This is a genomic window from Mariniflexile fucanivorans, assembly GCF_004341235.1.
Classification (GTDB): domain Bacteria; phylum Bacteroidota; class Bacteroidia; order Flavobacteriales; family Flavobacteriaceae; genus Mariniflexile; species Mariniflexile fucanivorans.
The window spans coordinates 1-57,671 of sequence record NZ_SLUP01000003.1 but is presented as its reverse complement, the minus strand read 5'-3'; the positions used below and the strand labels follow the sequence as shown (position 1 = coordinate 57,671).

The following is a 57,671-nucleotide window of genomic DNA, read 5'->3' as shown; positions in this document are numbered from 1 at the left end:
TTTTAAAACAAATACCTTCTATTTATACGATCTTACCTAATGATGAAATATGGTATCTAATGTTTATTCTCAAGACAGAATTAATAAGAAGAGATACTTTATCTGTAATTAATTTATATGAAAAGCTGAAAATTTCTAACAACCGATTAGAAGGATTTAAAAGAGGGAAAAAGAATGGTTTGATTGTTAAAGAAGAAGATTCTTTTGAATTATTTTGGAACGCCATTTTAATTAAAAATCTTAAGAAAAAACATAACGCCTCTCCAGTACATACCCTTGAAGAAATAACGTGGTTAAAAAGTCGTTTCCCAAATAATGTCAGGCAATTTAATGTTTATCGTGGTGATAAAATTGTTGCAGGCACTACTGTTTTTGAATCAAAATACGTGGCACATTCTCAATATATATCTGGTGATGAAAATAAAAATTCATTAGGGAGCTTAGATTTTTTGCATTTTTATTTAATAAACGACGTATTTAAAGAAAAAAAATATTTTGATTTTGGAACTTCTAATGAAAATAATGGGTCGCAAATAAATAAAGGATTACAGTTTTGGAAAGAAGGTTTTGGAGCAAGAACAATCATTCAAGACTTCTATAAAATTGAAACAAAAAGTTATGCAATTTTAAACGATATTTTTCTATGATACAGTTTTTGGACTTACATAAAATTAACGCACGTTTTGAATTGGAGTTTCAGCAGAAATTTAAAGAATTTTTAAATTCAGGACATTACATTCTAGGAAATGAAGTAGCTGCTTTTGAAAAAAACTTTGCTAATTATTGTGGTACAAACTATTGTATAGGTGTTAGTAATGGATTGGACGCGCTCATCTTGATTTTCCAGGCATATTTAGAGTTAGGTATTTTAAAAAAAAATGATGAAGTTATAGTGCCAGCAAACACCTTTATTGCTACCATTATGGCAATAGAAAAAACGGGTTTAAAACCTGTTTTGGTAGAACCGGATATTCATACCTATACACTGTCTGTTTTAGAAATTGAAAAACATATAACAACTAAAACAAAAGCCATTTTAGTGGTGCATTTGTATGGAATGCTTGCAGAAATGGAGTCCATAAACAGCGTTGCCAAAAAAAACAATTTATTACTTATTGAAGATGCTGCTCAAGCTCATGGAGCAAGAAATCAACAAGGTATCAAAGCAGGAAACCTTTCAGATGTCGCAGCATTTAGCTTTTATCCCAGCAAAAATTTAGGGGCATTAGGTGATGCAGGTGCAATTACAACCAATATTGAACTTTTAAACAATACCATTGTTAAGCTACGTAATTACGGCGCTTCCTCTAAATATGTTTATGATTTTGTAGGTAATAACAATAGGCTCGATGAAATTCAAGCTGCTTTCTTAAATGTAAAATTGAGGTCTTTAGACGCTGATAATAACAAACGGCGAGACATAGCAAATCGTTATTTATCAGGAATAACTAATAAAAATGTAAAGCTTCCTGTTTATAATCAATCGGATAATCATGTGTTTTATGCGTTTGTGCTTCTGGTAGAAAACAGGCAAAGTTTTGTGGATTTTCTTTATGAAAATAATATTGAAACCTTAATTCATTATCCGGTTCCACCATACAAACAGCGTGCATTTTCACATTTAAAAACAACGCTTTTGCCTATAACGGAAAAGATACATGATCAAATTGTAAGTATTCCAATAAGCCCAGTTATGTCATTAAATGAGGTTGAAACAGTTATAAAAACAATCAACAATTATTCATAAATTCAAATTAATACTATTTTGTGAAAAATTTTAAAAGCATTTTTAAAGGCAACCTTGTTTTAAAGATTACCTCTTTAAATGCTGTGGTTATTGCTATTAGGCTTGTAATCTCATTGGTTATCCAACGGATATTGGCAGTTACTTTTGGAGAAGTTGGTATTGCGAAAATTGGGCAGATTAGAAATTTAATGCAGATTATAACTAGTACCGCTTCATTTGGCACTTTTAATGGTGTCGTAAAATATGTTTCAGAACATAGCGAAAAAAAGGCAATACTTAATAAGTTCTTTAATACAGTATTTGTTTTTGGCTTTATAGGCTCTTTTTTATCGGCAACAATTCTTTTCTTCAACGCTTCTTGGATTACCCAATCATTGTTTGGCAATTTAGATTTTCTGGAATTAATAAAAATTTTAGCTTTTTTACCACCTGTTATAGCGATAAATATCATTTTTAGTGGACTCATAAACGGATTGTCCGATTATAAAAAATATGCTAAAATAGAGTTGGTTAGTTATTTACTATCGGCCGTACTATTATTGGTTTTTCTCTATAATTATCAATTAGAAGGTGTTTTGTTTTCCATCATTATAACACCCATTCTGCAGCTATTTGTTATTTTATACATATTTGGTAGTATTATTAAGAAGCATATCAATTTTAAAAATATAAAAGTTGAAATTCCATTCGCCAAAGAATTATTAGGATTTACCTTAATGTCGTTCGTATCTTCGATATTATTAAATTATATAGAGCTTGATATTAGAACAACCATATCTAATAAAATAAGTACCAATGAAGCTGGATATTGGACCGCAATGACTTTTATTTCAAAAAACTATATGGTTTTTTCCTCTGGATTATTTACATTGTACGTAATTCCTAAATTTGCTCGAATTTATGAAGGTCATGTATTTAAAAAAGAAGTACTAAACATATACAAAACCATTTTACCTCTTTTTGGATTGGGAATGTTGTTGGTTTATATTTTTAGAAAACTTGTTATTGAAATTGTGTATCCTAATTTTTTAGGTTTAGAACCATTATTTAAGTGGCAATTAATAGGCGATTTTATTAGGTTGGCTGCATTGGTGGTTTCGCATCAGTTTTTAGCGAAAAAAATGGTGAAAATCTTTATAATTACCGAATTAATGTCATTAGGGTTGTTTTACATTTTAGCAAAATATTTGGTAGTTATTTATGGTGCCGAAGGTGTTGTGATGGCACATTTATACAGAAACATCATTTACTTTTTTATTGTACTATTTGCAGTTTGGAACTATTTTAAAATGCAAAAAAGTAACATTGATTATGAATAGGTATTATCCTAGTTTAATTTGAAATGGAATATAAAACAGTTAGTTTTAGAATTAAGGTTTCCAAATTTGAAAACTTAAATTTTAGATTGCCATTTTTCTAGGTATAGTTTTGCGCTATCAATATAATTATGATGTTTTTCAACAAATTCACGAGCATTATTGGATATTTCCAAAAGTTTATCAGGATTTAGTAACAACCATTCCAATTTTTCAGCAATCTTTTGCGCATCTGGCAATGCGTTTATGGCCACGGTATCTTCTTTTAAATGATAATAATCTAGCCATTCTTGTTCAGCTCCAGTAAATACAACTTTACCTTTTGCCATAGCTTCCAATGCATTAAAACCTTGGTCGTAAGCATATACTTGATCTAGTAAAATATGGGCTTCATCAAATTTTGTAATGTATTCATTATATGGCAAACTTTCTACGGTAATTATTTTAATGAGATGACCATGTTTTTGTTTAATAATATGTAATGCAGCATCGAAAATATCATTTCCTTTTTTAAAATAATTCTCTCGGTTAATGCCATGAAAAATTACAATTTTACCACTAACATCTAAATCGATTTTTTTTAATTTTTTAATTTGAATTGGGTTGGGTACCAATCCTAAGTATTTAGGGTTGTCAATTAAAGGTATGTGGTAATCTAAATCGGAGGCTATAATGCCTTTTATGTTTTGATAAACAAAATCGTGTAAATTTTTGTAAGGTTTTTCAATACGCATTAGTATGTGTTGAAAATCTTTTTTAGAAACTCTATTTTCAAAATAAGGCGTTAAAATAGAATATCTAAATTTTTTTAAATATGCATAATTAACACTTATATAGTCTGTACCACAAGACAATAAAAAAACGTTTGGGTTGTGTTTGAAAATAAATGATAATAATGCTATTTCTGTTTTAGAAACGGTTAAAAAGGAATTCTCATTAATGAGTTGTACAATATCAAAATTTTTGAATTTACTTTTATGACGGTTGAATTGTATTTGGGTTAAAACAGAGGCAATGTCAATACGAAACACCCTGAAAATAATTTTTTTAATAATAGATGAAAACCCTGTTCTAAAATACAATTTAAGGTTTAAGTCAACCAATCTTTTTTTAAAACCATCACCCATGCCAACAACCAAAACTTCATGGTTTAAGGCTTCAAGACCTTCTTTTAAGGTGTAATGGCATGAATTGTATTCTCCTATCAATAAAATCTTCATTAAAATGATTAATTTTGATACAAAAGTATTTAATTAATCTAAACTCTTAACTATTAAATGAAGAAGATATGCATCGTAACAACTTCACTGGGAGGTGGTGGTGCAGAACGGTTTAGCGGTATGCTTTCCCAAATGCTTTCCCAATTGAATTTCGATATTCATGTACTTACTACAAAAAACGTAGTGGAATTTACGTACTCAGGCAAGCTTTTTAATTTGGAATTGGCATTAAAAGGGTCAAAAAGCAGTTTTAAAAAAGTACGGTTGTTAAAACAATATTTTAACGATAATAAGTTTGATGTCATAATTGATAACCGACCAAGAAGCGTTTTCCTTAAAGAGTATGTTATTTATAAGTATCTATTTAAAGCGGAACGGATACTGCCAGTGGTACATAATTATAATACACTCAATTACCTTCCTCAAAATAAGTTTTTAGCAAGAGTTTTATATGCTAATGTTATCACAATGGTATGTGTAAGCAAAAAAATTAAAGAAAAAATAATAAAGGAATACAATTTTAAAAATATTATCACAATTTACAATCCTATTGATTTTAAGTTGATTACAGGAAAAGCAAATGAGCCCATATCTATAAAAAATGATAAATTATATATCTTGTTTTTTGGAAGGATTCAAGATAAATCTAAAAACATAAGCTTATTGATTGATGCTTATAAAAATTCAAAATTAATAAAACAGAATATTTCACTATATATTTTAGGAGATGGAGAAGATGTTGGTTTTATAAAAGAAAAAGTAAAAAAGGAGATGTTAAATAACCATGTATCTTTTCTACCTTTTACAGCAAATCCATATCCATATGTAAAAAAAGCTTTATTTACGGTTTTAACCAGTAGATATGAAGGGTTTCCGCTATCTTTAATCGAATCATTGGCTTGTAGAACGCCTGTACTTTCAGTAGATTGTAATTCTGGACCAAGTGAAGTAATAAAAAATAATGAAAATGGCTTATTGGTTGAAAATTATAATCAACCTGCCATAACAGATGCTATGAATAAGCTTGTTGAAAATGAACAGTTATATAGTTATATAAAACAAAATACAGTAAATAGTATTAGCCATTTAAAAATAGAAACTATTGCAATGCAATGGAAAAAATTAATTGATTAAAGGATGAAAGGTGTAAAGATTATTGATATCCCAAAAATTTCAGATCCAAGAGGACATTTAGGAATTATTGAAGGTGATGTTATTCCATTTGAAATAAAGCGTGTTTATTATTTATATGATGTACCAAGTGACGCCTTTAGAGGAGGACATGCTCACAAAAACTTGTATCAGTTATTGATAGCCTTAAGCGGAAGTTTTGAGCTGCATCTTAAAAATGGCAAAGACACTGAAACGATACAATTGAACAAGCCAAATAAAGGTTTGTTGATAGAGTCTGGAATTTGGCGCGAAATCGATAATTTTTCATCAGGTTCCGTATGTTTAGTTTTGGCTTCCGATGTTTTTAATGAAGCCGATTATATTAGAGATTTTGATACGTTTAAATTATTTGTAGGCCGTTAAATAAATACGGTTTTTGATAAGGAAGCGTTGAAATTTTTTGATTAATATTAATAAAACCTTAGGAGTATTTAAAAATAATTTTTGTTTCCAATTAAGGTTGGTATAATCTATTTCGTTTTTTAACTTCTTGTACAAATCAAGTTTACCGTGCGTCTTACATCTTAAAGCAAGTGCATAACGGTTTATATCTAAATATAATTTCAAGGAAGTATTTGCTTTTTCTTCTTTAGCATAGCTTTTTATAAAATCATATCGTATATTGTTATATTCATTCTCGTTTTTGGACAAGCTATCATTAATATAAAGTTTATAAGACATGGTTATGGTTGGATTAAAACTCACCTTATGTTTTAATGCAAACCGAATCCATAAATCTAAATCTTGGGTAGTTTTGTAATATGGGTTAAACCCACCCATATTTTTAAAGATCTCTTTTGAAAACCCCACTGCCGATGTCCAAGCAACCGTATTTACAATACTAGCATTAAAAAAATCGTTAACAATTAAGCACTCTAAGCTGTATTCAAAATTAAAACATGCTTTTTGGCTATAACCTTCTCTATAAAATATTTCATAATTATTGCAATACAATCCAGCATCAGGAAATAAATCTATTTGTTTTTTTAGTTCAAGTAAATGATTTTCGTACCATAAATCATCAGCATCTAAAAGTGCTATATATTTTGAAGTAGCATGATCAATACCAAAATTTCTAGCTATGGAAACACCTTTGTTTTCTTGCTTTAACAAAAGCACTTTATCGTTCTTAAAAGCAGAGGCAACACGGTAGCTGTTATCGGTACTGCCATCATCCACAATAATAATTTCAAAATCTTGAAATGTTTGTTGTAAAACACTTTTTAGGGTGCTTTCTATAAAAGCTTCTTTATTGTACAATGGAATTATAACTGAGAAAAAAGGAGTCATTTTTTGTTTTTTAGCGTGCAGTAATAACCTAATTTATAAAAATCAAAAAGAAATAAGGATGGATGAGACGAATTGAAATTTTTAATTAATAGAGGTCTTAAATTTTTATAAATAAATGCAACAAACATATTTAGTTTTGCTCTTTTGAGTAATTCGTATTTTTTAGAAATATTTTGACTTTTTGTTTCAATTTTTTCCTTTTCAATTATTTCTATCAAATTTTTGATGGAATTTTCAGTTTTTTCAATAAAAGTAACAGCATCATCGTCCGTATTGTGTATTGCAGGGTTTCTCAAGCAAAACACTGGCATGTTTTGTTTTTTTAAAGAATTAAAAAAAAGGTAATCTTCATATCCATACTTTAATAAAGATTCATCAAAATTGTTTTTTCTGAATAACTCTTTTTTTATCAAAAAATTTGATGAATGTAAGCCTTTTTTGCTTTCTCGTTTCTTTGTATATAACCACCTGAGAACATAGGGTTTTTTAGGGGGTAATTCTTTTTCTATAATGCCTCCATAAATAATTGTTTTATCTAATACTGATAAGTAATTTTTAATAAAATTTTTATCTTTTGGTTTTACATCGGCATCTAAAAATAATAAGTTTTCATATTTTGAACCAACAGCTAATAAGTTTCTAATAGCACTTCTTCCAATATTATGGGGTAGTTCTTTAAATGTACAATTTTGTAAAGAATTTATTAAAGTGTTTTTTGAATTAAGTTCTGATTTTGAACCATCATCGTAAACTAATATTTCAAACACAATATCACATGCAATACATTGTTTGTGCAGTTCTTTTACTAACGGAACAACGTTAAAATGGTATGTTGGGATTAAAATTGAAAGCATTATCAACCTTTCCTCTGTACCACCTCAAAAACCTGACTATCATCGCACTTCAAGGTTTTACTTGGGTATTTTAAAAGCAATGCGTAATCGTGAGTTGCCATTAAAATGGTGTTGCCATTTTTATTTATTTCCTGTAAAACTTCCATAACCTCAATGCTGGTTTGTGGGTCTAAGTTACCAGTAGGTTCATCGGCAAGTATAAGTTCAGGGTTGTTAAGTAACGCTCTGGCAATGGCAACGCGTTGTTGCTCACCTCCCGAAAGTTCGTGCGGATATTTAAAACCTTTGGTTTTCATATCTACTTTACTTAAAACTTCTTCTACACGGGTATCCATTTCAGCTTTATCTTTCCAACCGGTAGCTTTTAAAACAAATAATAAATTTCCGTTTATGGTGCTGTCTGGCAATAATTTAAAATCTTGAAAAACAACACCTAATTTTCGTCTTAAAAAAGGAATATCTTTTTCCTTTAAGGTTTTTAAATCGAAATCTACAATATGTCCTTCGCCTTCGGTTAAGGGTAAATCGCCATAAAGTGTTTTCATAAAACTACTTTTTCCAGTGCCGGTTTTTCCAATTAAATAAACAAAATCACCTTTGTTAATTTCAACATTAACGTTAGAGAGTACTAAACTATCACCTTGATATATAGAAACGTCTTTTAATTGTAAAATAGGAGTAGACATAAGTTGAATAAATTTTTGTGTTGTAAAAGTATTATATAAAAGTTAAAAGTGGAAAGTTAAAAGTAAAAAGTTTCAAAGCTTCAAAGTTGCAGAGGTTCAAAGTGGTTAAGAGTTTTTTGGTTAATGAGACTGAAAACCGCTATTGCGACTTTTTTCCTTTTCGTAAATTTTTAATAACTCGGTTTATAATTATAGCACGATTGTTGCGTTATAGATTTTATATTAAATTATCTTTGATACCAAATTAAAAATAAATTGTTAATGACTATAAAAAAGAGCGTTTCCCTTTTGGTTGCCATAAGTTTTAGTTTTCAAATATGGGCACAACAATCTGCTACTTACACGAGTAATTTAGCAGAATATCAAAAAGCCTTGTCACTTTATAATAACCAGCAATATCTTGCGGCACAATCCTTATTTGGAAGTGTGAAAAAAGACACTAAAGAAACCGTTTTGTTGTCCGATTGTGCTTATTATATTGCTAATTGTGCCGTGCGTTTAAATCAACAGAATGCGGACCAATTGGTAGAAAATTTTGTTGAAGAATATCCAACAAGTACAAAACGTAATACGGCTTTTATTGATGTTGCCGATTATTATTTTGTAAACGGAAAATATGCGCATGCTAGAAAATGGTATGATAAGGTAGATGAAAGCGGATTGGGAAGAGCTGAAAAACAAAAGTTTTATTTCAACAATGGTTATTCGGCATTTACAAGTAAACAATATAAAGAAGCGAAGCAATATTTAACACGTGTTGAGAATTCAAAAGAATACGGTTCGCAAGCTAAATATTATATAGGTTTTATGGCTTATGAGGGCGATGATTATGATAATGCCAACAAATACTTCGATCAAGTAAGTAACCAAGAACAGTACAAAGAAAAATTATCATATTATCAGGCCGATTTAAATTTCAAACTCGGAAATTTTGAAAAAGCCATTCAATTAGCAAAATCAAAATTGAAAACAAGTGATGCGAATGAAGTGTCTGAACTTTCAAAAATTATTGGTGAAAGTTATTTCAATTTAGGAAAATACAATGAATCCATTCCGTATTTAGAAGCTTACAAAGGCGTAAAAGGGAAGTGGAATAATACCGATTTTTATCAATTGGGTTACGCACATTACAAACAAGGCCATTATGAAGAAGCCATTTCAGAATTCAATAAAATTATTGGCGGTACGAATTCCATAGCGCAAAATGCCTATTATCATTTAGGTGAAAGTTATATTAAATTAGGTAAAAAACAGGAAGCGTTAAATGCGTTTAAAAATGCTTCGGAAATGGATTTCGATTTAAAAATTCAAGAAGATGCATATTTAAACTATGCTAAAATCAGTTATGACATTGGTAATCCATACCAATCGGCACCACAAGTTTTATCAGGTTACCTTGATAAATATCCAAAAACAACTTTTAGAGAAGAAATTGAAACCTTGTTGATAGATTCTTATATCACTTCAAAAAATTACAAAGAAGCATTAAAATTGCTTGAAGGTAAAAAGAGTTTTGAAAACAAAGCGGCTTACCAAAAAGTAGCGTTTTATAGAGGATTAGAATTATATAATGAAGGTAATTACACAGAAGCGAAAGCGCTTTTCGAATCGTCTATAAAAGAACCTCGTGATGCTTCTTTTACAGCCAGGGCAACCTTTTGGAAAGCAGAAACCGATTATAATTTAAACAATTATAATGATGCGTTAATTGGTTTTAAACAGTTTCAACAACAATCGGCTGCTGCATCAACACCAGAATATAAAAATATCGATTATAACTTAGCTTATACTTATTTTAAGCTGAAAAGCTATTCGCAAACGGCACAGTATTTCAATCAATATATAGCATCCAATAAAAAAACAGATAATGTGAGATTGCATGATGCTTACTTGCGTTTGGGCGATGCTTACTTTGTTTCAAGTGAATATAAAAACGGTATCAATGCTTATGAAAGTGCCATTAAATTAGGGACTGCCGATTCCGATTATGCCTTTTTCCAAAAAGCGATAAGTGCGGGTTATATAGGTCAAGATTCAAAAAAAATAAAAGAATTAGAACAATTTATTTCAGAATACCAACAATCAAAACTTCGTGATGATGCAATGTACGAATTGGGAAATACCTATGTAAAAAATGGGGATACCGATAAAGCGATACAAATGTATAATCGTTTGAATTCTGAATATAAAATGAGTTCATTTGTGCCAAAATCGCATTTAAGACAAGGTTTGGTATATTACAATGGTAGTAAAAATGAACAAGCTTTAGCCAAGTTTAAACAAGTAGCTACCGATTATCCAGAAACACCCGAAGCGGTGCAAGCCGTAGCTACTGCACGTTTAATTTATATCGATTTAGGTCGTGTTAGCGAATACGCTTCTTGGGTAAAAACCTTAAAATATGTGGAGGTTACCGATGCTGATTTGGACAATGCGACCTATGAAGCAGCCGAAAAACAATATTTAGATAACAATACCGATAAAGCTATTAACCAATTTAATGGCTATTTAAATCAATTTCCAAGTGGTTTGCATGCTTTACAATCCCATTTTTATATAGCTCAAATGTATTATAAAAAAGGATTGATGGAGAATGCGTCACCTCATTATAAATATGTGGTAGATGCTTCAAGAAGTGAATTTACAGAAGAAGCATTGTCTCGCTTATCGCAATTTTATTTAGAAAGCAAAAACTGGAAGAATGCCATTCCGTTATTGGAACGTTTGGAAGAAGAAGCTAATTTTCCACAAAATGTGGTGTTTGCGCAATCTAACTTAATGAAAGCGTATTATCAATTAGAAAATTACAATAAAGCAGTAGCTTATGCTGAAAAAGTATTAGCAAGTTCGAAAATTGATAATAAAATTAAAGCCGATGCGAATGTTATTATTGCGCGTTCTGCCATAAAAACAGGCAATGAAACCAAAGCGCAAGAAGCCTATGCTAAAGTTGAAAGTGTTGCAACAGGTGAAACAGCTGCCGAAGCCTTATACTACAATGCTTATTTTAAAAATAAAGATGCTAAATACGAAGCTTCAAACACAACCATTCAAAAATTAGCAAAAGATTATTCTGGTTATAAATACTACAGCGCTAAAGGTTTAGTGCTTATGGCTAAGAATTTCTATGCGTTAAAAGATGCGTTTCAAGCCACTTACATTTTAGAAAGTGTGATTCAAAATTTCACAGAATTTAATGATGTCGTTACCGAAGCTAAAGCAGAGTTAAATAAAATAAAATCAGAAGAAGCTAAAACTAATTCGTCTATTCAAGCAGGAGGAAATTAATTGTCAATTGTCAATTGTTTAAAAATCGTAAATAAAAACATATGCGTAAGCAAATAAAAAATATAATATTAGCAGTTTTTGTACTAAGTGTAACCTTTGGTTTTTCTCAAGTAAAATCAACCGACACCATCAATACAGGTGTTATAGATGTTGTAAAACCATATACACCAACTATATCTGATGCTTTTAAAGTGAAAGAAGTACCATCTTTAAATGATGAAACCACACAATCTAAAAAGGATATTAAGTACAATATTTTTTCGTTTCCGGTAGCTTCAACGTTCACTCCAGCAAAAGGTAAGGCGGCAACCGTTGAGAAAGCAAAACCTATAAAATTATTCGATAATTATGCAACTTTAGGGCTTGGTAGTTACACAACTATTTTAGGTGAAGTGTATTTAAATCAAGCCATTAGCCGTAATGAAAGTGTTGGTGGTTATTTCAGCCATCATTCTTCTCGTGGCGGTATTGAAGGTGTTCTTCTGGATGATGATTTTTCAGATTCAAAAATAAATGTAAACTACGCATCACGCTTACGCGATTTGTCATGGAATGCAGAAGGTGGTTTTCAATATCAAACTTATAATTGGTACGGACTTCCAGAAAATTACGCTAATGATGAAGGGTTTACTAATGTATTGGATGTTGGCCATGCTTTTTTCAATGCCCATTTGGGTGGCGATCTAACTTTTGAAGATACCTATATTAATTCTGCAAGTGTGCTTTTAAGACATTTTAGTGATAACTGGGGATCATCGGAAAACAGATTTACATTTAAAGGCAAGGTGGATGTGCCTATAAATGATTATGAAATTTCAACCGATTTGGTTATAGATTATTTAGGAGGTGGTTTTGATAACGGATATGATACAACTGAAGCATTAAATTACGGAAATTTTCAGGTAGGTATTTCTCCAACATATCAAATAATTGAAGACGATTTAACCTTAAATATAGGTGCATCGTTATTTTTTATGAGAGATAATGAAGCGAAAGAGAGTAAGATTTTTATATATCCAAATGTCACTGCAACCTATAGATTGGTAAACGATGTGTTGATTGCTTATGGTGGTATTCAAGGCGACTTGATACAAAATTCTTATTATGGTTTTGCGAACGAAAACCCATTTGTATCTCCAACCTTATTTATAAAACCAACCGACCAACTATATAATGCTTATGTGGGTTTAAAAGGAAAAGTAACTAGTAATGTGAGTTATAATATTAGCGGACGTTACATTTCTGATAGAAATAAAGGTCTGTTTATAAATAATTTAACATCGTTTGATATGTTGAATGATGAAGATTATCAATATGGAAATTCGTTTAAAATTGTGTATGATGATATTAAAACATTGGGTGTTTCTGCTGAATTAAATGTTGATGTAAACCGAAACTTTAAATTGGCTTTAAAAGGTGAAACTTTTAGTTACAATAGCCAGCATCAAGCAGAAGCGTGGAATTTACCAAGTTTTAAAGGTTCTATGTTTTTAGATTATCAGATAAACGAAAAGTGGTTTGCTGGAGCCAATTTATTTTATGTAGGTGAACGAAAAGATTTATTAAGTATTGATAATAATGTTTTAGAAAAAATCTCTATGGTAGTAACTTTAGATAGTTATTTTGATGCTAATTTACACGTAGGCTATCATGTAAACGATCAACTTTCCATATTTGCAAAAGGAAACAATATAGGGAATAAAGCGTACCAAAAATGGCAAAACTTCCCTGTGCAAGCGGCACAGTTTTTAGCGGGTGCTACTTATAAGTTTGATTTTTAAAATTCCTGTGAAAGCAGGAATCTTTCAAATTGAAATTCATATTTAAATGAAAAGGGTATTCTTAATTGTTTTATGTTTCTGGGTTAACTTTTGTATTTCACAGAATGTAGTTCAACAAGCAACACTTTCTGAAGCTGCTTTAGAATTAACAAAACAAAAAGTTACCTACGATCCTAGTTATTTTTCTATTCCATATCCAAATGGCGATGTGCCTGCCAATAAAGGCGTTTGTACAGACGTGGTTATTAGAGCTTACAGAAAAATGGGTGTAGATTTGCAGAAGGAGGTACACGAGGATATGAAAGTTCATTTCAATATGTACCCAAAAATATGGGGTTTAAAAGCTACAGATAACAATATTGACCACAGACGCGTTCCTAATTTAATGACTTATTTTGAACGAAAAGGAGCAGGTAAACCCATTACAAAAAATGCCAAAGATTATCTGCCTGGAGATATTGTTTGTTGGAATTTAGGTGGTGCTATAACACATATTGGAATTGTAGTAAACAAAAAATCTAATGACGGGAAACGGTATTTAATTGTTCACAATATTGGTGCAGGACAAGTTTTAGAAGATTGTTTGTTCGATTTTAAGATTATCGGACATTATCGTTTTAAAAATTAATTTTTTTGTCATTTCTGCGAAGCCAGTCATTGCGAGGCACGAAGCAATCTTTTTATTATAATAGTCTAAAGATATATGAGATTGCTTATTGCCTCGCAATGATTCATTCATTTAAGTTTTTGAGTTATTAAAAGTGATTAGCTTCAATTAATTAATCTAGCCAAATAATCAAAATGTTCCCCTTCAGCAACCAGTTCACATTTTAAACCCACGGTTTCGCAAGCTAATTGTAGTTTTTCAAAATCTAAGTACAACCATTTCATGGGGTCTTCTTCTTCACCTTTATAACTTAAAAAATAATCGAGTTCGCCATGGTAACTTGCATTCATATCCATCCAAACCCCACCATCTTCATCTTCATACATATATTCAATATCGGAAGAATCAATCAAAATTTGTCCGTTAGCATTCAACAGACTTTTTAAATGCGATAAGTATTTTGAAACTTCTACCAATTCTTGAAAAATGCCTGTGCCATTCATCAGTAACAAAATAGTATCAAAGGTTTCGGTTTCATCTAAAAGCGATTTAACTTCAGCATGTAAAACACCACGTTGTTTAGCAACTTCAATAGCTCCTTTTGAAATATCGATGGCTTTCACTTTAAACCCTTTTTCTTGTAAATACAAACTATGGCTACCAGCACCACAACCAACATCTAAAATACTGCCTTTGGCTAGTTTTAATGCTTTTTGCTCTAATTTAGGCATGTCTTTAAAACTGCGAAACAAGTAGGGTAGTGGCAAATCGTCTTCTTCAGATATGTTGGTAGATGTAATAATATCTTCGGTGTAATTCCCGTTTTGGTAATCCAATAAGGCTTTTCCAAATAAATCTTTCATGATGTTTTACGTCATTGCGAGACCTTTTTAAGTCGCGGCAATCTTTTAATTTAAGTTTCACTTTTAAAGATTACTTCAGTCACTCTTCTATCGTAATGACAAAAATACTATTTTTACACCATGCAAGACTTCATAAAAAACCTTTCAAAGCTCGCCAAAGATAAACATAACGAGAATAAAAAATTCTTCGCGAAGCTAAAAAATAAACCACCTAAAAATTTAGATTATGTCATGCAAGAATTGCATGATGCTGAGTTTAAAAAAACGGATTGTTTGGAATGTGCCAATTGCTGTAAAACTACTGGGCCACTATTTACCGATAAAGATATTGAGCGTATTGCAAAACATTTTAGAATGAAAACTCAGCAATTTATCACTAAATATTTAAGTATTGATGAAGATAACGATTATGTACTGCAAAGTGTGCCATGTACCTTTTTGGGAGCTGATAATTATTGTTCTATTTATGAAGTACGTCCAAAAGCATGCCGTGAATTCCCGCATACCGATAGAAAAAAGTTTCAACAAATTTCAAATTTAACTTTGAAGAATGTTGAGATGTGTCCTGCAGCTTTTAATATAGTTGAAGAAATGAAGAAACGGATTAAGGTTTAGTTTTCAGTCGTAGTCACAGTCTCAGTTTCATTCATAGTTTCATTTTCGGTTTAGAAATCCTCAGTGAATCTTTGTGAAAACTCCATCTATCTCAACGAAACAATTTTTCTCTTTTGCGTCTTAGCGCCTTTGCAGACAAAATGAATTTTCAGTCCAAGTATTCAGAAAATGGCACTGTAAAACTTTGCAACTTTGAAGCTATGTTTCTATGCAACTATATTTCTTTTAAAGCATTTTGATTATATTTAAAACAAAAAGCTAAAACTTGGAAACTTTTTTAAACTATTTTGAAACCATTCCTTCATCACACCGAAGCTTGATTTTAGTGGGTGGACTCACTATTTTTTGGTTTTTAGAAGGCGCTGTCCCTTTATTCAAATTCAATTATGGAAAATGGCGACACGCGATACCTAATCTGTTTTTTACTTTAACAACCATCATAATAAATTTTGTGCTTGCTTTTTTATTGTTAAAATCGGCCGATTGGGTGATGGCAAACAACTTCGGAATTCTAAATTGGTTACCTGAAATGCCACTAGGGTTGTATATCCTTTTAGGAGTTTTTTTAATGGATTTTTTTGGTGCCTATTTGCCACATTTTGTAGAACACAAAGTAAAACCGCTCTGGATGGTGCATTTGGTGCATCATTCTGACCATAATGTGGATACTACAACCGCAAACAGGCACCATCCTTTAGAAAGTGTTATCCGGTTTATATTCACACTTTTAGGTGTGTTGGTTATTGGTGCGCCTATGGGTATTGTGCTGTTGTACCAATCGATGTCGGTATTGGCGACGCAATTTACGCATGCCAACATAAAATTACCTAGAAAAGTAGATGCTCTGTTGAGTTACGTTTTAGTGTCGCCTGATATGCACAAAGTACACCATCATTATAAATTGCCTTATACCGATTCTAACTACGGAAATATTTTTTCGGTGTGGGATAGACTCTTCGGAACCTTTATGATTTTAGATAGAAACCAGATTATTTACGGCGTGGATGTGTTTCCAGATGAAAAAGAAAATAGCAACATTAAAGATTTACTGAAACAACCATTTCAAAAGTATAAAAAACCGACTATTATTGATTAAATTCCAAAACCCAAAACCCAAAACCCAAAACCCAAAACCCAAAACCCAAAACCCAAAACCCAAAACCCAAAAACTAAAAACCAAAAACTAAATTCCAACACCCAATACCCAAAACTTAATTAACGAATACATTCTCTAACTCTTTTCCGAAATCCGTCATGGTTACACCTGTCAAGTTGGTCAAAACGGTAATAACCACTTCTTCTTTAGGAAATACCATTAATATGGATGAAGCGCCCACACCTCCACCTGTATGATAAAATTTTGGTGTATCGTTTACAGATTTCTCACAGGAGAAACCTATACCATAGCCTGTGCGTTCGCCAGTTATTAAACATTGCGAGGTCGTTATTTCAGCTATCGCTTTTTCTGATAAAATTTTAGGAAAAATAAGTTCGTTACCAAACTTTACAATATCTTCTGAAGTTGATAAAAAACCACCACCTGCAACTTTGTATTCATTGGCGACAGGTTTTGCTATAATGCGTTTTTTTAATGCAGAACTTCTGTAAAACTGGGTTAAGTTAGGTATTTCAGCATCTGATACATCTGCCATAGTATGTGTCATTTTTAATGGCTTAAAAATAGAATCGGTTACTAAAGTTTCAAAAGGTGTTTGCGTTGCTTTTTGTATGGCTTCACTCAACAATACATAACCAAAAGAACTGTAGTTGTAGTGCGTTCCAGGTTCGTATAAAAGGTCATCGTTTTTAAATAAATCCAACCCTTCTGTAATACTCATTTTTTTGTTTAAGGCATACTCAACATTGTCTTTGTAATGCCTAATGCCTGCTAAATTACCACCAAGTTGCCTAATAGTAAAATCATAATTATGCTTGGGATATTCGGGAACGTACTTATAAATACTTGAATCTAAGTCGATTAATTTGTCATTTGCTAGTCTAGCTAAAGCAACAGCAGTGATGGATTTTGAAATACTCGCAATTCTAAAAATAGTGGTATCTGGTTTTACACGTATCTTTTCTTTTCTATTGGAATAACCAAAACCTTGAGACCAAATGAGTTCACCATGTTGGGATACTGAAATAGACATGCCTGTAATGCCTTGTTTTCTCAAGAATTTTTTAGCTAGTTTTTTGGCCTCTCTAGTTTTTATGAGATTAGGGCCTTCAATGGTTTGTGTAAATCCTACAGCGCCTAGTAATAGCATTATAGAAGCAATAATTCTTTTCATAGTTACTTATAAATCAGATAGTTGTTTCTAGTTTCTTTAAAGCTTTCCAATCCTTGTTTCCATGTTGTTTTTATTTCGGCTTCGCTTAAACCAGCTTCAATTTGTTGTTGTAATTTTTTTGTGCCGGCTAATTTAATAAAAAAGCTATTGAAAAAATCGGCTTTATTTTTAGTGTTTTTATAAGCTGAAATGAGCCATCCCAAGTTTAAACTATTTAAATTTTTAGCAGTTGTTAAATTAGTGCCATAACAAATTTTATCTTGATATAAAGGTGATTTAGCACCTTCATTAGGTTTTGGTGTAAATGTGTAGGTGAAGTTTGTTTTATCTAAAAACGGACTACCAAATACTTGAAACTGTGTGTTGGTACCACGCCCCACACTCACATTGGTACCTTCAAAAAAACATAAGCTGGTGTATAAGTTGATGGATTTATCATTTGGTAAATTCGGACTCGGTTTTATTGGTAAACTATACGGCATTTGGTGGGTGTAATTTTTAATAGGAATCACTTTCAATTCACATTGAATTCCATTTTTTAACCATTTTTCACCGTTTATCATAGTAGCATATTCACCAATAGTCATGCCATGAACTACTGGAATTGGGTGCATGCCCACAAAACTTTTGTTTGCCATTTCTAAAATTGGTCCATCTATGTAATGTCCGTTTGGGTTGGGTCTATCTAAAATTAAAACAGGAATATTACCTTCAGCGCAAGCTTCCATCACATAATGTAGCGAAGAAATATAAGTGTAAAAACGTGCGCCTACATCCTGAATATCAAAAATCATGACATCAATATTTTTAAGCTGTTCGGGTTTTGGTTTTTTATTATCGCCATAAAGCGATACGATTGGAACGCCCGTTTTAGTATCAATACCATCTTTAATATGTTCCCCAGCATCGGCAGTTCCTCTAAAACCATGCTCTGGCGCAAAAACAGTTTTCACATTCACATTCAAAGCAATCAAAGAATCCACCAAATGAGTATAGTTTGGGTTTTGGGTTTTGGGCTTTAGGTTTTTCTTAAAAATAACAGAAGTTTGGTTCGCTACAATGCCTATGCGTTTCCCTTTCAACAATGGTAAATAAGCCACCGTTTGGTTCGCACCAACAATTATTTGGGAGTTTTGGGTATTAGGTTTTGGGTTTTGGGTTTTGGGTTTTGGAATTTGGGTATTTGTTGTCTGGTCTTCGGTCACAAATCCATCGGCTTTTTTCTTCGAAAAGTTTCCGCAAGAAATCATTCCTAAAACAAATAATAAAACTGTATTTTTGACAATATTAAACCGCATAGTATATTTTGAATTACGAGTTTTTTTTAGCTAAACGCATTATTGGTAGTAAAGCGTATAAAAGTAGTGTTTCAGCACCAATAATAAAAATTGGCATTGCTGCCATTGCTATTGGTATCGTGGTGATGATGGTTGCCATTGCAACGGGTATTGGCTTACAACAAAAGATTCGAGATAAAGTAGTGGCGTTTAACGGTCACGTAACTATTACAAACTTTGATAGTAATAATTCTCAAGAAAGTTTAGTGCCTCTATCTACAAAACAAAATTTTTATCCGGAGTTTAAATCGGTTGAGGGTGTTAAACATGTGCAAGCTGTGGCTTCCAGATTTGGTGTTATTAGAACGGAAACCGATTTTGAGGCTGCTTACCTAAAAGGGGTGGGTGCCGATTACGACTGGGAATACTTCAAAGAATTTTTAGTAGATGGCAAGCTTCCAGACTACACCAAAGACAGAAACGAAGATGTTTTAATATCACAATATTTAGCCAATAGGTTAGGGTTTAAAACAAACGACACCTTCCAAATGGTATTCCCAAAAGACGATGCTGAAAAAATACCAAACATCATCACCTATAAAATTGTAGGTATTTACAATTCTGGGTTTCAAGATTTGGATGCTCAATATTTATTAGGAGATATTCGTCATATTCAACGCATCAATAATTGGAATTTAGACCAAATTGGCAATTTTGAAGTTTTTTTAAATGATTATGACCAGCTTCCCACAAAAAGTATCGAAATATACCACAATACACCACCTACATTAAACACACAAACCATCACCGAAAAATATGCATCCGTTTTTGAGTGGATAAATATATTCGACAAAAACATTTATGGCATTATAGGCATCATGATTTTAATAGCTGGTATTAACATGATAACCGCACTTTTGGTTTTAATACTGGAACGCACCCAAATGATTGGAATTTTAAAAGCGCTTGGTAGCAACAATTGGAGTATTCGCAAGCTGTTTTTATATAACGCTGGTTACCTAATTGTCCTAGGGCTTTTCTGGGGAAACCTAATAGGTTTAAGCTTGCTATTTGCGCAAAAATACTTCAAATTATTTCCGTTAGATCCTAGCGTGTATTATGTATCGGAAGCACCTGTTTATATAAGCTTTAGTTACATTGTAACTTTAAACTTGGGGACATTAATACTGTGTTTGTTGATGCTTTTAGTGCCTTCATACATTATAACAAAAATATCGCCCGTAAAAGCCATTAGATTCGAATAGCTTTCAATTAAAAAATATTAAAACTTATTGCTAATTCTATTTGCAATTAACAATAAGTTTTATTTATAGGCTTATTTTAATGGCTACATTCATGCCCATGATCGTGTGAGTGTTCGCTACAGCTCTCGCCACTATCCACAAGTTCGCCTTGTAAAAACAGTTTTACGTTATCGGTTGGGTTTCCCGAACATCCACGAACCACATCAATACCTGCTTTGTTTAATTTGTTAATGGCGCCGTTACCAATACCGCCTGCGAGCATTACTTTTACGCCGCAATCGGCTAGTGTAGTTGCGATATTGGATTTACATCCACAACCTATTACCGATTCCATCGATTCGATAGAAACAATGGCATTAGTATCTAATACAGTGTAAATGGTGTAATATTCACAATGTCCAAAATGGTCGTCTATTTCGTTGTTTTCTGTTACTGGAACTGCAATTTTCATAATTTTATTTTTTTTAATTTATTATATGTTTTTTATTTTAATCTTTTCAAAGTATAATCTCTTTACCTGTTGTAAGTGTTTTTAAATCGTTTTTCAATAGTGATGTAAGTTTATTTAAAGCATTACTTCCCGTACAATGTCCTGTATAGTAGATTGCGCCGTTTGTTAATTTTTTTAATTCAGTACCTAAACTTATCAGTTCTTCATCGGTTTCGGTTTTAATAAATTCATTCGAATCAATTAAATGAAACCCGCCAATAACGGTTTTTATACGTTGGTTGGGCAATAAGTTTTTCACGGCCAATACCATGTTTAAAACACCATTGTGGGCGCATCCGCAAAAAATATGGAGGCCACTTTTGGTATGTATTGCAAAAACTAATTCGTGTTTAAAATCGTCTTTTATTAGTGTATCGTCATTTTCTTTGTAAAGAATACCATTGCCTTTTGGTAGTGGATAAACACTATCAATTTGCGGAATAATGTGCATGCCATCAAAACTTAAAGGTGTGTTTTCAAGGAATTTGAATCGATGTTCATACTTTAGTAATTCAGTTGGGTACCCAATTTGTTTTTTTTCCTTATTGCGTATGGATAAATATTGAAAATTGAATATGTCCTTTTTCAAATACACAGTCGCTTGTTGGTTCATATTTAAAAAATGTATTAAACCACCAATATGATCGTAATGCCCATGCGAAATAATAACCGTATCTACTTTGTCTAAATCGACACCTAATTTTTTGGCATTCTTAATAAACAAATCGGTTTTTCCAGTATCAAAGAGTATTTTATGGTTGCCCGTTTCAATATACAGTGATATTCCGTGTTCCGAATTTAAATGTTCGTTTACCGATGTATTTTCTATAAGTGTAATCACTTTCATTTCAATCTCTATTTAAAACATCAAATACTTTAATCTTAAAAAAACTGTAGCAACCAGTACTAGGCCATTTTCAATAGATTAAGGGCAAGATTATTTGCTTCAAATATAATGAACCTAGGTTCATAAATAAAATAATTAAACATATATTTGTAAAATAATTTTGAACGCATGTTCATTATGGATAGAAAATTTCAAACAAACAATTATAAAGTATATATAGATGCATTTAGAAGAACGAATAGAAAAATCGGAAACAAAGCAGTTTAAAGTGGTGTTTCCTAATACTTTAAACGACCATGAAACCCTGTTTGGAGGTGTTGCTATGAAATGGATGGACGAAGTAGCATATATAACCGCCGTACGCTTTTCACGACTAAAAATGGTTACCATTTCTACGGATAAAATAAAATTTAAACATGCTATAAAGCCAGGAACCATTGCCGAAATTACAGGAAAAGTAGTTAATATGGACAAGTTTAAACTCGATATTCAAGTAGAAATTTGGGTTGAAAACATGCACAGCTACGATAGATTAAAAGCTGTTGAATCTGTATTTACATTTGCAGCCATAAACGAAAACGGAAAACTTATTTCCTTAAAAGATATGCGGTTAGAGCCAGAGTTTAATTGAATAGTTAAAAACCATAAAGTTTAATTGGTTTTAGGGTTACTACAAGGGGAGCGTTGTTCGTTGCAAGTCTTGCTGTGAATTTCTATTACTATTAAATTAGTTCGATAGGTGTTATGTAACTTTATTCCAGTATAATGCTGTCAATTTCTAATTTAAAAGTTTCTTCTTTTTTATTGCCAATTAAAAAAGCAATTTGTTCCATCTGCTCAGCAGGGTAGTTTGGCAAGTCTAAGGTTTTACCTCTAAAAGCAGGATACATACTGTTGAAAGGAATTTCAATAATACTCCAATTTAAAGTGGTGTTGAAAGAGGCTATATAGGAGTGTTTATCGGCTGCTTTACTTTTTATTCTAAACTGATAATTTTTACCATCGCCTTTTACTTTGATATATACTTTGGAAAAAGTAGATACGTTTTTAGCATCAAAATGATATTGAACCATCGAAAATCCACCATCATTTTCTAATGAAACTTTGCCACTAAAAACACCATAACCCGCATCGTTCAAGGTAAATAAGCTATTTGAATTGCCGCCCATAACCACATCATTAATGGTTTTCCAATTTGTAATATCGCTTTTAGTATTAAATTTGAATATCTCCATTACAATTTACTTACATCAATTTTGAATAATTCGGCGGCGTTTTTCCAAAGAATTAATTCTTTTTTTTCTTGAGGAAGTTCTAATTGGTTCATGAATTTCAAATAGGATTTCATATTACTAATAGGCCAATCGGTTCCATAAAGTAAATATTTTGGGTCGCCAGCATAGGTAATCATTTGTTCAATTTCGGTTTTCATATAGCGCTCAAACTTATCGGAGAAATCGCCTAAAACCAAACCGGAAATATCGGCATGTACGTTTTCGTTTTTATAAACCACTTCCATACAATCTTTAATCCATGGGTTCCCTACATGGCAAATCACAATTTTTAAATCGGGATAATCAACCGCTAAATCATCAATATGTATGGGGTGCGAATATTTTATTTTCCCGGTTGGGGCGTAAGTATCTCCGGAATGAAACATAACCGGAACATCAAATTCAATAGCCATATCATACACGACTTTCAATCTGATATCATTAGGATAAAACGGTTCATAACCAGGATAGAATTTTAAACCTTTTATAAGACCCGATTCCAAGTACTCACTAATTTCTTTTAAATCGCGGTGGTTGTAATTAAGGTAACTAATTCCTGCAACCACCCCAAGATTGTTGCGTCCACTAATAGCCTCTACCACTTTTTTAGTACTCGGCCTATGCTCATTTACTTTGTATGATGAAAGTACCAAAGAATAATCAACCTGGTTTTCCTGCATGGTTTCAGTAAGCTTGTTAAGGCAATCTTCTAAAGATACAACTCGGTCTTCGTGGTAATTATTTATATGGGTGTGAACGTCTATAATCATATTGTTTTTTGGCGTTTTTATTAATGGTTTTAGTTACGAAAATTTTGATGGTAGCCAATAAAGTCGGCTCGTTTTTCCTAACGAGCATAATTTAGTATTTTTTTTTCAGGTTATGTACTTCCTAAATAAAAAATGCCGTAAATACCATTGTTTTTTAAAAATTATATTGTTTTAGGGTCGAGAATATTTTAAACGATCGTTGTCTATTGGTTTATTCTGCTGAAAAGAAATTATAAAAATTATTGAATTTTGTTTTCATGTCTTCAACCGTTGTTTTAGCATTTTCAATCGATTTTTCTTCAATTAATGCATGCATATCGTCTTCTACGCTATAGAAGAAATTATGTATTTGATCAAATTTATCACCTGTATAAGATTTATCGAGCATAATAAATTTAGCTTGTTCAAATACATCTTTCCCTAATTGATTGTAATCTTTGATGTTATTTGATTTAAAACTGTATAATCTGTTTAAAATACTATCGGCTTTTTCAATAGTTTCAGGTTTTAATTTCCAAGGGTTTCCATTATCATCTAACCGTAAGTCTCCCATCATAAGCATTGCCATTTTTGGGGCAGAACCAAATTCATATTCATAAATAGTTTCAGCAATTAATTTCAATTCGTCTTGATTATAATTTAATTTGGGCATTAAATTAAATTTTTTAACGGCTCCTGGCATCAAGGTTTTTTCTTCGGAAGGATTATTTACAATATTCATTATTGCTGCTATAAAATCTTCTTTGTTTTGATAATTTGGTAAATAATGTTCCTTAATACGTAACATGGGAGGCGCAATCATTTGGTTCATTTTAGCAGGGTCGGGAGTTTCAAAATGACAGATATAGCATTTACTTTCCATAAGTTTATAGCCTTCCGTTTTTATAAGGTCGGATTGTGTTATTGCTGTAACGTCTTCAGTTTTTGTTTGTTTGTTGTTGCACGAAATAAGGAAAACATTTAATGTAATAGCGACGGTTAATAATTTTAATAAATCTACCATGTTGTTGTTCTTGTTGTTGTAAAAGTTAAATATCAGGTGCTATTAAAAAACACCTGACATTTGTAATTATTTGTTTTTAAGTCTTTTTGCTTGATTTTTAGCAAATTCAGCGGGCAAAATCACACCATCCTTGTTTAGATCAATACTTTCAAATGATGGCGCGTTATCGATGTTTTGCATTCTTCCACCTTTTTCAGCATTTTGAGCTTGTCTTTCGGCTCTTATTTTTTCAAACTCTGCTGCTGTAATTTTTCCGTCACTGTCTATGTCAAAAGTTTCAAAAGCAGGACTGTTTTGCATGTTCTTACCATTTTTTGTGCCTTGTTTATTGCCTTTGCTATTGGCATTGCTTGCTTGGTGTTTTGTAAACTCTTCTTTTGATATTTTACCATCCTTGTTCAAATCAATACTTTCAAATGATGGTGCGTTCGCAATGTTTTTCATCATACCACCTTTTTTTGCATTCTCAGTTTGATTTTGCGCTCTGGCTTCTGTAAATTCCGAGGCTGTTATAAACCCATCTTTGTTTTGGTCAAAAGTCTCGAAAGTTGGTCTGTTTTGCATCCCTTTACCCATACCTGTATTTTGTGAATAGGTATTGATGTTAAATAGCAATACTATTGCTAAGGTTGCAAGTGTACTAATTTTTGTTGTTTTCATTTTATTATTTTTTAAATGATTTTTTTACTAATTGTTTTTGTAATTTTTTTCTTCCGGCATTGAAATATCGCCGTTTACATTCACCATACTTTTAAAAATTTGGAACAATTTCTCTTTTTGTTTTTCATTACAAATACCTTTCATATCGAGGTAGTAGTTCATGGTTAAATTTTTTAATTCTGTGTGCAGAAAACCTAAATCTTTTGATAGCTTTTTTAGATTCATGGTATCCGAAGTTTCTTTTCCCAACTCTGTTAATATATCGTTTCTATTTTCATCCATTTTTTCTAAAAGCATATCTGAGTTTTGATGGTATTTTTGTCTTATAGCTTGAAACGCTCTTTGTTGTTTGTTTGATAGATTTAATTCTTCCTTAAAAAAACGACCTAGGCGCTTGGTTGGCAACACCTTTTGGCTATTTTCTTGGGATTTATATCTAGTTACTTCATTTTTTCTATATAAAATCGTTCCCACAATAGTTAGGTTCAGTAGTACCAAAAGCCCTATGATTCCTAATAATATTTTAATATTTTTTTGCATTTTTATTCTTTTATTAACAATACGGTTTCCATTTTTTCTAGTTGCAAATCATTAAAGTAAAATTCCGAATTGTATGTTTGCGTTGTAAATTGCTGGCTGTTTTCACTAGCTAAATTTCCAATAGAATAACCTGTATATAGGGTTAGTAATACTAATGATAAAGCCATAATTGGTCGAAAAACCCTTTGTAAGTATGTGCTATAACTCGTGTCTTGATTTTTGTTTTTATTGAGTTTATTGCTGATTTCCATAAACAAATACGGATTGTTTTCTAATCTTTCCTTTTCATTGGTTAAATGGTAAGTAGCTTCCAATTCATTTAAAATATTTTTAAGTTCACGTGAATTATCAATACAATTACCAACATGTTTCATTTCTTCGTGTGAAAGTTGTTTGTTATAAAATTTGAGTATGGTATTATGTGATAATTTAGTTTTCATGGTTCATGCTTTTATATATAGGACACAGGTTTGGTTATAAACTTTTGCTTTTTTTTATTTTTTTTAAAATATTTTTTTGGATGTTCAATTTAGCTCGATGGATGAGGCCTTCCACCGAAGCGATAGATACATCCATAATAGTCGCTATCTCTTTATATGAAATAGATTCATAATTGTGTAGAATGAAAGCTGTTTTTTGGTTTTCGGGAAGTAAATTAATGGCGTTTCTTAATGAGATGAGCCTTTGTGTTTTAATGTCATCATAGGCATCTTCTGCTAAAGTGTCTTCTGTTGGCGGATTGTATTTAACATTGCTACTGAAAAAACTTTCAAGACTTTTAAAAATAGTTCTCTTTTTATTGTCTCTTATAAAATTGAGTGATTTGTTTACGGCAATGCGGTATAACCAAGTTGATATTTTGGATTGAAATGTGAATTTTTCAATAGTTTGATAGGCTTTTATAAACACTTCTTGTGTAATATCTTCCGCATCGTTTTTGTTATGTGTAAAATGGAAACACGTATTTAAAACCAAAGACTGGTACTTATCAACAAAAATTTTAAAATATAGTTGATTTTCATCAATAATACCCGAAATTAATTCTTCATCTGTCATTTACTTATTGTTGAAATCAATTATATGGATTAGACACAGATTCAGTTAAAAACTTTTGGTTTAAATGTTTTTTTTTAAATTTAGGTTCTTGTTGAAGTATTTAAAGGAAGATAATCCTAATTATTTTCAATATCACTAATATGATGTTCCAGCGCTTTTACAGAAATTTGAATTTCCTTAATTAATAATCCTAACGATATAATTAATAAAATAAGAGCCGTTCCAAACACCCAAATCGCAAAAGTTTGTTGTTTTATATAAATTAAAAACATGGTTAAAACGCATAATAACAAACTGGAAATACCAAAAATTTGCATAGACCGCGTGAGGTACAAGCGTTGTTTTATGTTCTGTATTTGCGCCATTAATACCTGATCCTTTTTTTTAAGGTATTTTGAATGCAAGTCTCTAATAGTTACTGCGTATGCTAAAAACCGATTAGTATATGCTAACATGATTAATGAGATGGCTGAAAATAGAACAGCGGGTGTGGTAAGTGTTAATTCTTCCATGTAATTTAATTTTCTTCAAAGTTATGTAACTTTTAAAAACATTTTTGAATTGAGCTTTAAAACTTATGTAGACCACACGAAAAATATAAACCTAAATCGATTTTATTTTTGTGATTTTTTTCTAATTAAGATCGATTAAATAGCCAATGGATACATTTAGAAAACCAGTCGTTTTTAAATCAGGTTCGGTTTCAACACGAGAAGGAAAGTTAATGTTATATCCTATTTCAAAATCCCATGATTTGGTTGAGAGATTTATTGGGATATTAACTTGTGTATTCAATAAGTTGAAAACATCATTATAAATATACTCGATTGTTGTGACATCACCTTGTGTATTTAACTGCTCTAAAGCTGTAGTTTGTTGTGCTATAAGAAAGCCAATTTGCGGTCTTAATTTAACATTATAATTCTTTTCGCTAGCTAAAGTTATATTGGCATAACTACGTGATACTAATTGAAACGATTGGTCTGTTCCAAACAGATAGGAGGTATTCAATTTTGTGCCTAAAGTTCTTTTTTTATTTCTAACACCTAAAGTTAAGTCTATAGAGTTTGTAAAAGTATCCCAACCATTTGAAAAAAAGTAATGTGTGTAACCTATATTATAATTGAAACGTTTTTTTTCGCCAATAGTATTGTAATAACCAATGGAAACATTGGTAAAGTCCCAATTAGGCTCAAAGGCTTCGTAATAAATGCCAGATATACTTAAATTAAAACCAGAAGAACTATAATAGGATATTTGTGGTACTAAATTATACTGATTGATACCAGAATCTCTCCCTGAAAAAAACGTATTGCTATTAAATGAAACGTTTGTGTAAATAAAATTATAGGAATTGAAAGAATCTAAAATGTCATTAATGAATTGTTCTTCATTAAAAAACAGTTCGTCAAGAAGCAAATCCAATTCATCTTCTTTGGGTTCTTGAGCGTGTAAACTAACAGAAGTTGCTACTGTAAACAGTAGCAACCAAAGTGCTATGAATCGATTTTTAAATATGGAATGAAATGGTTTCATTTTTTAGAGTTTTTAGCTACCTCCATTGCCATTCCCATTTCCGTTTCCATTGCCATTTCCAATATTGTCTCTAACGCGTTCTCCATTACCACCATTAGCTCCAAAACCTTCTCCGTTTCTCATTTCTCCTTGACCCGATGCTTGTCTTGATTGTTGCATACGTTCTTGTAGCATTTGTCTTTGTTCTTGAGTTAAAGATTGTCTGAATTGTTCTCTAACTTGACGTAATTGTCCTTCTTGGGTTTGAACCATTTGATTTTGAGCATCTGTGAATGTTTCTTTCAAACGCAATCTTATTTGATCTTTGGTTTGAGTTTTGTCTTGCAAAATGGCCAATTGTTCTTGGGTTAACGATGCTTTAAGTTGGTCTCTGTTTTTTAACATTAACTGGCGTTGTGTTTTTAGCATGTTTTTTTGTTGAACAGTTAATTGTTCCATAATTGGAGTGTAATCATCGTTTTGAGCAAAAAGAGTGCTTCCTGTTGTTAAAAGCATTATTAAGCTGAATAATGCAATTAATGTTTTTACTTGTGTTTTCATGATTTATAAATTTATGTTATTCAATCTGTTATACTTCTTAGAACCCAAAAACTTTAAATAGTTTGGATTTATAAAATAAAATTTTCAATAAGGCTTTTATCTAAAAAACTATTTATTAATGAGTCTTCTATCAAAACAGAATTAAGAAAAATGTTTTCTAGTTGTTGTTCGTCTTTTTCGGCCTCCATAACCACATTGTTTATAATGTAACTGTCTAAATAAGTATTCATTTGGGAGTCTGAAACCATAAGCGATGTTATTAAAAAATCGCCATCTAAAAATTCTGAATTTAAAATTTGTTTTTCTTCAGTAGTTGTTATTTGGTTATCATTTTTTGTAATGTCATTTTTCATCCAAAGAGTAAGCGCCATAGCAAGTACGATGCTGGCAGCAATAGGGTAATAAACCATGGGTTTAAGCCAAAAAACAGTTTGTTTTGGCGCTTCTGGTTTTATAATTAATTTGCTAAGAATATTTTCCTTAGATTTTGCAAAGTAACCTTCAGGAATGTCCATCCCAAGTTTGTCTTTGTGAAAGCTTGAAATGTTATCTTTATTTTGATTTGAATTTTTCATAATTTTTAATCTTAAATTTGATTAGACCCTTATTTTTTTCAAAAGTTTGTTTATACTTCTTCTAATATTTTTTCTTCAATAATTTTAACAGCACTGTAATATGCCGATTTTAATGTGTTTTCACTAATGTTTAAAATATTTGATATTTCATTGAAACTTAAATCGTCAAAATATTTCATTTGAAAAACCCGTTGCTGTTTAGTTGAAAGTTTAGAAATGATATCGTTTAATTTCATCTGCAATTCATCACCATTAAAAAAACTATCTTGAGTTAAGTTCTTTAGATACAAATTGTCATCTTGTTCAATAGTTACAACCTTTTTTTTGTCGTTTTTTTCTAAAAAACGTATCGATTCATTGTAAGCAATTCTATACATCCAAGTATTTAATGTGCTTTTTTCTTGAAAGTTATTTATGCCATTAAAAATTCGAATAAATGTATTTTGTAAAACATCGTTAGCATTATCATGGGTAATCACTATTTTTCGAATATGCCAATACAAGCGTTCTTGATACATGTCAAGTAAATCTTTAAAAGCTTCATTTTTAAGCTTTGGATTTTTAAGTCTCTTAATAAGTTGAATTTCTTGATTCACAATATGAAGATTTACTATTTAGACCTTTCTTTTGTTAAATAGTTTGTTTTAAAATACAAAAAAAAATGTTATTTAAATTGCGTATGTTTTATTAGTTTAGTGTAATGCAAGAAGATTTTTTACATTACATCTGGAAACATAAAAAATTTGAATTAAATAATTTAGAAACTACCCAAGGTAAAGCCGTTGTGGTTACTTCGGTTGGGCAGCATAATTTTAATTCAGGTCCCGATTTTTTTAACGCACAGCTTAAAATAGGCGAGCAGCTTTGGGCGGGCAATGTTGAAATTCATGTGAAGTCTTCCGATTGGTTCCTGCATAACCACGAACAAGATAAAGCGTACGATACCGTAATTTTACATGTAGTTTGGGAGCATGATACCGATGTGTTTAGAAATAATAATACGGCAATCCCTACTTTACAACTGAAAGATTTTATTAATAAAGACCTTTTAAATAATTATGAAAAACTATTTTCTAAGAATGGAAAATGGATTCATTGTGAAAACGATTTTGCTTCAGTTGATGATTTTTTGCTGAATAATTGGTTAGAACGTTTGTATTTTGAACGGTTAGAACGAAAAGCAGAAACTATTCAATCGCTTCTAGAAGAAACCAAAAATGATTGGGAAGCTGTGTTTTTTATCATGTTGGCTAAAAATTTCGGACTCAAAGTAAACGGTGAATCGTTTTATAGTATGGCAAAGTCGATCGATTTTTCTGTTCTGCGGAAATCACAAGCAAATCAGCAAACCTTAGAAGCGTTGTTTTTTGGACAATCTGGTTTATTGGAACATGATTATGAGAATGCCTATTATTTAACATTGGTAAAAGAGTATCATTTTTTAAAGCAAAAGTTTAAATTAGAAAATAACAGCGTGGTTCCTTTACAGTTTTTTAGGTTGCGACCACCAAATTTTCCAACCATAAGGCTTTCGCAATTGGCAAGTTTGTATTTTGAGCATAAAAATTTGTTTTCAAAAGTTATGGAGACTGAAAGTTTAGAGAGTTTTTATAAACTTTTTAAAGTTTCAACGTCATCATTTTGGAATAATCATTATACGTTTCAAAAAACATCTAAAGCATCAACCAAAGCTCTAACAAAATCTTTTATAGATTTATTATTAATTAATACCATTCTGCCTATTAAATTTTGTTATTCAAAAGAAAAAGGGCAGGAGGTTGATGCTTTGGTTTTAAAAATAGCTTCAGAAATAGCTTCAGAAAAAAATAACATCGTTGAAGCCTTTAATGGGTTAAAGAATGTTTCAAAATCATCATTACAATCGCAAGCACTTATCCAACTTAAAAACGAATATTGTAGTAAAAATAAATGTTTACAATGTGCAATAGGAAGTAAACTAATCAACAATTAAATTTTAGTAATAACTTTTAAACCTTAAACTTTAAAACTAAGTGTTAAATTGCAGCATGAACGGAATTTACAAACCTTTATTATTTTTCCAGAAACATGGCTATTACGTGTGCCAACGCATTGCAGAGCGCTTGGGTATAAGAGCTAAAGTTGTAAGAACCACATTTATGTACTTAACCTTTGTTACACTTGGTTTTGGTTTTGCTCTGTACTTGTTTTTAGCATTTTGGATGCGTATAAAAGATTTAGTTTACACAAAAAGGTCTTCTGTTTTCGATTTATAATTTATGAACCCAATTTCACGATTTTTTAGAACCAGAATATACACCGCCGTTTTTTTGATGGTTTTTATATTACTAGTAGGAGTTACGGGATATAGATTGATTTCTGGATATTCGTGGGTTGATGCTATTTACATGACTATTATTACCATGACAACGGTTGGTTTTGGTGAAGTAGTTCCTTTAGATCAAGAGTCTAAAATCTTTACCATACTATTAATTATAGCGAGTGTTTTAATAATGGGTTACGCCCTTTCCATTATAACCGAATATATTTTAAGTAAAAATAATGTTGAAGAATTAAAGTATAAAAGAATGCAAAAGCAGATAGATAGTTTTAAAAACCATGTTGTTATTTGTGGCTATGGTAGAAATGGAAAACAGGCATCAAAAAAACTGTTGGCTCATAAAAAGGCATTTGTGGTTATAGAGAAAAATAGAGATATGGAAGAGCGCTTGCAGCTAGACCATGTGCCTTATGTTATAGGAAATGCAAATGAAGATGACATACTTATGCAAGCAGGAATAGATAGGGCATCTAGTTTTATTTCAGCCTTACCCAATGATGCCGATAATTTGTTTGTGGTACTTTCAACAAGGCAAATAAACAAGAATATCAACATTATAAGCCGTGCATCTAACGAATCATCATACGATAAATTAAAGTTTGCAGGTGCTAATAATGTTATTTTACCAGATAAAATTGGTGGAGACCACATGGCATCTTTAGTGGTTGTGCCTGGTTTAATGGAGTTTTTAGATAATCTTTCCATTGTTGGGAAATCTGATATTAATGTGGAGGAAGTTGCTGTTGAAAAACTTATTAGAAAAGAAGAAGTTAAAACCATAAAAGATTTAGATCTTCGGAAAAAAACAGGCTGTACCATCATAGGTTACAAAGATGAAAACGGCGAGTATATAGTAAATCCTGAAGCGGAACTAGAATTAGCCGCAAATTCTAAAATTATTGTTTTAGGAAGACCGGAACAAATTGAAGCCCTAAATTCCATATACAATATTGAGTATTGAATCGGCGATTTTAGCGGCTAATGTTTTAAAAAATCATTTTTTTTTAGCATCTTGCTGTTTTTTAGAGCGAATCTTTGAAAAAACAAACTAATTCAACAACTTTATGAAGAAATACCTTCTATCAATTTTCACCCTAATTTTACCATTATTAACATTTGCTCAAGAATCAACATCAGAAAAAATAGACAGAGTTTTTAAAGACTACACCGGTTGGTTTGTAGAAGGTATTTTTTATGAAATTCCATTTTCAGAAAATTATAGAATTCCTTGGGTACTTATTGTTTTAATGGGAGGTGCCATATTTTTTACATTCTATTTTAAATTTATAAACTTTACAGGCTTTAGAACTGCATTACGTGTTGTTCAAGGTAAATATGAAGACATTGAAAAACATGGAGCAGATACCTTGTATGGCGATCAAACACCTAATGAAGGTCACAATATTATTGAAACATTAAGAGATGATGGCGCGCATGGTGAAGTGTCTCACTTTCAAGCATTAACAGCAGCGTTATCTGCAACGGTAGGTTTAGGTAACATTGCTGGTGTAGCAGTTGCATTATCAATTGGTGGCCCCGGTGCTACATTTTGGATGATTCTTGCCGGTTTATTAGGTATGGCTTCCAAGTTTGCAGAATGTACTTTGGGAGTTAAGTACAGAGATGTTGGTAAAGATGGAACGGTTTATGGAGGCCCTATGTATTACCTTACTAAAGGTTTTAAAGAAAAAGGCATGGGTGGCTTTGGAAAAATACTAGCCGTATTATTTGCCATTTTTGTTGTTGGTGGTTCTTTTGGTGGCGGTAATATGTTTCAAGCTAACCAAGCAGCGGCGCAATTTATAAAGTTGTTCAATTTTGAAAGCTCCAATGCAGGTATGTATTTTGGTATTGCAATGGCAGTGATAGTCGCCGTTGTTATCATTGGAGGTATTAAAAGAATAGCTTCGGTTACCGAAAAAGTAGTGCCTTTTATGGCCGGTATATATGTTTTGGCTGCATTAATTATACTTGGTGCCAACTGGCATTTAATAGATGATGCTTTTAGTTTAATCTATCACGGTGCTTTTTCTGGTTTAGGAATTGCAGGTGGTCTTGTTGGTGTTATGATTCAGGGGATTAGAAGAGGTGCCTTTTCAAATGAAGCCGGAGTAGGTAGTGCGGCTATTGCGCATTCAGCAGTTCGAACAAAATATCCTGCTAGTGAAGGCATTGTAGCACTTTTAGAGCCTTTTGTAGATACGGTTGTAATTTGTACCATGACGGCTTTAGTTATTGTAATTACAAATTTTGATGGTGCTTTTATGGAATACGGTGTGCCAATTAAAGAAGGGGTAGAGTTAACCGCCATTGCTTTTGATAGTGTGATACCTCATTTCTCCATAGTATTAACAATTGCCGTTATTTTATTTGCATTTTCAACTATGATTTCTTGGTCGTATTACGGTATGCAGGGATGGGTATTTTTATTTGGAAAAGGAAAAATTACCGACTTAGTATATAAAGTGTTATTTTTAATTTTTGTAGTAGTAGGTTCGTCCATTAGTTTGGGTGCTGTAATAGATTTTTCAGATGCCATGATTTTTGCTATGGTTGTTCCAAACATCATTGGTGTTGTTATTTTATCGCCCATTATTAGTAGAGAATTAAAACGCTACATGAAAGCTATTAATATTAAGCACGATGCTTTAGATGATGGTGCCGAAGACCTTACTAAACATATGTAATAATTTTTAATTGATAATATATGAAATCCCATTTCAAGTTTTCTAAAAGTCAACGGAATGGGATTTTTTCGTTAATTCTACTCATAATCTTATTACAATGTGTTTATTTTTATATTGATTTTTCTTCAGAAGAATTATCAGTAAACAAAGCAGATCTTGCTAATTATGAAAATGAAATAGATTCCTTAAGGTTAGTTGAACTAGAAGCACGGAAACCAAAAACTTATCCTTTCAACCCAAATTATATTACAGATTATAAAGGTGCTTCACTAGGAATGAGCAATGAGGAAATTGACAGATTGTTAGCCTTTCGAAAACAAAATCAATGGATTAATTCCACAAAACAATTTCAAGAAGTCACTAAAATATCCGATACTCTTTTAGATGTAATTTCACCCTATTTTAAATTTCCAGATTGGGTAACTAATGCAAATCAAAACACAACATCAAAACCTAATTATTCTTTCAATAAAAAACCTAAAACCTTTGCGGAAAAGCAAGATTTAAATAAAGCAACAGCACAAGAATTACAAAAAGTAAATGGTGTAGGTGACTATTATTCAGAACGAATCATAAAACTAAGAAACTCCTTTCCGGGTGGTTTTATTGATATTATACAGCTTCAGGATGTTTATGGTTTAAAACCCGAAGTCATTGAAAAAATTAGTGAAGAGTTTGCTGTTAAAACACCTCGAACTATTAAGAAAATTGTATTAAATAAAGCTTCAGTTGACGAGTTGGTCACAATTCAACATATCGATTACAATTTAGCTTTCAGTATAATTGAACAACGTCAATTAAGAGAAGGTTTTAAATCCTTTGATGAATTAAAAAAAGTTAAAGACTTTCCTGTAAATAAAATCGATATAATTAAATTATATTTGTCCCTCGATTGAAAAAAAAACATAAATGAACAGTATGTACTTCACTGAAGAACATCAACTTTTTAGAAAAAGTCTTCAAGATTTTTTACAAAAAGAAGTGGTTCCTCATATTGATGCCTGGGAAGAAGCAGGTTTTATAGACAAATTTATTTGGAAAAAATTTGGAGATATGGGATTCTTCGGAATTAATTATCCAGAGGCTTATGGTGGTCTAAATCTAGATTTGTTTTATACTGTTATTCTTTTGGAAGAATTACAAAAAATAAACTCAGGTGGTTTTGCTGCGGCAATATGGGCACATACTTATTTGGCCATGACGCATCTTAATGCCGAAGGTAGTGAAGCTATTAAGCAGAAGTATTTAACAGCAAGCATTACGGGCGATAAAGTTGGCTGTTTGTGTATTACTGAGCCATTTGGCGGTAGTGATGTAGCAGGTATGAGAACTACAGCAGTTAAAGAAGGTGACCACTATATTATAAACGGTTCAAAAACATTTATAACCAATGGTGTTTACAGTGATTATTTAATAGTAGCTGCAAAAACAAAACCAGAATTAGGAAATAAAGGCATTAGTATTTTTGTTATTGATAGGGAATCAGTTGGCGTATCGGCAACCAAATTAAATAAATTAGGATGGCGTGCATCAGATACTGGTGAAATTGCTTTCGATAATGTAAAAATACCAACCGCTAATTTAATGGGAGAGGAAAACCAAGGCTTCTCATATATCATGCAACATTTTGCATCCGAACGTTTAATAATGGGTATCAATGCGCATGCAAGAGCAGAATATGCTTTAGAATACGCTTTGCAGTACATGTCCGAACGTAAAGCTTTTGGAAAATCAATTAATAAATTTCAAGCATTAAGACATACTTTAGCCGATTTATATACAGATATGGAAATCTGTAAAGAGTTTAATTATTCAGTAGCTTACAGATTAAATAAAGGTGAATATGTCGTAAAACACGCCACCATGTCTAAACTTAGATCAACTAAAATGGCAGATGAGGTTATTTATCAGTGCTTACAATTTTTAGGAGGTTACGGTTATATGGAAGATTATCCTATGGCTAGACTGTTGCGTGATAGTAGGTTAGGACCTATTGGCGGAGGGACTTCAGAAATTTTAAGAGAGATTTTAGCTAAGATTATTATTGATAAAAAAGAATATAAGCCAGCAACTTAAAAAAAATGTCAATTGATAATTGTTAATTGATAATTATTTTTATTTTTGCATCCTGAAAATTCTAAAAGAGAGGAGGTTAAGACACTATGTTAATAATACCAATAAAAGAAGGAGAAAATATAGATAGAGCGCTAAAACGTTTTAAAAGAAAGTTTGATAAAACTGGAGCTAAACGTCAATTAAATGCTCGTAAACAATTTACTAAGCCATCTGTAGAACGTAGAGCGCAAATACAAAAAGCACAATACATTCAAGGTTTAAGAGATGCAGAAGATATATAATCTGTTCTTATATATAAATTAAAATCCCGCTAACTAGCGGGATTTTTTTTGTCCATACTTCACAAATATAAAGTTGCAGTATAACTTTTAAACTTTTAACTTTAAACTTTTAACTCGTTAATTATGTCTTTCAAACCGTTTACAGATTATCTTTTATTGGAAAAAAAATATTCAACATTAACAGTTAAGGCATATCAAAATGATTTAGATGTTTTTTTAGAGTTCATTACATTAGAATACCAAACCAATTCAATTAATCAAGTTAATTATGCTCAAATTCGTACTTTTATTGTTGCATTGGTAGAAAGTGGTTTGTCTAACCGAAGCATCAATCGTAAAATTTCGGCGTTAAACACGTATTATAAATTTCTTCTAAAAACAAAAACTATTGAAGTAAGCCCATTGGTAAAGCACAAAGCATTAAAAACGAGTAAAAAAATACAAATTCCTTTTTCTGAAACCGAAGTGGCATCAGTTTTAGACGATTTTAATTTTGAAGAAAACTTTGAAGGCATCCGAAATAAATTGATAATCGAACTATTTTATTCTACCGGCATAAGAAGAATCGAGTTGATAGAGCTGAAACTTTCAAGTTTTAATTTACATAATAAAACGTTAAAAGTATTAGGAAAAAGAAATAAGGAACGCATTATCCCGTTATTAGAATCAGTAATACATACCTTGAATTTGTATTTGAAAGAACGAAATGAATTAGTAAGTATTACCGATAGCGATTATTTATTTTTAACCCAAAAAGGAGTTAAAATTTATGAAACTCTTGTTTACAGAATAATAAATGATTATTTTAGTAATGCATCAACCAAAGTAAAAAAGAGTCCGCATATATTAAGGCATTCATTTGCAACTCATTTACTCAATCAAGGTGCCGATTTAAATGCTGTTAAAGAGCTTCTTGGTCATTCAAGTTTGGCAGCTACCCAGGTTTATACTCACAATAGTATTGCTGAGTTAAAAAAGGTGCATGTAAATTCGCATCCAAGAAGTAAAAAATAGTATTGAATGTTATTGTCTAACCAAAAAATAATTAAGAATGAAAGTAATCACACAATCAGTTAATTTTAATGCAGACAAAAAGTTAATAGACTTTATTCAAAAACGAATGGACAAATTGGATATGTTTTATGATAAAGTCATTCAATCAGATGTTTTTTTAAAAGTAGAAAACACAAGCGACAAAGAAAATAAAATATTTGAAGCAAAGTTGAGTGTGCCAGGAGATAGTTTTGTAGTAAAAAAACAATGTAAAAGTTTTGAAGAAGGTGCAGATATGGCAGCAGCTTCCTTAGAAAGACAGTTAAAAAAGCGAAAAGAAAAATTAAGAACACATTTATAATAAAATTTCTCAAAAAATGTTTTGATTAATATAAAAAATCTATACATTTGCAATCCGTTAGAAATAGCGGGTTTTTTTTATGCTCAAAAAGTGTAAAAACGCCGATGTAGCTCAGCTGGCTAGAGCAGCTGATTTGTAATCAGCAGGTCGTGGGTTCGAGTCCCTCCATCGGCTCTGAAATTTTGAATAGCAAACAGGAAGTTGAAAAAAAATGTAAAAACATTATTTTTAACTTGGGACGAGAAGTTTATCCTGAGCGCAGTCGAAGGGAGTCCCTCCATCGGCTCTTTGAAAAACTGAAATGAAATAATTCGGAATTTATAATTTTAAATTCTGAATTGGCTTGGGGAGATACTCAAGCGGCCAACGAGGGCAGACTGTAAATCTGCTGACTTAGTCTTCGCAGGTTCGAATCCTGCTCTCCCCACAAAATTTTTGCTTAGACAAAAATTGAAATTGTTCATTAAAATATTGAAATACCTTTTGTGCAAAATCACATAGCGTAAACATTTTCTTTAGAATTTGGAATTTCGTTTTTGGGTTTTAACAATAAAAATGCGAGAGTAGCTCAGTTGGTAGAGCGTCAGCCTTCCAAGCTGAATGTCGCCGGTTCGAACCCGGTCTCTCGCTCAATAATTTACGAGTTATGAGTTACGACTTACGAGTTAAATCGTAAATCAAAAAATCGGCAATCGTAAATGAAACGCCGGTGTAGCTCAGGGGTAGAGCGTTTCCTTGGTAAGGAAGAGGTCACGAGTTCAATTCTCGTCATTGGCTCAATTTGGAATTAAAATAGAATACACTAATATTATTATATAACTAAGATTAAAATTATTTAAAAACATGGCAAAGGCAACTTTCGATCGTTCAAAACCACACTTAAATATCGGTACAATTGGACACGTAGATCACGGTAAAACAACTTTAACTGCTGCTATTACTAAAGTATTAGCTGATGCAGGTTTATCAGAAGCGAAATCATTCGATCAGATTGATAACGCTCCAGAAGAAAAAGAAAGAGGTATTACAATTAATACTTCACACGTAGAATATTCAACAGCAAACCGTCATTACGCTCACGTTGACTGTCCAGGTCACGCGGATTACGTAAAGAACATGGTAACTGGTGCTGCTCAAATGGATGGTGCTATTTTAGTTGTTGCTGCAACTGATGGTCCTATGCCACAAACTCGTGAGCACATCTTATTAGGTCGTCAAGTAGGTATTCCTCGTATGGTTGTATTCATGAACAAAGTGGATATGGTTGATGATGAGGAGTTATTAGAATTAGTTGATATGGAAATTAGAGATTTATTATCTTTCTATGAATATGATGGAGATAATGGACCTGTAATTGCTGGTTCTGCTTTAGGTGCACTTAACGGTGAAGCTAAATGGGTAGATACAGTTATGCAATTAATGGAAGCAGTTGATACTTGGATTGAAGAGCCTTTAAGAGAAATTGATAAGCCTTTCTTAATGCCTATCGAAGATGTATTCTCTATTACTGGTCGTGGTACTGTAGCAACTGGTCGTATTGAAACTGGTATTGCTAAAACTGGAGATCCAGTTGAAATCATCGGTATGGGTGCTGAGAAATTAACATCTACTATTACTGGTATCGAAATGTTCCGTCAAATCCTTGATAGAGGTGAAGCTGGAGATAACGCAGGTATCTTATTAAGAGGTATTGAGAAAACTCAAATCTCTAGAGGTATGGTTATTGTTAAGCCAGGTTCTGTAACTCCACACGCTAAATTTAAAGCTGAGGTTTATATCTTGAAAAAAGAAGAAGGTGGACGTCACACGCCATTCCACAACAATTACCGACCACAGTTTTACGTTCGTACAACTGACGTAACAGGAAACATCCAATTACCTGATGGTGTTGAGATGGTTATGCCAGGAGACAACTTAACTATTACTGTTGAACTTATCCAAAAAATTGCAATGAACGTAGGTTTACGTTTCGCAATTCGTGAAGGTGGCCGTACAGTAGGTGCTGGTCAGGTAACTGAAATTTTAGACTAATTAGTTTAATATATTATAAGCTAAGGTATTCCGTTTTTTCGGAATACCTTGACTTATGTTTACGGGTTTAGCTCAGTTGGTAGAGCACTGGTCTCCAAAACCAGGTGTCGTGAGTTCGAGTCTCCCAACCCGTGCAAAATGAGAAGTTTATATGTGTAAGCTTCTTAAAAATGAATTAAGAAATAAAGATTTCACTTGAATCAATTTTATATTGAGAGACAGAAATTTTTAATCTGTTGAAAAAAACAAATAAATGGCTGGAATTGTAAATTACGTAAAAGAATCATTTGGCGAACTTAAAAACAATGTGAGCTGGCCAACTTGGGCAGAAGCACAAAGTTTAACTGTTTTAGTTGCTGTATTTTCAATTATATTTTCCTTAGCAATTTGGGGAATTGATACCGTATTCAGTAAAGTGATAGCATTTTATTTTCAATTGATTAGTTAAAGAAGAAATATGTCTGAGGTAAGCGAAAAAAAATGGTATGTTGTTAGGGCTGTAAGTGGTCAAGAAAATAAGATTAAAACTTATATCGAGAATGAAATTGCTCGTTTAGGTTTTCAAGATTATGTTGATCAAGTGTTAGTTCCAACAGAGCGCGTGATTCAAATACGTAACGGAAAAAAGATACACAAAGAAAAAGTATTCTTCCCAGGTTACATTATGATTCAAGCAAATTTATCAGGAGAAATTCCTCATATCATCAGATCGGTTACAAATGTAATTGGTTTCTTAGGTGAAACAAAAGGTGGAGATCCTGTGCCGTTAAGACAATCTGAAGTAAACAGAATGTTAGGTAAAGTAGATGAATTGTCAGTTGAAGAAAATTCAACAGTTGCAATTCCATTTACTAAAGGAGAAACTGTAAAAGTTATTGATGGACCATTCAATGGATTTGATGGAACTATCGAAAAAATAAATGAAGAAAAGCGTAAACTAGAAGTAATGGTTAAGATTTTTGGAAGAAAAACACCATTAGAGTTAAGTTATATGCAGGTTGAAAAAGTATAATAATTGTTACACTATATAAAAGATACGGTTTTTTGCTTCCAAATTAAAAAGCGTATCAACTTAAATTATTAAAAATGGCAAAAGAAATTGGTAAAGTAGTTAAGTTACAAGTTCGGGGAGGTGCTGCGAATCCGTCGCCACCGGTTGGACCCGCTTTAGGTGCTGCTGGGGTTAACATTATGGAGTTCTGTAAGCAATTTAATGCTAGAACGCAAGATAAGCCAGGTAAAGTATTACCTGTTGTTATCACCGTATATAAAGACAAGTCTTTCGACTTCGTTATTAAAACGCCTCCGGCTGCAGTACAATTATTAGAAGCGGCCAAGTTAAAGAGTGGTTCAGGAGAACCAAACCGAAAAAAAGTAGCTAAAGTTTCATGGGAACAGATCAAAACAATAGCAGAAGACAAAATGGTAGATTTAAACGCATTTACTATTGAATCTGCTATGACGATGATAGCTGGTACCGCAAGGTCTATGGGTATAACCGTGACTGGAAACGCACCAAAGTAATCTATAAAAGACATTAAAAAATGGCAAGATTAACAAAAAAGCAAAAAGAAGCTTTAGCAAAAATTGAGAAAGGGAGAGTTTACTCTCTTAATGAAGCATCTGCATTAGTAAAAGAAATTACTAATACAAAGTTTGATGCATCAGTAGACATTGCTGTACGTTTAGGAGTAGATCCTCGTAAAGCAAACCAGATGGTAAGAGGTGTTGTTTCACTTCCTCACGGTACTGGTAAAGACATGAAAGTATTAGCATTAGTTACTCCAGATAAAGAAGCAGAAGCTAAAGAAGCTGGAGCAGATTACGTTGGTTTAGACGAATATCTTGATAAAATCAAGAATGGTTGGACCGATGTAGACGTAATTATTACTATGCCAAGTGTAATGGGTAAATTAGGTCCTTTAGGACGTGTATTAGGTCCTCGTGGTTTAATGCCTAACCCAAAAACTGGTACAGTAACTATGGATGTTGCTAAAGCTGTAGAAGAAGTTAAAGCTGGTAAAATTGACTTTAAAGTTGATAAAACCGGTATCGTTCATGCAGCAATAGGAAAAGCATCTTTTAGTGCTGATAAAATTGCAGGTAATGCAACAGAATTAATTCAAACATTAATAAAACTTAAGCCAACAACTGCTAAAGGTGTATACGTTAAAAGTATTTTCCTTTCTAGTACTATGAGTCCTAGTGTTGCTGTTGATCCTAAAGTTGGTTAATTAGTTAAATACTTTTATTATGACAAGAGAAGAAAAATCACAAGTAATTGAGGACTTAACTGCAGAATTAGCCAATAATGCTCACATTTATGTAGCAGATATTTCTGGATTGAATGCATTACAAACCTCAGATTTACGTCGTGCTTGTTTTAAGGCAAACGTAAAATTAGCAGTAGTAAAAAACACATTACTTGAAAAAGCAATGGAAGCGTCTGAAAGAGATTTTGGAAACCTTCCATCAATTTTAAAAGGAAATACATCGGTGATGTATTCTGAAACAGGTAATGTACCAGCAAAGTTAATTAAAACCTTCCGTAAAAAATCAGAGAAACCTTTATTGAAAGGAGCTTTTATTGAGGAATGCGTTTATATTGGCGACAACCAATTAGACATGTTAGTTGATATCAAGTCTAAAGAAGAGTTATTAGGAGAGATTATAGGATTATTACAATCGCCTGCTAAAAACGTTGTTTCAGCACTTAAATCAAGTGGCGGAAAACTAGCTGGTATCTTAAAAACACTATCTGAAAAAGAAGGATAGTATTAAACAGTACGCACTATATTACAATTATATTACAAATTAAAATTTATTAAAAACGATAGAAAATGGCAGATTTAAAAGATTTCGCAGAACAATTAGTTAACTTAACAGTAAAAGAAGTAAATGAGTTAGCTACAATATTAAAAGATGAGTATGGTATTGAGCCTGCTGCTGCTGCTGTAGCAGTTGCTGCTGGTCCTGCTGCAGGTGGTGATGATGCTGCTGAAGCTCAAACTGAGTTTACAGTTGTATTAAAAGCTGCTGGTGCATCTAAATTAGGTGTTGTAAAATTAGTTAAAGAATTAACTGGTTTAGGATTAAAAGAAGCTAAAGAATTAGTTGACGGAGCTCCAAGTAATGTTAAAGAAGGAGTATCTAAAGACGAAGCTGAAGCTTTAAAAGCATCTTTAGAAGAAGCTGGAGCAGAGGTTGAGCTTAAATAAGCTTAGCTACCAAACAACATAAAGGTTTAGGTCTGGAGTTTAACCTTCAAGACCTAAACCATTTTGCGTATATAAGAGTTAGATACGCCACAACTATTATTTTTTAATCAAAATTCCGTCCATTGATGTTATCAACACAAGCTGAAAGATTAAATTTCTCCTCTATTGTAAATAGAACAGCATATCCAGATTTTTTGGATATTCAGATTAAATCCTTCCAGGATTTTTTCCAATTAGAAACAAAGTCTGAAGAAAGAGGCGATGAAGGTTTATATAATACCTTCATGGAGAACTTTCCAATAACTGATTCACGTAATCAATTTGTTTTAGAATTTTTAGATTACTTCGTAGATCCACCACGTTATGCTATCGACGAGTGTATTGAAAGAGGTCTTACTTACAGTGTTCCGCTGAAGGCAAGGTTAAAGTTATATTGTACAGACCCTGAACATGAGGATTTCGAGACCATTGTTCAAGATGTGTACTTAGGAACCATACCTTACATGACACCAAGTGGTACATTTTGTATTAATGGTGCAGAACGCGTTGTAGTATCTCAATTACACCGTTCACCAGGGGTGTTTTTCGGGCAATCATTCCATGCAAATGGAACAAAATTATATTCAGCAAGGGTAATCCCTTTTAAAGGATCTTGGATTGAATTTGCTACGGATATTAACCAAGTAATGTATGCGTACATTGATAGAAAGAAAAAATTACCTGTTACTACGTTATTTAGAGCTATCGGTTTTGAGCGTGACAAAGATATCTTAGAGATTTTCGATTTAGCTGAAGAAATTAAAGTGTCTAAAACAGGCTTAAAAAAATATCAAGGTAGAAAATTAGCGGCACGTGTTTTAAACACATGGCATGAGGATTTTGTTGATGAAGATACAGGCGAGGTAGTATCAATCGAGCGTAATGAAATTATTCTTGATCGTGATACTATTTTAGATAAAGATAATATTGAAGAAATTATTGATGCTGATGTAAAGGCGATTCTTTTACATAAAGAAAGTGCTGAACAAGGTGATTACGCCATTATTCACAACACGCTTCAAAAAGATCCAACAAACTCTGAAAAAGAGGCTGTTGAACATATCTATAGACAATTACGTAATGCAGAGCCGCCAGATGAGGAAACTGCACGTGGAATAATCGATAAATTATTCTTCAGTGATCAACGTTACTCTTTAGGTGAAGTTGGGCGTTACAGAATGAATAAAAAATTAGGTCTTAATATTGAAATGGATAAGCAAGTGCTTACCAAAGAAGATATTATCACCATTATTAAATATTTAATCGAGCTTATCAACTCTAAAGCTGAGATTGATGATATTGACCATTTATCTAACCGTCGTGTACGTACAGTAGGTGAGCAATTATCTCAACAATTTGGTGTTGGTTTAGCACGTATGGCACGTACAATTCGTGAGCGTATGAACGTTCGTGATAATGAGGTGTTTACTCCAATCGATTTAATTAATGCTAAGACGTTGTCGTCTGTTATTAATTCTTTCTTTGGAACAAACCAGTTATCTCAGTTTATGGATCAAACAAATCCATTAGCGGAGATTACTCACAAACGTCGTTTATCTGCACTAGGACCAGGAGGTTTATCTCGTGAAAGAGCAGGTTTCGAGGTACGTGACGTTCACTATACACATTACGGTCGTTTATGTCCAATTGAAACGCCTGAGGGACCAAATATTGGTTTAATTTCATCACTTTCAGTTTTTGCTAAAGTGAATGGCATGGGCTTCATTGAAACACCTTACCGTCCTGTAACCGATGGTGTGGTTGACATTAAGAACAAACCAGTATATTTAAGTGCAGAAGAAGAAGAAGGTAAATTAATCGCTCAAGCTACTGTGAAAGTAGATGAAAACGGTAAAATTTTACATGATAAGGTAATTGCACGTATGGAAGGTGACTTCCCAGTAATGGATCCAGTTGGGTTACATTATACGGATGTGGCGCCAAACCAAATCTCGTCTATTTCGGCGTCTTTAATTCCGTTCTTAGAGCATGATGATGCGAATAGAGCCTTGATGGGATCGAACATGATGCGTCAAGCAGTTCCATTATTATTGCCTCAAGCACCTATTGTGGGTACAGGTTTAGAGCGTCAAGTAGCATCAGATTCTCGTGTATTAATTAATGCAGAGGGAACAGGTGAAGTGCTTTACGTTGATGCTAATGAAATTAAAATTAGATACGATCGTACTGAAGATGAAGCTAAAGTAAGTTTTGATAGTGATGTTAAAACATACCAATTAATCAAATTCAGAAAAACCAATCAAGGAACTTCTATCAACTTAAAACCAATCGTGGTAAAAGGTGATAAAGTAGAAAAAGGACAAGTTTTATGTGAAGGCTATGCAACTCAAAAAGGAGAATTAGCATTAGGTAGAAACATGAAAGTGGCCTTCATGCCTTGGAAAGGTTATAACTTTGAGGATGCGATTGTTATTTCTGAAAAAGTGGTTCGTGAAGATATTTTCACATCTATTCATATCGATGAGTATTCATTAGAAGTAAGAGATACTAAATTAGGTAACGAGGAGTTAACTAATGATATTCCTAACGTTTCTGAAGAAGCTACTAAAGATTTAGATGAAAATGGAATGATTCGCATTGGTGCAGAAGTGAAACCTGGCGATATCTTAATTGGAAAAATTACTCCAAAAGGAGAATCTGATCCAACTCCAGAAGAAAAATTATTACGAGCTATCTTTGGTGACAAAGCCGGTGATGTAAAAGATGCGTCTTTAAAAGCATCTCCATCATTAAATGGTGTTGTTATTGAGAAAAAATTATTCTCAAGAGCTGTTAAAGATAAACGTAAAAGAGCTCAAGATAAAGATGATATTGTAGCATTAGAAGCTATTTACGATAGAAAATTTGATGATTTAAAAGAAGTTTTAATAGAAAAATTATTCAACATCGTAAACGGTAAAACGGCTCAAGGTATTTTTAACGATTTAGGTGAAGAAGTATTACCAAAAGGTAAAAAATTCACTCAAAAAATGTTAAATGCGGTTGATGATTATGCACATTTAGTGTCTGGAAAATGGACTACAGATGATCATACCAATCAATTAGTTGCCGATTTAATTCACAACTACAAAATTAAAGAAAACGATTTACAAGGTTCTTTAAGACGTGAGAAGTTTACAATTTCAGTTGGTGATGAGTTACCAGCAGGTATTATAAAATTAGCGAAGGTTTATATTGCTAAAAAACGTAAGCTTAAAGTTGGTGATAAAATGGCAGGGCGTCACGGTAACAAAGGTATTGTTGCTCGTATCGTTCGTCAAGAAGATATGCCTTTCTTAGAAGACGGAACACCAGTTGATATTGTATTAAATCCACTTGGGGTACCATCTCGTATGAATATTGGTCAAATTTATGAAACCGTTCTTGGTTGGGCTGGTCAAAAATTAGGACGTACGTATGCGACACCTATTTTTGATGGAGCAACTATTGATCAAATTAATGAATTAACTGATGAAGCAGGCATTCCAAGATACGGACATACTTACTTATACGATGGTGGAACAGGACAACGTTTTGACCAACCAGCAACGGTAGGTGTTATCTATATGTTGAAATTAGGACATATGGTTGATGATAAAATGCACGCACGTTCTATTGGACCATACTCATTAATTACACAACAACCTCTTGGTGGTAAAGCACAATTTGGTGGTCAACGTTTTGGTGAGATGGAGGTTTGGGCACTTGAAGCATATGGTGCATCAAGTACACTACGTGAAATCTTAACAGTAAAATCGGATGATGTTATTGGAAGAGCTAAAACGTACGAAGCTATTGTAAAAGGCGAACCAATGCCAGATCCAGGACTACCGGAATCTTTCAATGTATTAATGCATGAATTAAAAGGTTTAGGATTAGATATCAGATTAGAGGAATAAAAAAAGTATGAAGTTGCAGTATTCAGTTTAATTATTAAACTGAATACTGAGACTGAGACTGAATACTAAAAGAACATGGCAAGAAAACAAGATAAGAATACAGTAAGAAGATTTAATAAAATCTCTATTGGTTTAGCATCACCTGAATCTATTTTAGCAGAATCTAGAGGTGAAGTTTTAAAACCTGAAACTATCAATTATCGAACCCACAAACCAGAAAGAGATGGTTTGTTCTGTGAGCGTATTTTTGGTCCTGTAAAGGATTACGAATGTGCTTGTGGTAAATATAAAAGAATTCGCTATAAAGGTATCGTTTGCGACCGTTGTGGTGTTGAAGTAACAGAAAAGAAAGTACGTAGAGACAGAGTTGGTCACATTAACTTAGTGGTGCCAATCGCCCATATTTGGTATTTCCGTTCGTTACCAAATAAAATAGGATATTTATTAGGTTTACCATCTAAGAAATTAGATATGATTATTTACTACGAACGTTATGTAGTAATTCAACCAGGTAATGCTAAAAATGAAGAAGGTGAGCCAGTACAAAAAATGGACTTCTTAACAGAAGAAGAATATTTAAATATACTTGAATCACTTCCTCAAGATAACCAATATTTAGATGATAATGACCCAAACAAGTTCCTTGCTAAAATGGGAGCAGAGTGTTTAATTGAATTATTATCAAGAATCGATTTAGAGTCTTTATCATACGAATTGCGTCATAAAGCAAATACTGAAACCTCTAAACAACGTAAAACAGAGGCTTTAAAACGTTTGCAAGTTGTTGAGTCTTTAAAAGAATCTAACAATAACCGTGAAAATCGTCCAGAATGGATGATTATGAAAGTTATTCCAATCATCCCACCAGAATTACGTCCGTTAGTGCCGTTAGATGGTGGTCGTTTTGCAACATCAGATTTAAATGATCTATACCGTCGTGTTATTATCCGTAATAACCGTTTGAAACGTTTAGTTGAGATTAAAGCGCCGGAAGTAATTTTACGTAACGAAAAACGTATGCTACAAGAATCTGTAGATTCGTTATTTGATAATACACGTAAATCTTCAGCGGTTAAAACTGATTCTAACAGACCATTAAAATCGTTATCAGATTCATTAAAAGGTAAACAAGGACGTTTCCGTCAAAACTTACTTGGTAAACGTGTGGATTATTCAGCACGTTCGGTAATTGTTGTTGGACCTGAATTAAAATTACATGAATGTGGATTGCCAAAAAATATGGCAGCAGAACTTTACAAACCTTTCGTAATTAGAAAATTAATTGAAAGAGGTATTGTAAAAACTGTAAAATCTGCTAAGAAAATTATAGATAAAAGAGAGCCTGTGGTTTGGGATATCTTGGAAAACGTTCTTAAAGGACATCCTGTATTACTAAACCGTGCTCCTACATTACACAGATTGGGTATTCAAGCATTCCAACCAAAATTAATTGAGGGGAAAGCAATCCAATTACACCCATTAGTATGTACGGCGTTTAACGCGGATTTCGATGGGGATCAAATGGCGGTACATTTACCATTAGGGCCAGAAGCTATTTTAGAATGTCAATTATTAATGTTGGCATCTCATAATATATTAAACCCTGCGAATGGATCACCAGTAACCGTACCTTCTCAAGACATGGTACTTGGTCTTTATTACATGACCAAGTTACGTAAATCGACTCCAGAAGCTGCAGTTAAAGGTGAAGGTTTATCTTTTTATGGACCAGAAGAAGTTGAAATTGCTTTCAACGAAAAACGTGTAGATTTAAATGCTGGTATTAAAGTTAGAACGTTGGATATTAATTCTGATGGTAAATTAGCACCAACTATTATTGATACTACGGTTGGCCGTGTATTATTTAACCAAAAAGTACCACAAGCAGCTGGGTTTATCAATGAAGTACTTACTAAAAAATCTTTAAGAGATATTATTGGTAGTATTTTAAAATATACTTCGGTTCCTGAAACGGCAGATTTCCTTGATTCTATTAGAGATTTAGGGTTTAAGTTTGCATTTCAAGGTGGATTATCATTCAGTTTAGGTGATATTATCATTCCACCAGAAAAACAAGGAATGATTGATAAAGCTAATACACTTGTTGATGGTATTATGGGTAACTATAACATGGGACTTATTACCAATAACGAGCGTTATAACCAAGTAATTGATATTTGGACATCTACAAATGCGGAATTGACTGAATTGTCTATGAAACGTATTCGTGAAGACCAACAAGGATTCAACTCGGTATTTATGATGCTTGATTCTGGAGCTCGTGGATCTAAAGAACAGATTCGTCAGCTTACAGGTATGCGTGGATTAATGGCCAAACCTAAAAAATCGAATGCAGGTGGTGGTGAAATTATTGAAAATCCAATTCTTTCTAACTTTAAAGAAGGATTATCGATTTTAGAATACTTTATTTCTACTCACGGTGCGCGTAAAGGTCTTGCGGATACGGCTCTTAAAACGGCTGATGCTGGTTACTTAACACGTCGTTTGGTGGATGTTTCTCAAGATGTTATTATTAACACTGAAGATTGTGGAACATTAAGAGGTGTTGAAGTGGAGCCATTGAAGAAAAACGATGAAATTGTTGAGACTTTAGAAGAAAGAATTGTTGGTCGTGTATCATTGAATGATGTTTATGATCCAATTACTGATGAATTATTAGTTGCTTCCGGACAATTAATTGAAGATGATATAGCAAAAGCAATTGAAAACTCTCCAATTGATAGTTTAGAAGTACGTTCAGCATTAACTTGTGAAGCGTTACAAGGTATTTGTGCTAAATGTTACGGTCGTAACTTAGCTACTGGTAAAATGGTACAACGTGGTGAAGCTGTTGGTGTTGTTGCCGCTCAATCTATTGGTGAACCAGGAACACAGTTAACACTTCGTACCTTCCACGTGGGTGGTATTGCAGGTAACATTTCAGAAGAAAATAAATTAATCGTTAAGTTTAACGGTATTGCTGAAATTGAAGATTTAAAAACTGTTAAAGGTAAAGATGGTGAAGGAAATGATATTGATATTGTTATTTCTAGAACATCGGAGCTTAAATTAGTTGATAAGAAAACTGGTATTACGTTAAGTACCAATAATATTCCTTATGGATCGACTTTAATAATTAAAAACGGTCAAGAATTAAACAGAGGAGATGTTGTTTGTACTTGGGATCCATATAACGGTGTGATTATTTCAGAATTTGCTGGAAAAATTAAATATGAAAACATCGAACAAGGTATTACTTACCAAGTAGAGATTGATGAGCAAACAGGTTTCCAAGAGAAAGTAATTTCAGAATCTAGAAACAAGAAGTTAATTCCAACTCTTCATATTGAAGATGCTAGCGGAGAAACTATTCGTTCATACAACTTACCAGTAGGTTCTCACTTAATGATTAACGACGGAGAGAAGATTGGCGTAGGTAAGATTTTAGTTAAAATACCTCGTAAATCTGCTAAAGCAGGTGATATTACAGGTGGTTTACCTCGTGTAACCGAGCTATTCGAAGCACGTAACCCTTCAAATCCTGCTGTTGTAAGTGAGATTGATGGTGTGGTTTCATTCGGAAAAATTAAACGTGGTAACCGTGAGATTGTTGTAGAATCTAAATTAGGTGAAGTTAAAAAATACCTAGTGAAATTGTCGAATCAAATTCTTGTTCAAGAAAATGATTACGTGAAAGCGGGTATGCCTTTATCAGACGGTTCTATAACTCCAGATGATATCTTAAATATTAAAGGACCTTCAGCAGTTCAACAATATTTAGTAAATGAAGTACAAGAAGTATATCGTTTACAAGGTGTGAAAATTAATGATAAACACTTTGAGGTTGTTGTAAGACAGATGATGCGTAAAGTGCAAATTATTGATTCTGGTGATACGCTTTTCTTAGAAGATCAATTAGCTCATAAAGATGACTTTATCCAAGAGAATGATGCCATTTTCGGATTAAAAGTTGTTGAAGATGCTGGAGATTCTTCAAACCTTAAAGCAGGTCAAATAGTATCGCCTCGCGAATTAAGAGATGAGAATTCTATTTTGAGAAGAGAGGATAAGAATCTTGTTACTGCAAGAGATGCGATGCCAGCAACAGCAACACCTATATTACAAGGTATTACTAGAGCGTCACTTCAAACGAAATCATTTATATCAGCAGCTTCTTTCCAAGAAACAACTAAAGTACTTAACGAAGCAGCAGTAGCTGGTAAAGTGGATAGTTTAGAAGGCTTGAAAGAAAATGTTATTGTTGGTCATAGAATTCCAGCAGGTACAGGTATGCGTAGATATACTGATATTATCGTTGGCTCTAAAGAAGAGTTTGATGAAATGATGCAAGTAAAACAAGAATTAAATTACAACTAATATTTGTCATTCCCGCGAAGGCGGGAATCTCATAAATCCCTGCGAAGGCAGGAAAATATAAACATAAAAGCCTTCATGTAACTAAACTTGAAGGCTTTTTTAATTTAAAAATATTAAGATTATGTCAGACGAAAAAGAGAATCTAAAACCAGGGCAAATAAATATTGAATTGGATGAAAAAGTAGCCGATGGTATATATTCAAATTTGGCAATTATTAATCATTCTGTTTCAGAATTTGTGGTCGATTTTGTTAGTATCATGCCAGGGGTTCCTAAAAGCAAAGTGAAATCTAGAATTATATTAACACCACAACATGCTAAAAGATTACTGAAAGCATTAGGAGAAAATGTATCAAGATTTGAAAATGCCCATGGTGAAATTAAAGATTACGAGCAACCGCCAATTCCCTTGAATTTTGGTCCAACAGGTCAAGCTTAAAATAAGTAAAAGAGGCTGTCTGAAAAGTATAATTCTGCGTCATATTGAGCCTGTCGAAATATTACAACCTATTGATAATCAACATCGGTTTCGACAAGCTCAATATGACAAAGTAAATATAATACACTTTTCAGACAGCCTCTTTTTTGTTTAAATTTATGAAGCTCGTTTGGTAATGTTTTTTCTATAGTTCAATGCTCCTGAAGGGCATCTTTTAATTTGTTTTATAATGCGTTGGGTCTCAGTTCCATCTAAATTAATCCAAGGAATTACACTTGTTCTAAAAACTTCTGATAATTCTTGCGCGCATTTTTCGGCATGTATGCATTTACAGGATTCGTAGCTAACGGTTATGTCGTTATTGCTGAATTCATTTTTATAAGATTCCATAGGTTTTCAAGTTTGGGGGTTTTGAAATTCTATATAATTTTTAATATCTTAAAATAGTATTACAAAAATAATAATATGATAATTATTGTTAACTAAAATTACGAATATCTTATTTTGATTAAAAAAATACTCGTTTAACCACTAAAATTCTGAGGTAAAATGGAATTTTAAATTTGGATAGGTTTGCTGAGTCATTTGTAATGAAAACGCAGAATCAGCCAAAAACACCAATTGGTTTTGTTTGTCTTTTGCTAAATAACGTTGTTTTACTCTTGTAAATTCTTTATATTCATCGGTATTAGAATTTTTTGGATCCACCCAACAAGCTTTATAAACGTTTAAATTTTCATAAGTACATTTTGCACCATATTCATGCTCTAAACGATATTGAATAACCTCATATTGAAGCGCACCTACAGTACCAATTACTTTTCGTCCGTTCAATTCTAAAGTGAATAATTGGGCAACACCTTCATCCATTAATTGGTCAATTCCTTTAAATAATTGTTTTGACTTTAAAGGGTCGGCATTATTAATATATCTAAAATGCTCAGGTGAAAAACTTGGAATACCTTTGTAATTTATGGCTTCACCTTCGGTTAGTGTATCTCCTATTTTAAAATTACCGGTATCGTGTAAACCTACAATATCACCAGGGTATGAAATATCTACAATTTCTTTTTTCTCAGCAAAAAAAGCATTCGGACTAGAGAATTTTAATTTTTTTCCATGACGAACATGTAAATAAGGTTTGTTTCTTTCAAAAGTGCCCGATACTATTTTGATAAAGGCTAAACGATCACGATGATTTGGATCCATATTAGCATGAATTTTAAACACGAAACCTGTAAACTTATCTTCTTCGGGCTTCACAAGGCGTTCTTCACTTTGTTTTGGTCTTGGTTTTGGTGCTATTTCAATAAAACAATCGAGTAGCTCACGAACTCCAAAATTGTTTAATGCAGATCCAAAAAACACAGGTTGCAAATGGCCATCTAAATATGCTTGCTTGTCAAATTCAGGATAGATACCATCAACTAATTCTATTTCTTCTCGTAATGTTTTGGCAGCTTTGTCACCAATCAGTTTGTTTAATTCAGGCGCATTTAAATCTGAAATTTTAATGGTTTCTTCAATATTTCGTCTACTATCACCACTAAATAAATTAATGTTTTTCTCCCAAATATTATAAATACCTTTAAAATCATATCCCATACCTATGGGGAAACTTAAAGGGACCACTTTTAATCCTAATTTTTGTTCAATTTCATCCAATAAATCAAAGGCGTCTTTACCTTCTCTATCCATTTTATTAATGAATACAATCATGGGGATGTTTCGCATACGGCAAACTTCAACCAATTTTTCAGTTTGTTCCTCAACACCTTTTGCTACGTCAATAACCACAATAACGCTGTCAACAGCTGTAAGGGTTCTAAAGGTGTCTTCAGCAAAATCTTTATGTCCTGGCGTATCAAGAATGTTAATTTTAATACCATCATATTCAAAAGCCAATACAGAAGTGGCCACCGAAATACCACGTTGGCGTTCTATTTCCATAAAATCACTAGTCGCGCCTTTTTTAATTTTATTACTTTTTACAGCACCAGCTTCTTGTATGGCACCTCCAAAAAGTAATAATTTTTCAGTAAGTGTTGTTTTTCCAGCATCGGGATGCGAAATGATGCCAAAGGTTCGTCGTCGTTGTATTTCTTCCTTAAATGTCATTAATCATTTTTTGGCAAATATAGTTCTATTTAAAATTATTGAAAAATCATATTTTAGTTATAAAATTTTATTTTATTCATGGTTTTTCATTGAGCGGTAGCTTATATTTGAATTAATATAAATTAGAACTTTTATGAGTACCTATAGTTTAGAAAAAGTTTTTAGTGTTTCAAGTACTTCAGATTACTTAAAAAATCAGGTTAATGAAATTAATTACAAGAAATATCTAAACAAGTATATTAAAATAAGCAATCCGGATTTTGTTGCTGTTTTTACAACTAAATCCCTCGATCCTATTTTATTTCAACAAAATTTTGGTTTACAGTTTGATAAAAATAAATCGGGGACATTGCAAGACCTTATTGATTCTCATGACTCTAGAGATTTTAACCAATCTGTAAAAGTTTTGGATCTAGATAAAGAAATGATACAATTTGTTTATGATAATCCAAGTTTGATTGTTCCAAAAAAAAACCTTTATGTCATCAAACATAATGCTGAATTATTACCCAACAAGCCCATTTCTTTAAGGCGTGATATTATTGTTTTGTCTAAAGACGAAAATGGTTACCCTCATATTATTTTAGGGGCTTGGTTTGATGTAACAGAACTTCACGGAACAAAATTAGAGTTATTGGCTAGTGTTAAGGATTTTAGTAAAAACAAATTTAAAAATAGCAAAATCCGGTTGGGTCTAGTAAAGCATTTAAAATGAATCATTGCTCCAAATATTAAATTGACCCGAAGAGAGACACAAATTCTTCAATTGATTTCGGAAGGTAATACAAGTGAACAAATAGCTTCAATTTTAAATATATCCAAACATACAGTTGATACCCACAGACAAAATATTATTAAAAAGAATAATATAAAAAATACTTCTGCCATTCTTAAGAATTTTTAAAATAGCTATTTATCAGTATTTTTTATAATAGAAATCGGTATTAAGTTTGCCTGTTAAGAAAAAAAATAATTTGTGACCTGAAGATTTTTTGTGTGTCTTATAGTTTAGGTAGCAAAAATTTAATAAAACAATATGTTATAAGTTTACATCAAGTCTAAAGGTTGCGTGTGAGTATGCAATGCGTAGAACGTAAAATTTAGTTTTAAAAAATGTTTAATATGTTTGTTATTTAAAAATTAGATGTAAACTTTTATTTGATTATGCTTTTTTAATTTGAAAGTAATTATAATCAACCAATAAAATCAGATTTCAATAAAAAAACAGTATTTGATAACATTCTCAATTTTAAAAAATAATAATTGGTTTCGATTATTGACCAATCGCTATCTTATTCTTATGGAAAAATATCATCTTTCAATAAAATATTTGGATTTATTTAAACATATTGACAATTTGATTTCAATAACTATAATGTTATATTTACGAATTTTCATCCAATATATATAGATTTTAATATAATTTCACTCAACAACAATATGAAAATATTTATTCGATTTCAATCTATCATCAAGCAAGTTAGAATCTTCCTTTGCTTGTGTTTAGTCTCTTTTAGTTTTGGTAATACTTTTGCTCAAAGTCAGCCAATTTTTCCAAATACTCAGGTTTTGATACAAGGAACCGCAAACCAACCTGGAGCTGTATATTTAGTAGAAGATGTAGAGTTGACCGCAAATGGAGGTACTGTAGATGTTGATGCTTTATTATCGATTGTCTCTTTTACAGGCACACCAACGATTAATTCTATTGATAATACTCAATTTGTTCAAGATAGATTTGAGCCTGAAATAAATTATGATACCGCAGAAGAAGCTGTAAGATGGCGAATACAATTTATAGTAGCAGGTTCTGCTGATAGCAATATTGCTAATGCAATTCCTTTTCCTTTAGAATCCTACACCTTAGAGATTATAGATTTAGATGCTGAAGAATGGGCAGAAGTTATTGTTCCTTTTAGTTATGAACTGGCAGGTAGTTCTCAACCTCAATCCATTATAACTGCTGCTTCTGGCGTGATACCAAATTCTATTCGATTTACAAGTGCTAATATAACGGATGCAGGAGTTAGTACGGCTAACACAAGGTCTATTGTAAAAGTTAATTACAAAAATGTAAGTGTAGTGGACTTTACTTTAGGAAGGAATAATAATGATCCTAATACACTAAGAAATATTTCTGTCGGGTTTTTAGGTGAGGTAGTTTTTGGTTCTCCATTTGTTGTGCAGGTTAACAATCCACCAGTTGTAACCAATAAATCGGCAACAACTATCTTTAATAATCCTAGCGCATCCATAAATTTATTGGCAGGTTCTTCAGATATTGAAAACAATATCATTCCAGCTTCAATTTTTTTAGTAGATCCCAACAATCCTTTTAATATAGGAAAACCAGGAACTCCTTTGGTTATTCCCAATGAGGGAACCTTTGTTGTAGATGCAACAGGAAATGTGGTTTTTACTCCTGTGAACGGATTTACAGGAATAGCCCTAGTAAATTTTACAGTAGAAGACGCACTAGGAGCAACTTCTAATGTCTCTGTTTTAACTATTTCAACAGATTTTGATGGTGACGGAATAATTGATTCAGTAGATTTAGATGATGACAACGATGGAATTTTAGATACAGATGAGTATGCGTCTGGTTTACCAGATCCATCTGGAGATTTAGATAGTGATAATATTCCTAATTATTTTGATCCTACGGCTCCAGGATTTGTAGATACTAATGGAGATGGAATAGATGATAGGTATGACTATGATCTTGATGGAATATTGAATCAATTAGATATTGATAGTGATAACGATGGTTGCCCCGATGCAGTAGAAGCTGCGGGTTCTTTTGTTTTAGCAGATTTAACCAGTAGTAATAATTTGGCAGATACTGATGAAGGATCTGTTGGTATTAATGGAGTACCAACAAATGTAGGTAGTCCGCAAGGAACAACCGCAGCAGTTTTAAATAGTGCTGATAATAGTGCTTGTAATACCCCCCCCCAGTAGCCACCAGCGAGACGGACACAACAGCAGAAGACACGACGTTAACTGTTCTAGATGGTTCACCAGAAGATTTATTACAGAACGACACAGATATTGATACGGGCGATGTGTTAACAATTACGCAATATGTAGTTGGGACAACAACCTATCCAGCAGGCACAACGGCAGCTTTAACCGAGGGCGACCTGACCATCAACGCAGATGGAAGCTATACATTTGTACCAGCCTCCAATTTCAATGGCACTGTACCAACGGCAACCTATACGGTAAGCGATGGTAACGGCGGCACGGACACAGCGGATTTGGACAT

57 protein-coding genes, 5 tRNA genes and 1 pseudogene (1 of these 63 running past the window's edge) are annotated in these 57,671 nt (G+C 32.4%); 40 read left to right on the top strand and 23 right to left on the bottom strand.

The features are described from left to right. The 3 genes in view from EV196_RS07000 to EV196_RS06990 are tightly spaced (at most 20 nt apart) and all read left to right on the top strand, a layout consistent with a single transcriptional unit that may run on beyond the window. Positions 1–647, top strand: the 3' portion of a protein-coding gene (locus tag EV196_RS07000) for a GNAT family N-acetyltransferase (protein WP_132216757.1). Its footprint begins 226 nt before the window's first position; the window shows 647 of its 873 coding nt (coding positions 227–873); its start codon lies off the left edge, out of view; it ends in the stop codon at positions 645–647. Beyond that, entirely contained in the window at positions 644–1,747 is a 1,104-nt protein-coding gene (locus EV196_RS06995; protein WP_132216754.1) for a DegT/DnrJ/EryC1/StrS family aminotransferase, read from the top strand. The genes EV196_RS07000 and EV196_RS06995 overlap by 4 nt, the downstream gene beginning before the upstream one ends. 20 nt (positions 1,748–1,767) lie before the next feature. Further along, positions 1,768–3,066 carry an O-antigen translocase gene (locus EV196_RS06990; RefSeq protein ID WP_243652196.1) on the top strand — a complete coding sequence of 433 codons (1,299 nt, stop codon included), beginning with the start codon at positions 1,768–1,770 and terminating at the stop codon, positions 3,064–3,066. 74 nt (positions 3,067–3,140) lie between these two features. On the opposite strand, the gene EV196_RS06985 is transcribed toward EV196_RS06990, so the two are convergent. Then, complete coding sequence (locus EV196_RS06985) at positions 3,141–4,283, bottom strand: glycosyltransferase (RefSeq protein WP_132216751.1); 1,143 nt, start codon at positions 4,281–4,283, stop codon at positions 3,141–3,143. A 57-nt stretch (positions 4,284–4,340) separates the two neighbouring features. On the opposite strand from EV196_RS06985, the gene EV196_RS06980 reads away from it, so the two are divergent. Next, the gene (locus EV196_RS06980; protein ID WP_132216748.1) at positions 4,341–5,417 is read left to right on the top strand and encodes a glycosyltransferase; all 1,077 of its coding nucleotides are present in this window, start codon (positions 4,341–4,343) and stop codon (positions 5,415–5,417) included. Between the two features lie 3 nt (positions 5,418–5,420). Next, entirely contained in the window at positions 5,421–5,819 is a 399-nt protein-coding gene (locus tag EV196_RS06975; RefSeq protein WP_132216745.1) for a sugar 3,4-ketoisomerase, read from the top strand. Here EV196_RS06975 and EV196_RS06970 read toward each other — a convergent pair. From EV196_RS06970 to EV196_RS06960, 3 genes are read right to left on the bottom strand one after another with little or no spacing between them, the layout of a single operon-like run. After that, entirely contained in the window at positions 5,802–6,746 is a 945-nt protein-coding gene (locus EV196_RS06970; RefSeq protein ID WP_132216742.1) for a glycosyltransferase family 2 protein, read from the bottom strand. The two genes, EV196_RS06975 and EV196_RS06970, sit on opposite strands and share 18 nt — an antisense overlap. Next, positions 6,743–7,600: a glycosyltransferase gene (locus EV196_RS06965; RefSeq protein ID WP_132216739.1), complete on the bottom strand. Its 858-nt coding sequence runs from the start codon at positions 7,598–7,600 to the stop codon at positions 6,743–6,745. The genes EV196_RS06970 and EV196_RS06965 overlap by 4 nt, the downstream gene beginning before the upstream one ends. Positions 7,601–7,602: 2 nt before the next feature. Further along, complete coding sequence (locus EV196_RS06960) at positions 7,603–8,286, bottom strand: cell division ATP-binding protein FtsE (protein ID WP_132216736.1); 684 nt, start codon at positions 8,284–8,286, stop codon at positions 7,603–7,605. A gap of 261 nt (positions 8,287–8,547) precedes the next feature. Here EV196_RS06960 and EV196_RS06955 point away from each other — a divergent pair, with 261 nt between their 5' ends. The 3 genes from EV196_RS06955 to EV196_RS06945 are packed head-to-tail and all read left to right on the top strand — an operon-like array spanning position 8,548 to position 13,983. Continuing rightward, a complete protein-coding gene (locus tag EV196_RS06955; protein ID WP_132216733.1) occupies positions 8,548–11,574 on the top strand; it encodes a tetratricopeptide repeat protein in 3,027 nt (1,008 codons plus the stop codon). 41 nt (positions 11,575–11,615) lie between these two features. Beyond that, positions 11,616–13,355: a porin family protein gene (locus EV196_RS06950; RefSeq protein WP_132216730.1), complete on the top strand. Its 1,740-nt coding sequence runs from the start codon at positions 11,616–11,618 to the stop codon at positions 13,353–13,355. 46 nt (positions 13,356–13,401) lie between these two features. Then, the gene (locus EV196_RS06945) at positions 13,402–13,983 is read left to right on the top strand and encodes a DUF1287 domain-containing protein (RefSeq protein ID WP_132216727.1); all 582 of its coding nucleotides are present in this window, start codon (positions 13,402–13,404) and stop codon (positions 13,981–13,983) included. A gap of 143 nt (positions 13,984–14,126) precedes the next feature. Here EV196_RS06945 and EV196_RS06940 read toward each other — a convergent pair whose 3' ends face one another. Continuing rightward, positions 14,127–14,825, bottom strand: a complete 699-nt coding sequence (locus tag EV196_RS06940; protein WP_132216725.1) for a class I SAM-dependent methyltransferase — start codon at positions 14,823–14,825, stop codon at positions 14,127–14,129. Positions 14,826–14,945: 120 nt separating this feature from the next. On the opposite strand from EV196_RS06940, the gene EV196_RS06935 reads away from it, so the two are divergent. Together EV196_RS06935 and EV196_RS06930 are read left to right on the top strand one after the other, a co-directional pair. Further along, positions 14,946–15,440 carry a YkgJ family cysteine cluster protein gene (locus EV196_RS06935; protein ID WP_132216722.1) on the top strand — a complete coding sequence of 165 codons (495 nt, stop codon included), beginning with the start codon at positions 14,946–14,948 and terminating at the stop codon, positions 15,438–15,440. Positions 15,441–15,705: 265 nt separating this feature from the next. Beyond that, on the top strand, positions 15,706–16,536 hold the full coding sequence (locus EV196_RS06930) for a sterol desaturase family protein (RefSeq protein ID WP_132216719.1): 831 nt from the start codon (positions 15,706–15,708) through the stop codon (positions 16,534–16,536). Between the two features lie 115 nt (positions 16,537–16,651). On the opposite strand, the gene EV196_RS06925 is transcribed toward EV196_RS06930, so the two are convergent. Together EV196_RS06925 and EV196_RS06920 are read right to left on the bottom strand one after the other, a co-directional pair. Then, on the bottom strand, positions 16,652–17,731 hold the full coding sequence (locus EV196_RS06925; protein ID WP_132216716.1) for a serine hydrolase domain-containing protein: 1,080 nt from the start codon (positions 17,729–17,731) through the stop codon (positions 16,652–16,654). 2 nt (positions 17,732–17,733) lie between these two features. Then, positions 17,734–19,029: an exo-beta-N-acetylmuramidase NamZ family protein gene (locus EV196_RS06920; RefSeq protein ID WP_132216713.1), complete on the bottom strand. Its 1,296-nt coding sequence runs from the start codon at positions 19,027–19,029 to the stop codon at positions 17,734–17,736. A gap of 8 nt (positions 19,030–19,037) precedes the next feature. Here EV196_RS06920 and EV196_RS06915 point away from each other — a divergent pair, with 8 nt between their 5' ends. Continuing rightward, positions 19,038–20,273 carry an ABC transporter permease gene (locus EV196_RS06915; RefSeq protein ID WP_132216710.1) on the top strand — a complete coding sequence of 412 codons (1,236 nt, stop codon included), beginning with the start codon at positions 19,038–19,040 and terminating at the stop codon, positions 20,271–20,273. A 76-nt stretch (positions 20,274–20,349) separates the two neighbouring features. Here EV196_RS06915 and EV196_RS06910 read toward each other — a convergent pair whose 3' ends face one another. Together EV196_RS06910 and EV196_RS06905 are read right to left on the bottom strand one after the other, a co-directional pair. Next, a complete protein-coding gene (locus EV196_RS06910; protein ID WP_132216707.1) occupies positions 20,350–20,724 on the bottom strand; it encodes a NifB/NifX family molybdenum-iron cluster-binding protein in 375 nt (124 codons plus the stop codon). Positions 20,725–20,770: 46 nt separating this feature from the next. Then, positions 20,771–21,610 (bottom strand): MBL fold metallo-hydrolase, encoded by an 840-nt coding sequence (locus tag EV196_RS06905; RefSeq protein WP_132216704.1) that lies wholly within the window; start codon positions 21,608–21,610, stop codon positions 20,771–20,773. A 220-nt stretch (positions 21,611–21,830) separates the two neighbouring features. Here EV196_RS06905 and EV196_RS06900 point away from each other — a divergent pair, with 220 nt between their 5' ends. After that, positions 21,831–22,241, top strand: a complete 411-nt coding sequence (locus EV196_RS06900; RefSeq protein ID WP_132216701.1) for an acyl-CoA thioesterase — start codon at positions 21,831–21,833, stop codon at positions 22,239–22,241. A 121-nt stretch (positions 22,242–22,362) separates the two neighbouring features. On the opposite strand, the gene EV196_RS06895 is transcribed toward EV196_RS06900, so the two are convergent. From EV196_RS06895 to EV196_RS06840, 12 genes are all read right to left on the bottom strand, one after another. Further along, entirely contained in the window at positions 22,363–22,845 is a 483-nt protein-coding gene (locus EV196_RS06895; protein WP_132216698.1) for a CIA30 family protein, read from the bottom strand. Then, positions 22,845–23,654 carry an amidohydrolase family protein gene (locus tag EV196_RS06890; protein ID WP_132216695.1) on the bottom strand — a complete coding sequence of 270 codons (810 nt, stop codon included), beginning with the start codon at positions 23,652–23,654 and terminating at the stop codon, positions 22,845–22,847. Before EV196_RS06890 ends, EV196_RS06895 begins: the two co-directional genes overlap by 1 nt. A 211-nt stretch (positions 23,655–23,865) precedes the next feature. Beyond that, complete coding sequence (locus tag EV196_RS06885; protein ID WP_132216692.1) at positions 23,866–24,657, bottom strand: hypothetical protein; 792 nt, start codon at positions 24,655–24,657, stop codon at positions 23,866–23,868. Positions 24,658–24,723: 66 nt separating this feature from the next. Continuing rightward, positions 24,724–25,317: an EF-hand domain-containing protein gene (locus tag EV196_RS06880; RefSeq protein WP_132216689.1), complete on the bottom strand. Its 594-nt coding sequence runs from the start codon at positions 25,315–25,317 to the stop codon at positions 24,724–24,726. A gap of 27 nt (positions 25,318–25,344) precedes the next feature. Further along, entirely contained in the window at positions 25,345–25,857 is a 513-nt protein-coding gene (locus EV196_RS06875; protein ID WP_132216686.1) for a Spy/CpxP family protein refolding chaperone, read from the bottom strand. Between the two features lie 2 nt (positions 25,858–25,859). Then, the gene (locus EV196_RS06870; RefSeq protein ID WP_132216682.1) at positions 25,860–26,297 is read right to left on the bottom strand and encodes a hypothetical protein; all 438 of its coding nucleotides are present in this window, start codon (positions 26,295–26,297) and stop codon (positions 25,860–25,862) included. 34 nt (positions 26,298–26,331) lie between these two features. Next, positions 26,332–26,913 (bottom strand): RNA polymerase sigma factor, encoded by a 582-nt coding sequence (locus EV196_RS06865; RefSeq protein ID WP_132216679.1) that lies wholly within the window; start codon positions 26,911–26,913, stop codon positions 26,332–26,334. Positions 26,914–27,029: 116 nt separating this feature from the next. After that, positions 27,030–27,425 carry a DUF2721 domain-containing protein gene (locus tag EV196_RS06860; RefSeq protein ID WP_132216676.1) on the bottom strand — a complete coding sequence of 132 codons (396 nt, stop codon included), beginning with the start codon at positions 27,423–27,425 and terminating at the stop codon, positions 27,030–27,032. 121 nt (positions 27,426–27,546) lie between these two features. Continuing rightward, positions 27,547–28,449 (bottom strand): hypothetical protein, encoded by a 903-nt coding sequence (locus tag EV196_RS06855; protein WP_132216673.1) that lies wholly within the window; start codon positions 28,447–28,449, stop codon positions 27,547–27,549. Positions 28,450–28,461: 12 nt separating this feature from the next. Further along, on the bottom strand, positions 28,462–28,989 hold the full coding sequence (locus EV196_RS06850) for a hypothetical protein (RefSeq protein WP_132216670.1): 528 nt from the start codon (positions 28,987–28,989) through the stop codon (positions 28,462–28,464). A 68-nt stretch (positions 28,990–29,057) separates the two neighbouring features. After that, on the bottom strand, positions 29,058–29,564 hold the full coding sequence (locus tag EV196_RS06845) for a hypothetical protein (protein ID WP_132216667.1): 507 nt from the start codon (positions 29,562–29,564) through the stop codon (positions 29,058–29,060). Positions 29,565–29,614: 50 nt separating this feature from the next. Beyond that, complete coding sequence (locus EV196_RS06840) at positions 29,615–30,160, bottom strand: RNA polymerase sigma factor (protein ID WP_132216664.1); 546 nt, start codon at positions 30,158–30,160, stop codon at positions 29,615–29,617. Positions 30,161–30,264: 104 nt separating this feature from the next. Between EV196_RS06840 and EV196_RS06835 the strand changes: the two genes are divergently transcribed. From EV196_RS06835 to EV196_RS06720, 24 genes are all read left to right on the top strand, one after another. Beyond that, positions 30,265–31,536, top strand: coding sequence for a DUF2851 family protein (locus EV196_RS06835; protein WP_132216661.1), 1,272 nt, complete (start codon positions 30,265–30,267; stop codon positions 31,534–31,536). A 55-nt stretch (positions 31,537–31,591) separates the two neighbouring features. Beyond that, entirely contained in the window at positions 31,592–31,819 is a 228-nt protein-coding gene (locus EV196_RS06830; RefSeq protein ID WP_132216658.1) for a PspC domain-containing protein, read from the top strand. A 3-nt stretch (positions 31,820–31,822) separates the two neighbouring features. Continuing rightward, positions 31,823–32,845, top strand: a complete 1,023-nt coding sequence (locus EV196_RS06825) for a potassium channel family protein (RefSeq protein WP_132216655.1) — start codon at positions 31,823–31,825, stop codon at positions 32,843–32,845. 103 nt (positions 32,846–32,948) lie between these two features. Beyond that, a complete protein-coding gene (locus tag EV196_RS06820; RefSeq protein ID WP_132216652.1) occupies positions 32,949–34,571 on the top strand; it encodes an alanine/glycine:cation symporter family protein in 1,623 nt (540 codons plus the stop codon). Positions 34,572–34,591: 20 nt separating this feature from the next. Then, positions 34,592–35,467, top strand: a complete 876-nt coding sequence (locus tag EV196_RS06815; RefSeq protein WP_132216649.1) for a ComEA family DNA-binding protein — start codon at positions 34,592–34,594, stop codon at positions 35,465–35,467. A 13-nt stretch (positions 35,468–35,480) separates the two neighbouring features. Then, positions 35,481–36,647 (top strand): acyl-CoA dehydrogenase family protein, encoded by a 1,167-nt coding sequence (locus EV196_RS06810; protein ID WP_132216646.1) that lies wholly within the window; start codon positions 35,481–35,483, stop codon positions 36,645–36,647. Positions 36,648–36,733: 86 nt separating this feature from the next. Further along, positions 36,734–36,928: a 30S ribosomal protein S21 gene (gene rpsU, locus EV196_RS06805; protein WP_132216643.1), complete on the top strand. Its 195-nt coding sequence runs from the start codon at positions 36,734–36,736 to the stop codon at positions 36,926–36,928. A 123-nt stretch (positions 36,929–37,051) separates the two neighbouring features. Next, positions 37,052–37,942: a tyrosine-type recombinase/integrase gene (locus EV196_RS06800; RefSeq protein WP_132216640.1), complete on the top strand. Its 891-nt coding sequence runs from the start codon at positions 37,052–37,054 to the stop codon at positions 37,940–37,942. A 37-nt stretch (positions 37,943–37,979) separates the two neighbouring features. Further along, positions 37,980–38,282, top strand: a complete 303-nt coding sequence (hpf, locus tag EV196_RS06795) for a ribosome hibernation-promoting factor, HPF/YfiA family (RefSeq protein WP_132216637.1) — start codon at positions 37,980–37,982, stop codon at positions 38,280–38,282. Between the two features lie 100 nt (positions 38,283–38,382). After that, a tRNA-Thr gene (locus tag EV196_RS06790) sits at positions 38,383–38,456 on the top strand. A 171-nt stretch (positions 38,457–38,627) separates the two neighbouring features. Further along, positions 38,628–38,709, top strand: a tRNA-Tyr gene (locus tag EV196_RS06785). A gap of 130 nt (positions 38,710–38,839) precedes the next feature. Further along, positions 38,840–38,912, top strand: a tRNA-Gly gene (locus EV196_RS06780). Between the two features lie 75 nt (positions 38,913–38,987). Beyond that, positions 38,988–39,059: transfer RNA gene (locus EV196_RS06775), tRNA-Thr, on the top strand. Positions 39,060–39,125: 66 nt separating this feature from the next. Then, positions 39,126–40,313, top strand: coding sequence for an elongation factor Tu (tuf, locus tag EV196_RS06770; RefSeq protein WP_132216634.1), 1,188 nt, complete (start codon positions 39,126–39,128; stop codon positions 40,311–40,313). Positions 40,314–40,374: 61 nt separating this feature from the next. Beyond that, positions 40,375–40,447: transfer RNA gene (locus EV196_RS06765), tRNA-Trp, on the top strand. Positions 40,448–40,566: 119 nt separating this feature from the next. Next, the gene (gene secE / locus EV196_RS06760; protein ID WP_132216631.1) at positions 40,567–40,761 is read left to right on the top strand and encodes a preprotein translocase subunit SecE; all 195 of its coding nucleotides are present in this window, start codon (positions 40,567–40,569) and stop codon (positions 40,759–40,761) included. A gap of 9 nt (positions 40,762–40,770) precedes the next feature. Then, entirely contained in the window at positions 40,771–41,325 is a 555-nt protein-coding gene (gene nusG / locus EV196_RS06755; RefSeq protein WP_132216628.1) for a transcription termination/antitermination protein NusG, read from the top strand. Between the two features lie 74 nt (positions 41,326–41,399). Further along, complete coding sequence (gene rplK / locus EV196_RS06750; RefSeq protein WP_132216625.1) at positions 41,400–41,837, top strand: 50S ribosomal protein L11; 438 nt, start codon at positions 41,400–41,402, stop codon at positions 41,835–41,837. Positions 41,838–41,857: 20 nt separating this feature from the next. After that, positions 41,858–42,547 (top strand): 50S ribosomal protein L1, encoded by a 690-nt coding sequence (rplA, locus tag EV196_RS06745; protein WP_132216622.1) that lies wholly within the window; start codon positions 41,858–41,860, stop codon positions 42,545–42,547. Between the two features lie 19 nt (positions 42,548–42,566). Next, entirely contained in the window at positions 42,567–43,088 is a 522-nt protein-coding gene (gene rplJ, locus EV196_RS06740) for a 50S ribosomal protein L10 (protein ID WP_132216619.1), read from the top strand. 65 nt (positions 43,089–43,153) lie between these two features. Then, complete coding sequence (gene rplL, locus EV196_RS06735; protein ID WP_132216616.1) at positions 43,154–43,531, top strand: 50S ribosomal protein L7/L12; 378 nt, start codon at positions 43,154–43,156, stop codon at positions 43,529–43,531. A 125-nt stretch (positions 43,532–43,656) separates the two neighbouring features. Then, positions 43,657–47,469 carry a DNA-directed RNA polymerase subunit beta gene (gene rpoB / locus EV196_RS06730; protein ID WP_132216613.1) on the top strand — a complete coding sequence of 1,271 codons (3,813 nt, stop codon included), beginning with the start codon at positions 43,657–43,659 and terminating at the stop codon, positions 47,467–47,469. 75 nt (positions 47,470–47,544) lie between these two features. After that, positions 47,545–51,846 (top strand): DNA-directed RNA polymerase subunit beta', encoded by a 4,302-nt coding sequence (gene rpoC, locus EV196_RS06725; RefSeq protein ID WP_132216610.1) that lies wholly within the window; start codon positions 47,545–47,547, stop codon positions 51,844–51,846. A gap of 121 nt (positions 51,847–51,967) precedes the next feature. Further along, entirely contained in the window at positions 51,968–52,285 is a 318-nt protein-coding gene (locus tag EV196_RS06720) for a DUF3467 domain-containing protein (RefSeq protein WP_132216607.1), read from the top strand. A gap of 156 nt (positions 52,286–52,441) precedes the next feature. Here the strand turns inward: EV196_RS06720 and EV196_RS06715 are convergent, their stop codons facing one another. Both EV196_RS06715 and EV196_RS06710 read right to left on the bottom strand, forming a co-directional pair. Continuing rightward, positions 52,442–52,675 (bottom strand): (4Fe-4S)-binding protein, encoded by a 234-nt coding sequence (locus tag EV196_RS06715; protein WP_132216604.1) that lies wholly within the window; start codon positions 52,673–52,675, stop codon positions 52,442–52,444. A 141-nt stretch (positions 52,676–52,816) separates the two neighbouring features. Then, positions 52,817–54,403 (bottom strand): peptide chain release factor 3, encoded by a 1,587-nt coding sequence (locus EV196_RS06710; RefSeq protein WP_132216601.1) that lies wholly within the window; start codon positions 54,401–54,403, stop codon positions 52,817–52,819. 133 nt (positions 54,404–54,536) lie between these two features. Here EV196_RS06710 and EV196_RS06705 point away from each other — a divergent pair, with 133 nt between their 5' ends. From EV196_RS06705 to EV196_RS19865, 4 genes and pseudogenes are all read left to right on the top strand, one after another. Next, positions 54,537–55,118: a hypothetical protein gene (locus EV196_RS06705; RefSeq protein WP_132216598.1), complete on the top strand. Its 582-nt coding sequence runs from the start codon at positions 54,537–54,539 to the stop codon at positions 55,116–55,118. A 21-nt stretch (positions 55,119–55,139) separates the two neighbouring features. Beyond that, a complete protein-coding gene (locus EV196_RS20315; protein ID WP_165876118.1) occupies positions 55,140–55,307 on the top strand; it encodes a response regulator transcription factor in 168 nt (55 codons plus the stop codon). A gap of 665 nt (positions 55,308–55,972) precedes the next feature. After that, positions 55,973–57,364 (top strand): Ig-like domain-containing protein, encoded by a 1,392-nt coding sequence (locus EV196_RS06695; RefSeq protein ID WP_132216595.1) that lies wholly within the window; start codon positions 55,973–55,975, stop codon positions 57,362–57,364. A gap of 50 nt (positions 57,365–57,414) precedes the next feature. After that, positions 57,415–57,671: pseudogene (locus tag EV196_RS19865) on the top strand (cadherin-like domain-containing protein); the annotation flags it as partial.

Bases quoted from the DNA above. Each gene is read 5' to 3' on its own strand.
- EV196_RS06995 (WP_132216754.1), top strand. From the start codon at position 644: ATGATACAGTTTTTGGACTTACATAAAATTAACGCACGTTTTGAATTG.
- EV196_RS06985 (WP_132216751.1), bottom strand. From the start codon at position 4,283: ATGAAGATTTTATTGATAGGAGAATACAATTCATGCCATTACACCTTA.
- EV196_RS06980 (WP_132216748.1), top strand. From the start codon at position 4,341: ATGAAGAAGATATGCATCGTAACAACTTCACTGGGAGGTGGTGGTGCA.
- EV196_RS06975 (WP_132216745.1), top strand. From the start codon at position 5,421: ATGAAAGGTGTAAAGATTATTGATATCCCAAAAATTTCAGATCCAAGA.
- EV196_RS06970 (WP_132216742.1), bottom strand. From the start codon at position 6,746: ATGACTCCTTTTTTCTCAGTTATAATTCCATTGTACAATAAAGAAGCT.
- EV196_RS06965 (WP_132216739.1), bottom strand. From the start codon at position 7,600: ATGCTTTCAATTTTAATCCCAACATACCATTTTAACGTTGTTCCGTTA.
- EV196_RS06960 (WP_132216736.1), bottom strand. From the start codon at position 8,286: ATGTCTACTCCTATTTTACAATTAAAAGACGTTTCTATATATCAAGGT.
- EV196_RS06955 (WP_132216733.1), top strand. From the start codon at position 8,548: ATGACTATAAAAAAGAGCGTTTCCCTTTTGGTTGCCATAAGTTTTAGT.
- EV196_RS06950 (WP_132216730.1), top strand. From the start codon at position 11,616: ATGCGTAAGCAAATAAAAAATATAATATTAGCAGTTTTTGTACTAAGT.
- EV196_RS06945 (WP_132216727.1), top strand. From the start codon at position 13,402: ATGAAAAGGGTATTCTTAATTGTTTTATGTTTCTGGGTTAACTTTTGT.
- EV196_RS06940 (WP_132216725.1), bottom strand. From the start codon at position 14,825: ATGAAAGATTTATTTGGAAAAGCCTTATTGGATTACCAAAACGGGAAT.
- EV196_RS06935 (WP_132216722.1), top strand. From the start codon at position 14,946: ATGCAAGACTTCATAAAAAACCTTTCAAAGCTCGCCAAAGATAAACAT.
- EV196_RS06925 (WP_132216716.1), bottom strand. From the start codon at position 17,731: ATGAAAAGAATTATTGCTTCTATAATGCTATTACTAGGCGCTGTAGGA.
- EV196_RS06920 (WP_132216713.1), bottom strand. From the start codon at position 19,029: ATGCGGTTTAATATTGTCAAAAATACAGTTTTATTATTTGTTTTAGGA.
- EV196_RS06910 (WP_132216707.1), bottom strand. From the start codon at position 20,724: ATGAAAATTGCAGTTCCAGTAACAGAAAACAACGAAATAGACGACCAT.
- EV196_RS06905 (WP_132216704.1), bottom strand. From the start codon at position 21,610: ATGAAAGTGATTACACTTATAGAAAATACATCGGTAAACGAACATTTA.
- EV196_RS06900 (WP_132216701.1), top strand. From the start codon at position 21,831: ATGCATTTAGAAGAACGAATAGAAAAATCGGAAACAAAGCAGTTTAAA.
- EV196_RS06895 (WP_132216698.1), bottom strand. From the start codon at position 22,845: ATGGAGATATTCAAATTTAATACTAAAAGCGATATTACAAATTGGAAA.
- EV196_RS06890 (WP_132216695.1), bottom strand. From the start codon at position 23,654: ATGATTATAGACGTTCACACCCATATAAATAATTACCACGAAGACCGA.
- EV196_RS06885 (WP_132216692.1), bottom strand. From the start codon at position 24,657: ATGGTAGATTTATTAAAATTATTAACCGTCGCTATTACATTAAATGTT.
- EV196_RS06880 (WP_132216689.1), bottom strand. From the start codon at position 25,317: ATGAAAACAACAAAAATTAGTACACTTGCAACCTTAGCAATAGTATTG.
- EV196_RS06875 (WP_132216686.1), bottom strand. From the start codon at position 25,857: ATGCAAAAAAATATTAAAATATTATTAGGAATCATAGGGCTTTTGGTA.
- EV196_RS06870 (WP_132216682.1), bottom strand. From the start codon at position 26,297: ATGAAAACTAAATTATCACATAATACCATACTCAAATTTTATAACAAA.
- EV196_RS06865 (WP_132216679.1), bottom strand. From the start codon at position 26,913: ATGACAGATGAAGAATTAATTTCGGGTATTATTGATGAAAATCAACTA.
- EV196_RS06860 (WP_132216676.1), bottom strand. From the start codon at position 27,425: ATGGAAGAATTAACACTTACCACACCCGCTGTTCTATTTTCAGCCATC.
- EV196_RS06855 (WP_132216673.1), bottom strand. From the start codon at position 28,449: ATGAAACCATTTCATTCCATATTTAAAAATCGATTCATAGCACTTTGG.
- EV196_RS06850 (WP_132216670.1), bottom strand. From the start codon at position 28,989: ATGAAAACACAAGTAAAAACATTAATTGCATTATTCAGCTTAATAATG.
- EV196_RS06845 (WP_132216667.1), bottom strand. From the start codon at position 29,564: ATGAAAAATTCAAATCAAAATAAAGATAACATTTCAAGCTTTCACAAA.
- EV196_RS06835 (WP_132216661.1), top strand. From the start codon at position 30,265: ATGCAAGAAGATTTTTTACATTACATCTGGAAACATAAAAAATTTGAA.
- EV196_RS06830 (WP_132216658.1), top strand. From the start codon at position 31,592: ATGAACGGAATTTACAAACCTTTATTATTTTTCCAGAAACATGGCTAT.
- EV196_RS06825 (WP_132216655.1), top strand. From the start codon at position 31,823: ATGAACCCAATTTCACGATTTTTTAGAACCAGAATATACACCGCCGTT.
- EV196_RS06820 (WP_132216652.1), top strand. From the start codon at position 32,949: ATGAAGAAATACCTTCTATCAATTTTCACCCTAATTTTACCATTATTA.
- EV196_RS06815 (WP_132216649.1), top strand. From the start codon at position 34,592: ATGAAATCCCATTTCAAGTTTTCTAAAAGTCAACGGAATGGGATTTTT.
- EV196_RS06810 (WP_132216646.1), top strand. From the start codon at position 35,481: ATGAACAGTATGTACTTCACTGAAGAACATCAACTTTTTAGAAAAAGT.
- rpsU (WP_132216643.1), top strand. From the start codon at position 36,734: ATGTTAATAATACCAATAAAAGAAGGAGAAAATATAGATAGAGCGCTA.
- EV196_RS06800 (WP_132216640.1), top strand. From the start codon at position 37,052: ATGTCTTTCAAACCGTTTACAGATTATCTTTTATTGGAAAAAAAATAT.
- hpf (WP_132216637.1), top strand. From the start codon at position 37,980: ATGAAAGTAATCACACAATCAGTTAATTTTAATGCAGACAAAAAGTTA.
- tuf (WP_132216634.1), top strand. From the start codon at position 39,126: ATGGCAAAGGCAACTTTCGATCGTTCAAAACCACACTTAAATATCGGT.
- secE (WP_132216631.1), top strand. From the start codon at position 40,567: ATGGCTGGAATTGTAAATTACGTAAAAGAATCATTTGGCGAACTTAAA.
- nusG (WP_132216628.1), top strand. From the start codon at position 40,771: ATGTCTGAGGTAAGCGAAAAAAAATGGTATGTTGTTAGGGCTGTAAGT.
- rplK (WP_132216625.1), top strand. From the start codon at position 41,400: ATGGCAAAAGAAATTGGTAAAGTAGTTAAGTTACAAGTTCGGGGAGGT.
- rplA (WP_132216622.1), top strand. From the start codon at position 41,858: ATGGCAAGATTAACAAAAAAGCAAAAAGAAGCTTTAGCAAAAATTGAG.
- rplJ (WP_132216619.1), top strand. From the start codon at position 42,567: ATGACAAGAGAAGAAAAATCACAAGTAATTGAGGACTTAACTGCAGAA.
- rplL (WP_132216616.1), top strand. From the start codon at position 43,154: ATGGCAGATTTAAAAGATTTCGCAGAACAATTAGTTAACTTAACAGTA.
- rpoB (WP_132216613.1), top strand. From the start codon at position 43,657: ATGTTATCAACACAAGCTGAAAGATTAAATTTCTCCTCTATTGTAAAT.
- rpoC (WP_132216610.1), top strand. From the start codon at position 47,545: ATGGCAAGAAAACAAGATAAGAATACAGTAAGAAGATTTAATAAAATC.
- EV196_RS06720 (WP_132216607.1), top strand. From the start codon at position 51,968: ATGTCAGACGAAAAAGAGAATCTAAAACCAGGGCAAATAAATATTGAA.
- EV196_RS06715 (WP_132216604.1), bottom strand. From the start codon at position 52,675: ATGGAATCTTATAAAAATGAATTCAGCAATAACGACATAACCGTTAGC.
- EV196_RS06710 (WP_132216601.1), bottom strand. From the start codon at position 54,403: ATGACATTTAAGGAAGAAATACAACGACGACGAACCTTTGGCATCATT.
- EV196_RS06705 (WP_132216598.1), top strand. From the start codon at position 54,537: ATGAGTACCTATAGTTTAGAAAAAGTTTTTAGTGTTTCAAGTACTTCA.